Raw genomic sequence first — 56,790 nt, 5'->3', positions numbered from 1 at the left:
GGCCTCGGCGGCGGTCGTGGTCAGCAGACCGAGGGTGCCGGCGGTGACGGCGGCGGCCGCGAGGCCGGCCTTCAGACGGAGACTGCGCATGGGGTTCCTCCCCGTGTCGGCGGGGCGGCCCGGTGCCGCCCTGCTGGTGTTACGACCGTGCCCGGACCGGCCCGTGGCGGGCCACAACCTGCCGTGCTCACGCCGTCCCAGGCCGCCGACCTGCTGGGACGCCACGTCCCCTGACGGGGTGGCGGCACGCTGGGACGCGCTGCCTACGGTGGTGAGGCGGGCCGGGCGGCCCTGCGGCACGTGTGCTGATCCCGTCACGAACCGGGCCGCCCCGGAACCCGGCACCGAGGCCGCCGCATCTCACCCCCGTAAGCCTTGGGTCGTACGCCGACGGGGGTGGGCCATGTCCCGCTGGAAGCCGCTGCCCGCATCGCTGCCGGGGCGCGAGCGGCAACTCGCCGTCCAGCTGCGGAGGCTGAAGGACCGCAGCGGTCTCAGCTTCGCCGCGCTGGCCGCGAAGACCTCGTACAGTTCCTCCTCCTGGGAGCGCTATCTCAACGGCAGAAAACCGGTGCCGCGCGCGGCCGTGGAGGAACTGGCGCAGGTGTGCGGGACCGACCCCACCCGGCTGATCGTCCTGCATGAGACGGCGCGCGCCACGGCCACGGCAGACCTCCGCGACGCGTCAGCGCCCTTACGGATGGGGGGAGTTGCCCCGCGTGAGGCGTCGGCGGCCCGGTCGGCGGGACCGCACTCCGTGGTGCGGACGAGGACGCCGCCGACGGCCGGCGAGGCGGTGACGGCTGCTGAGGCCGCGACGACCGCCGCGGCCGCCTCGCCCGATGAGCCCCCGTCGTACGGCGCGACAGTCGTGCCCGACGGGGGGATCCGGCCCGGCGAGATCCTGCCGCCCGGAGAGGTGCTCCCGCCTGATGGTGCCGGCTCGTCCGACGCGGCCCGGGCGTCCGGCGCCGCCGTCCCGCTTGCCGCGTTCCCGCCGCGGGCAGGCGACATCCCGTCGTACGGCGCGACAGTCGTGCCCGACGGGGGGATCCGGCCCGGCGAGATCCTGCCGCCCGACGGTGCCGACCCGTTCGACGCGGCCCTGCGGTCCGGCGCCGCCGTCCCGCCCGCCGCGTTCCCGCCACCCGCGGACGGCATCCCGTCGTACGGCGCGGCCCGCGCGCGGAGCGGCCCCGCGCGCGGTCGCAGGCTCCGGACCACGGCCCTGTTCGCCGCTGTCGCTGCCGTCGCCTTCGCCGCCGGTCTCGTCGTGGGCGCGTTCGGCCTGCCGCGGCTCGGGGCCGAGGACCCGGCGCCCGTGGCCGACCCCGCGTACCGCGTCGGCCGTACGTACTCCTGTGAGACCGTCCGGCACGACGGCCGCCTCCACGCGGGCCACAGCGCCACCCGCGAGGCGCTGCTCGACCTGAACAGCAGCGGCTGGGACGTCGTCGAGGCCCAGTGCCTGCTGGCGCGCCACGGCTACCCGGCGGGCGCGGCGGACGGCCTGTACGGCGAGGACACGCGACGCGCGGTCCGCTCCTTCCAGCAGGACCGCGGCCTGGTGGCGGACGGCATCGTCGGCCCCGACACCTGGGGGGAGCTGCGCGCATGACCCCGCCGGACCGGAACGCCCCGCCCGAACTGCACCACCTGGCCGCCCGCCTCCGCGCCCTGCGTGACCGGTCCGGTCTCTCTCTGGACGGCCTGGCGGCCCGCACCCACCGCGGTGCCTCCTCCTGGGCGCGCTATCTGCGCGGCACCGCGCTGCCGCCGCGCACCGCGGTCGAGGAACTGTGCCGTGCCGCGGCCGAGCGGCCCCAACAGGTCCTCGCACTCTGGGAGTTGGCGGAGGCGGAGTGGAGCGGCCGCGCACGCACCACGCCGTACGGGCCGTATCCCGGCGTGGCGGGTGAGCACCCGCCACCCGCGCCACCCGCGCCACCCGCGCCGACGAGCCACGTACCGACCACCGCACCGCCGCCCACGCGCCATGCGCTTCCCACTCGCCACACACCGACGACCGCCCCGCCCACCCCCTCCGCGCACCCCGCACGGCCCGCCCGACGAGGGCTCACCGTCCTCCTCGGCCTCGCCGCAGCCGTCGCCGTGACCGCCGGAGTTCTCACGTTCACGCCCGGCACGGAGGCCGGGGGAGCCGCGGAGCCGAACTCCTCGGCCGCACCAGGCTGCACGGGCCGCACCTGCGAGGGCCAAGACCCGCTCCGCATGGGCTGCGGCGCCCAGGGCCGTGTCACCTCCCTGGCCACCCACCGCGACGCGGCCGGCCGCCGGATCGAACTGCGCTACGGCAAGCCGTGCGCCGCGGTCTGGGCCCGGGCCGCGCACCTGCGCGCGGGCGACCGCATGGACGTGTCCCTGCCCGGTGCCCCCGCGCAGCACGCGGTCTCCCGCGGCACGGACAGCTACTTGGCCACCCCCATGACCCCGGCCGCCGGAGACCCGCAGCGCGCCCGCGTCTGCCTGACCCCGGCCGACGGCACCCGCCGCTGCTTCACCGCCTGAGCCGGCAGCCGCCACCAGGGGAGCGGGCCGGGCGGACGTTTGCTCCCGAGCCCCAGGGGCACCCGGCGCCGGTAGGTGATCGTCGTGCCGCGCTGCGGCAGGACGCGCAGTGGTGCAGCCGGAGGCCGCGCACCGCACACGGTCGCGGGCCCGGAGGGCAGACACCCCGAGAAGGGCACGGAGGGAGTGACCCGCCATGGCGGTCTGTGAAGTGTGCGGAAACGACTACGAGTTGGCGTTCGAGGTGCGGGCCGCGGGCGCCGTCCACGTCTTCGACAGCATCGAATGCGCGGCGCAGCGGATCGCGCCGATCTGCGACCACTGCCAGTGCCGCATCCTCGGCCACGGCCTGCAAGCCGGAGGCGGCTTCTTCTGCTGCGCGCACTGCGCACGCCAGAAGGGCCACGCCGAACTCGTCGACAGCGCCTGAGCGTCACGGCCGTACGCCCCAAGGACCTGTCCCACGGAGGTGCCCCCCCATGCCCTATGCCGATTTCCTGGCGGCCGTCCGCCGGCGCGGCGACTACGCCGACAACGACCGGGCCGCCGACGCCGCCGACGCGGTGATCACCGTCCTCGGCGAACGCCTGCCGCCCGCATCGGCCGGCCAGCTCGCCGAACAACTGCCCCCGAGACTGGGCAAACTCCTCGCCAACGCGCACAGCCCCGCACAGACCTGGGGAGTCCACGGTTTCGTCCGCAGGGTTGCCGACGTCACCGGCGACCCCGAGGACATCGCACGGACCCACACGGCAGCCGTCCTCGGCGTCCTCGCGGACACGGTCTCCGGCGGCGAACTGAACAAGCTCATCAGCCAGTTGCCCGTCGCTTACGCGGAGTTCCTCGGCCATGAGGAGCTGACCTGAGCGCCAGGAAGCCGTGGGGCGCCGCGGCCGGGCCGCCTCGGCCCCGCCCGGCCGCCCGCCCCCGCCTGCCTCAGCCGAAGTAGCCCAGCCATCGGTTCAGGAACCGCGGCGGCAGCGTCAGCCAGCGTCCGAACTGCGACATGTGGCGCGTGTACACGCCGTTGAGGAGCAGGGCCATCGTGAGGTCCAACGCGTCCACCGGCCCGCTGGTGGAGAACTCCACCTGCTGCGAGCCGCGCCAGCGGTCCCTGCGCACCCGCACGACGGCGCCTCCGTCCCGTACCAGCTGGTGCTCCACCGTCCGGATGCCCTGCCGGTACCGGTAGCTGCGCCCGGCCGCCTGGATCCGCAGCGCCCGCCCCTCGCGCGTCACGCCGCTGCGCCGCCGCCCCACGCTCCCGGGCTGCCCGGCGACTTGGAGTCGCACGCGTGCGGGCAGGGGCATCCTGCCGAACTGCACCCCTTCGAAGGCCGCGTGCGGCAGGCCCGGTCCGGCCACCACGTGCCGGATGAAATTCGTGTACGGCCCGTCCCGCTCGCCGTTCTCCCACCAGGTCTCCACGGTGCCGAGGCCCGGAACTTCCCCGGTATATCCGGCTCTCCGCTTGGACTTCCGCGCGGTTTCCGTGTCCGCGGCCTGCCGCAGCACGAATCCGCCCGGTCCCGCGTTCCGCATGTCCACTCCGCCCCCCTGCGCCGACGCGGAGCATGATCGCTGACTCGGCCGCCCGATGGGAAGGGGCCCACCGGCGAGGAGGCGCGGAGGAAACGAAGAACCCCCGTGGTCTCCTGGAGACCACGGGGGTTGATCTGTGTCCGAGGGGGGACTTGAACCCCCACGCCCGATAAAGGGCACTAGCACCTCAAGCTAGCGCGTCTGCCATTCCGCCACCCGGACCGGTGACCCGCGGTTTCCCGCGGCGACGTGGAAAACCATAGCAAACATTCGGGGGTCCCCGATCACACCCCCGCACCGCGCCCCACCAGCTGTGAACGGCGCATGTCGGCGCGGGCCCGCCCTTGGGTACGGGCCGGGGACGCGGGAGGATGGCAGGGACCAGCGAGCATCATCGGCGAGAGGAACGCGGCGTGAGCGAGTCGGGCAGGAACGGGCAGCAGGGCGGGCAGTACGTCACCGGCGAGGACGAGGTGGTCGACCTCTGCCGCGACCTGATCCGGATCGACACCAGCAACTACGGGGACCACTCCGGCCCGGGCGAGCGCAAGGCCGCCGAGTACGTGGCGGAGAAGCTGGCGGAGGTCGGGCTCGAGCCGCAGATCTTCGAGTCCCACCCGGGCCGCGCCTCCACGGTCGCCCGGATCGAGGGCGAGGACCCCTCGAAGCCGGCGCTGCTGATCCACGGGCACACCGACGTCGTGCCGGCCAACGCCCAGGACTGGACCCACCACCCCTTCTCCGGCGAGATCGCCGACGGGTGCGTGTGGGGCCGCGGTGCGGTCGACATGAAGGACATGGACGCCATGACCCTCGCGGTCGTACGCGACCGCATGCGCAGCGGCCGCAAGCCCCCGCGCGACATCGTGCTGGCGTTCCTCGCCGACGAGGAGGCAGGCGGCACGTACGGCGCCCGGCACCTCGTCGACAAGCACCCGGACCTCTTCGAGGGCGTGACCGAGGCGATCGGCGAGGTCGGCGGCTTCTCCTTCACGGTCAACGAGAAGCTGCGGCTCTACCTCGTCGAGACCGCCCAGAAGGGCATGCACTGGATGCGGCTCACCGTGGACGGCACCGCCGGGCACGGCTCGATGACCAACAAGGACAACGCGATCACCGAGCTGTGCGAGGCCGTCGGGCGCCTCGGCCGGCACGAGTGGCCGGTGCGCGTGACCAAGACCGTACGGTCGTTCCTCGACGAGCTGTCCGACGCGCTCGGCACCGAGCTCGACCCCGAGGACATGGACGCCACCCTCGCCAAGCTCGGCGGCATCGCGAAGATGGTCGGCGCCACGCTCAGGAACTCGGCCGCACCGACCATGCTCGGCGCCGGCTACAAGGTGAACGTGATCCCGGGCCAGGCCACCGCCCACGTCGACGGACGCTTCCTGCCCGGGTACGAGGAGGAGTTCCTCGCCGACCTCGACCGGATCCTCGGACCGCGCGTGAAGCGCGAGGACGTGCACGGGGACAAGGCGCTCGAGACCGACTTCGACGGCAAGCTCGTGGACGCCATGCAGATCGCCCTGAAGGCCGAGGACCCGATCGCGCGCGCCGTCCCGTACATGCTTTCCGGCGGCACCGACGCCAAGTCCTTCGACGACCTCGGCATCCGCTGCTTCGGGTTCGCGCCGCTCAAGCTGCCGCCCGAGCTGGACTTCGCGGGCATGTTCCACGGCGTGGACGAGCGGGTCCCCACCGAGGGCCTGAAGTTCGGTGTGCGCGTCCTCGACCGGTTCATCGACGCCTCCTGAACAGCGCCCGAAGAACCGGTTCTTCCGGTGTGGGCGGGGCAACTTGCCTGCTCACACCGGGAGTTCGCCGTGTGATGACCCTGATATTCGCCCGCGTGTACGCACTCGACTGAAAAGAGTGAAAGCGACCATAGGCTCGTAGCCCGAATACTCCCTCCTCGTTACAGGTGATGCAGTCCGCGGCTGGGACTGCATTGCCAACAAGGAGGAATAATGATCAAGAAGGTCGCCGCTGTTGTGGCTGCCACCGGTGGCATCGTTCTCGCTGGCGCGGGCATGGCTGCTGCCGACTCCGGTGCTCAGGGTGCTGCCGTGAAGTCGCCCGGCGTGCTCTCGGGCAACGTCATTCAGGCCCCGATCCACATCCCGGTGAACGCCTGTGGCAACACCGTTTCCGTGATCGGGCTGCTGAACCCCGCCTTCGGCAACACCTGCACCAACGTCTGAGACGTAGTGCCTCACCCCCAGTGGGTCTGAGTCCGTCGGCCCCGGAGTGCGTGCCATGCGCTCCGGGGCTGCCTGGCATCTGAGCACACCCGCACAAGGGAGCGGGTGCGCATTCCAGTAGGTCAAAGGCAGGGAAGAACCTATGCGACAGGTCACGCGCAAAGGCCTGATCACCGTGGCGGCCGCGAGCGGAGTGCTCGCCGTCACGGGAGGCACCGCGTTCGCCGACTCGGGAGCCGACGGCAAGACCGCCGACTCCCCGGGCGTGCTGGCGGGCAACACCGTCCAGCTGCCGATCAACATCCCCGTGAACCTCTGCGGTAACACGGTCAATGTCGTCGGACTGCTCAACCCGGCGGCGGGCAACAGCTGCGCCAACGTCTCGGACGGCGGCGGCAGCGACAGCGGGAACAACAACGGCGGCAAGGACGAGAACGGTGGCGGCGCCACCGCCGAGGGCTCCTCGAAGGACTCCCCGGGTGTCGGCTCCGGCAACGTCATCCAGCTGCCCATCGACGTCCCCGTGAACGCCTGCGGGAACAGCGTCACCATCGGCGGCCTGGGCAACGGCACCGAGGGCAACGACTGCACCAACGAGTCCGCCCCGAAGCCGCCGGTGAACGAAGAGCCGCCGGCCGGTCCCGAGAAGCCCGAGAAGCCGGTGAAGCCCGGCAAGCCGGACACCCCGGACCGCCCGGACAAGCCCTCGAAGCCCAATGAGCCGGAGACGCACACCGTCACCCCGCCCAAGGGCTCCGAGCAGCTCGCCCGGACCGGCTCCGACCTGCCGGTCGGCATGGCCGTGCCGGTCAGCGCGGGCCTGCTCCTCGCGGGTGCCGTGCTCTACCGCAGGGCGCGTCAGGCGGCCTGACGCAGTACTGGAACGAAACGGAGTGGGCCCCGCCGCCTGGCGGGGCCCACTCCGTTGTCGCCTGTATCCCTCGGTGGAAACGTCACCACGTCGCACGCACTTGGCGGATGATCCGCCTGCGCAGCCGCACCCGGCGGCTTCCGTCGCGGCGCAGGGTCAGTCGGTACAACTCCCAGTGTCCGTACTCGGCATGGTCGGTCAGCAGGCGAGTCGTGTCCTTGCGGGAGACCCCGCGCGGCACGTGCACGTCGAGAAATTCGTATTCGGCCATCGCATCTATTGTGCGGGCAACGGCCCGGTACGGATAGCGTCTGCACTATGTCTGATGCTGCGCAGGCCACCGCTGCCGAGGTACGTGCCGCCGCCGAGGCGGTCAAGACCGCGCTCGACCGCCACCTTGCCGCGGTCGAGGGGCGGACGGGTGAGGACGACCCGGACGTCTACGAGGCGTTCAACGAGCTGGCGGCAGCGGCCGAGGCGTACGACGAACTGCTCTACGACACCTACGACGAGGTCACGCCCTTCGAGATCCCCGGCACCGAGGACGGGCTGCCGCCGTATGCCGGGCCGGCCGAGCCGAGCGCGCTCAGCGTGCTGATCCGGCGGGACTACGCGGTGGTCGAGCCGCAGCGGCTGCTCGCCCAGGCACAGCGGGTGGCCGACCTCGACGCGGACAGCGCGGCGGGCGAACTGCCGGGCGCAGGGGACGTCGGGGGCAGCGCGCACGCGGCGCTCGGCGTGCTCTTCGGCGAGTTCGAGCCTGACGAAATCGCCTCGCGGCACAAGGAGTTCGGCCTGGAGGAGGGCGACTCCACGCTGTGGGTGACGGCCGTGGACGAACCGGCCGACGCGGGGGAGTGGCTGGAGGCGCCGTTCGAGGCGGTGGACCCGCAGAGGGTGGTGTGCCGCTTCGACGTGAGCGCGGTCTTCGACGAGGACCTCGACGACGGCCTCGACCTGATCCCGGACATCGAGGACGAGCTGGAGCCGGACGAGCTGGAGCCCTTGGACTCCGACCGCTAGGCGTACGGGTGCCGGGCGGCTGCCCGGTTCCGGTCCGGTTCCGTTCGGGTGCTGGCCGGCTGCCCGGTCCGGTCGGGTTCCGGTTGGGAGGCCGGGGTGCAGCGGGCGCCCATGGGCCGGAAGCGCTCACCGACCGGGGGCCGGGAGGCCGCCACCGACCAGGGGCCGGGAGGCCGCCACCGCCCGGCCACGACCTGGAGTCCGGGGAGTCCGGGAGCCGCTCACCGATCGGAGTCCCGCAGGCCGCCACCGCCCGGAGTTCAGCGGCTGGCCGCTGGGGCGCAGTGCGGGAGTCGACCGCCTCCAGCTGCCCCCGGGCCGGAGCACAACAGTCGGTTGCCCGATGGACGCACGACACACGTGGATGTCGCCTGACCGGCGTCACGCCTATCGGCCAGCCGACGACCCGACTCCGCACGGTAGTCGCCTCGCCGCGAGCAGTTGCCGCGAGTAGTCGCCGCGAACGGTTGCCGCCCTGGCGGACGGGTCCGGGTGCGGCCGTGCACTCCCGGACCCGGTCACCTCGGCCGGGCGCCTCAGACGGCAGCAGGCACCTGTCCCTTCAGGAGGCGCTCCAAGCGGGTCGTGCGCGGCTTGGACGGGATCTCTGCCACCGCGCGGGCCAAGGCGCCCTCGACGCCGTGGACCACGGACAGATGGCGCTCGGCGCGGCTGAACGCCGAGTACACCCAGGCGCGCGTCAGTGTCGCGGCCGCGTCTCCCGGGAGCACCGCGACCACCGCGGGCCAGCGATGGCCCAGCGCCTGGTGTGCGGTCAGGGCCCAGCCGTGCCGGACGCGCTCCTCCACCTGCTCCTTGGGCACCACCACCGACGCGCCCTCGACGTCCAGGCGCAGCCCCGCCGCCTCCGCGCCCGTGACGAGCCCCGTCACCGTACGGCCCGGGGCCGGGGTGTAGGAGACCCGGTCACCCGGGTCGAAGCCGCCGAACCGGCCCGGGCCCGGGTTCAGCCGCTCCTTGAGCGCGGCGTTCAGCGCGCGGGTGCCCGCGGGCCCGCCGTGCGCCACCGTGATCACCTGGGTCTGCTCGGCCGGTACGGAGCACGCCCGCGGGATGGAGTCGGCGACCAGCTGCACGGTGCGGTGCACCGCCTCGCCCGGATCGCGGGCGGGGACGATGACCACCTCCTTGCCGGGGGCCTCGACCTGGTTCAGCTCGCCGATGGTGATGCCGGAGACCAGCTCGCCGATCGGCCCAGGATCCGGGGTGCGCGAGGTGACTTGCGGGCACACCCGCGCCGCGAGCAGGTCGGCGAACACCCGGCCCGCGCCCGCCGACCACAGCACCGCCGGGTCGCCGCTCAGCACGAGGCGGGCGCCGTCGGCCAGGGACTCCACGAGCATGGCCGCCGTCTCGACGTCCAGCTGCGGTGCGTCGAGGACCACCAACAGGTCCAGTTGCAGGGCGCCTTCGGCGTCCCGCCCCGGCCCCTCGTTGTCGGACAGCAGACCCGCGACCGTGACGACCTCGGCGAGTCCGTGCGCCTGCGCGAGCCGGCGCCGGCCGTCCGGGGTGTGCGTCGCGGCGCAGACCCGGAGGCCCAGCTCGCGTGCCGCGCCGAGCAGCGCCGCCGTCTCGGCACGCGCCGCCTCGCCGCCCGTGTGCAGCACCAGGCCGTGGGCGGCGCTCGCGCGGATCAGCTCGGCGGCCGAGCCGCGCACGGAACCCGCCGCCTCCGCCCAGCCGGCGAGGTCCGAACCGGCTTCCTTCTCCAGCCCGTTGACCACCCGCGCCAGACCGTCGGCCAGGCTCTCCTCCGCGAGCGCGTACCGCTCCAGGCCGAACAGCACCCGCACCGGACGCTCGGCCGCCTCCTCGTCCTCGTCACCGGCCGCGTCCGCGTGCTCGGGCGTGCCTTCGTCCAAGGCGTCCTGGAACACGAGGACTTCGCCCTCCGCCACGGCCGACTCCACCGCGGCGTCCGGGTCGGGCACCCCGCGCTGCGCCAGCGCCTGCTTGAGCGGGCCGGCGTCCAGCGCGGTGTGCCCCGCGACCGCCGCCTGCTCCAGGAGCCAGCCGGTCAGGGCCCTGCCCCGGCGCTCGTCCTCGGGACCGCAGGCCTCGCCGAGCAGTGCCCGCGCGAAACCGTCGGCATGGTCCGGCCGCACCCCGCTCACGCGCAGCAACTGCCAAGGATCCTCGCGCAGTTGCTGATCCGCTCCCTCGCCGAGCACCGCGATGGCGCGCTCGGCCAGTGCCTCGGGCGCCCCGCCCCGGGCCAGCACCGTCCGTACCGCCGAGACCGCCTCGGCCGGGGGAGCGCTCACCACCCGCGTGGGCGCGACGGGCGCGGGCGCGGCGGGCCGCGGCTGCTCGGGCGCCGCAGGGCGACGCGGCGCGGGCGGCTCGGCCACGACACGGGTCACCGGCTTCTCGCCGCTCTCCACCGCCCGTACGGCGGCCAGCAGATCGGCGGCCGTGCCGCTCAGCTTGCCGCCCGCCGCGATCGGCCCGCCCTTCTCGGCCTTGCGCTTCTCGATCCGCTCGCGGAGCTCGCGCTGGGCCGCGAGCTCCGCCTCGGCCTCGGACAACTCGCCCGGCTGCCCGGCCTTCTCCCCGCCGTCCGCCGCCTGCGCGCCGTCGCCGCCCGATGCCGCACCGGCCCCGTCCTCGCCACCGGCAGCTCCGGCCTCGTCCGCGGACGCCTCGGCGGCCGGCGCCTCCCCGGCGGACACGGTGGACTCGGCCGCCTCTGGGGACTCCGGCTCCGAGGCCACGTCGGCCCGCGGCTGCTCCGCGGCGGACTCCGTACTCACAACGTGCTCCAGTCCTGATCGGGATAGCGGTGCACGGGCGCCGACACATCGTCGAGCGCCTGGCAGATCTCGTCAGGAAGACTAAGGGTCTCCACTGACAAAGCCGCGGTGAGCTGCTGCGACGTGCGCGCCCCGATGATCGGCGCGGCCACTCCCGGCCGGTCGCGCACCCAGGCGAGCGCCACCTGGAGCGGCGTCGCGGCGAGGCCGTCGGCCGCGGTCGCCACCGCGTCCACGATCCGTGAGGCGGCGTCGTCCAGATACGGCGCGACGAACGGCGCCATGTGGTCCGAGGCGCCCCGCGAGTCGGCCGGGGTCGAGTGCCGGTACTTGCCGGTCAGCACCCCGCGGCCCAGCGGCGACGAGGGCAGCAGGCCCACGCCCAGGTCCAGGGCGGCCGGCAGCACCTCGCGCTCCACCCCGCGCTGGAGCAGCGAGTACTCCATCTGCGTACTGGCCAGACGCGTCCGCACGCCCGGCACCGCGAGTTGCCAGGTCGCCGCCTTCGCCAGCTGCCAGCCGCTGAAGTTGGAGACCCCCGCATAGCGGGCGCGCCCGCTCGCGACCGCGATGTCCAGTGCCTGGAGCGTCTCCTCAAGGGGCGTCTCCGGGTCGAAGGCGTGCACCTGCCACACGTCCACGTAATCCGTGCCGAGCCGCTGCAGCGAGGCGTCGAGGGCCGCGAGGAGATGGCCGCGCGAGCCGTCGAAGCGCCGGTCCGGGTCGGGCACGCTGCCGGCCTTGGTCGCGATCACCAGGTCCCGCCGCGGCACGAGCCCCTCGATCAGCCGCCCGAGCACATACTCGGCATCCCCGTCCCCGTACACGTCCGCGGTGTCGACGAGCGTGCCGCCCGCCTCCCAGAAGACTTTCAACAGGTCGGCGGCGTCATGCTCGTCGGTGTCCCGGCCCCACGTGAGGGTGCCGAGTCCTATCCGGGATACCCGCAGGCCGGTACGGCCGAGATGCCTCTGCTCCATGGGCGCTGAGATTACTGGCCACGCGCCGCCTCGTGGGGGCCTGTGGATAACCCGCGCACCAGCCGTCGCACCGCCGGTCGCACGCCCCGGAGCACCGCGCCCCTGCCGCAATCCGCCCCCACCCGCTAGGCTCCAGGCAACTCAGACGTTACTGATCAGTAAGGGGTGCGGCCGATGCGACTCGGGATCAACCTGGGCTACTGGGGCGCCGGAATGGACGCGGACAACCTGGCCGTCGCCAGGGAGGCCGACAAGCTCGGTTACTCGGTCTGCTGGGCCGCCGAGGCATACGGCTCGGACGCGGCGACCGTCCTGTCCTGGGTGGCGGCGCAGACGGAGCGGATCGACGTCGGCTCCGCCATCTTCCAGATCCCGGCCCGCCAGCCCGCGATGACCGCGATGACGGCCGCGACCCTCGACTCCCTGTCGGGCGGCCGCTTCCGCCTCGGCCTCGGCGTCTCGGGCCCGCAGGTCTCCGAGGGCTGGTACGGCGTCAAGTTCGACAAGCCCCTGGCCCGTACCCGCGAATACGTGGAGATCGTCCGCAAGGCCATGAGCCGCGAGCGCCTGTCGTACGAGGGCGAGCACTGGACACTGCCGCTGCCCGGCGGCCCGGGCAAGCCCATCAAGCTGACCGTGCACCCCGCGCGCGAGCACATCCCGGTCTACATCGCGGCGATCGGCCCCAAGAACCTGGAGCAGACCGGCGAGATCGCCGAGGGCGCCCTGCTGATCTTCCCGTCCGCCGAGCACCTCGAGGACACCGCGCTCCGGTACCTCCGCGCGGGCCGCGAAAAGGCGGGCCTGACGATGGACGGCTTCGACGTCTGCCCGACTCTGCCGCTCGCCCTCGGCGACGACGGCGACATCAGCGCGCTCGCGGACACCTTCCGCCCGTACACCGCCCTCTACGTGGGCGGCATGGGCAGCCGCAAGCAGAACTTCTACAACCAGCTCGCCCAGCGCATGGGCTACGAGAAGGAAGCCGCCGAGATCCAGGACAAGTACCTGTCCGGCGACAAGGACGGCGCCGCGGCCGCCGTACCGCAGCAGCTGATCGACTCGACGGCGCTGCTCGGCTCCGTGGACCGGATCGCCGACCGGATGCAGGCCTACGCCGCGGCCGGCGTGACGACCCTGACGCTGGCTCCCGCGGGCTTCACGCTCGACGAGCGGCTCGCGGCCCTGCGGGCCGGTGTGGAAGCGGTGGAGCGCGCCGGACTGGCGTAACGCACGGGGAGAAGTTTCTGCGGCCGTGGTGGGGGCTCGGGGGTCTTCCCCGCCACGGCCGTCACGTACAACAACGCGCCGGGGACAAGAGGGTTACGGCTGTCCACCGCCGGCCCCGGGCAAACCGCAAGGGAGCCCGAATACGTCTTTCGGCGCAGTTGTCCGACACAACTGTTGCCTGGCACCTCGCACCGCATTTGACTCGTTCTTTGCGGGCGGCGCTTCGTCGTGGACTGCGCTGTGCGGAACCCTGCAGAACGCTGCATGGAGAGGTGGCATCGATGCTTTCGGCCAAGAGTCTGTTCACGGAGATCCTCGACAACGACGAGTCCTTCCGCCTGTTCTGCTCCATCGCGGCGAGCGGTGAGTCCCAGGGCGGCTGGGAGAACGCGCGGATCGCGGCGCTCGTCCCCGAGAGCCAGCGCGCCCTCGCCCCCAAGATCACCCGGCACGGCGCGGACGAGGACAAGCACGGGCGGATCTTCAACGCCCTCCTGAAGAAGCGCGGGCTCGAACCCTGCGAGATCCCGCACGAGACCGACTACACGATGCTGCTCGAGAAGCACGGCATCGGCCTCGCGCACGAGCAGCTCAAGGGCGACAAGCCGCTCAGCGAGCAGGACATCATCACGTATCTCGCGCACAGCAGGGTCACCGAACAGCGCGCCTCCGAGCAGATGGTGATGCTGCGGAAGTACTTCGGCGACCACCCCGACCTCGGCCGCGCCGTCAAGATGATCTCCAACGACGAGGACAACCATCTCGCGTACTGCCACGAGGAGTTGCTGCGCTTCGCCTACGCCGGGCACGGGCGCGACATCCAGCGGATCCTGCACGAGTGCGCGCACGCGGAGATCCGCATCTACCGCGACGTGAGCCTCGCCGTGATGGACCACATGGGCCGGATCCTCGGCTGGCCGAAGGCCAAGGCGAAGACGCTGGCCGCGGGCATCCATGCGGTGTACGCGTACGAGCGGGCCGGCGGCTGGCGCCGGATGGTGTCCCTGAAGATGCCCGAGCGGCGCGACGCACTCGGCGGGCCCGCGACCTCGGCCCCCGGATTCGCCTGAGCGCGGCTCGCGAGGACTTCGCCCGAGCCGCCGCGCAGGCGCCTGAGTCGGTCAGCCGCGGCGCCACCGGCGGCGCCGGCGCCGGCTGAAGAACCAGCCGGCCGGCGGCTCGTCCGCCCGCCACGGCTCGGGCTCGGGGGCGTGCTTGCGCCAGCGGGCCGCCAGCATCCGGCTCCGGGCGGAGCCCTCGGTGACGGAGGCCGACCGGACGAAGCTCTCGTCGAGTACGGGTGCGTCCCAGTCGTCGGCCGTTCCGTCGTCGTCACGGTGCGTGCTGTCGTTCATCGCGCCTCCTGTGCGCACCTCCTGTGTGGGAGGAGAACGAACGGAATCACGGCAGATGTTCCCGATTGTCCCGTCGCGGCAGGAAGCCGGTCCGCACGGTCAAGGACCGGATTCGCTCACAGCCAGCCGCGCCGCTTGAACAGGCGGTACAGGCCGTACACCGCGCCGCCCATCACGAGCAGCGCGCCCGGATAGCCCCACCACTGGTGCAGCTCGGGCATGTGGTCGAAGTTCATGCCGTAGACCCCCGCCACCATCGTGGGCACCGCGGCCATCGCGGCCCAGGCGGAGATCTTGCGCATGTCGTCGTTCTGCCGCACGCCCGTCTGCGCGAGGTGGGCCGCGAGGATGTCCGAGCAGAGGCGGTCGAGGGACTCCACGGACTCGTTGGCCCGCGTCAGATGGTCGTTCACATCGCGGAAGAACAGCTGTGAGTGCTCGTGCACGAACGGCACGCCGGCGCCGGAAAGCCGCATCATCGGAGTCGCCAACGGCACGGTGGCGCGCCGGAATTCGAGGATCTGCCGCTTGAAGTTGTAGATCCGCGCGGCCAGCGTCCTGGTGTCGGTGGCATCCGGCGCGAACACCTCCTCCTCCAGCGTCTCCAGGTCCAGATGGAGTTCGCCCGCCACGTCCATGTAGTGGTCCACGACGGCGTCGCTCACCGCGTACAGGACGGCGGTCGGCCCGTGCTTGAGGACATCCGGCTGGTCCTCCAGGCGCTTGCGCACCGAGCCGAGGGGCGCGCTCTCGCCGTGCCGCACCGTCACCACGAACGAGTCGCCGACGAAGAGCATCAGCTCCTCGGAGCTCACCTCGTCGTGCGCCATGTCGTACGCGATCGGCTTCAGCACCACGAACAGTGAATCGTCGTACACCTCCAGCTTGGGCCGCTGGTGCGCCTTGAGCGCGTCCTCCACCGCCAGCGGGTGCAGCCCGAACTCCGAGGTGACGCGGTCGAACTCCGCCTCGGTGGGCTCGTGCAGGCCCAGCCACAGGAACGCGTCACCGGCCGCCCGCGCCTCGTCCAGGGCGTCGGAGAAGTCCTCCGGCCCCTTGGTGCGGCGGCCTTCGCGATAGATGGCGCAGTCCACGATCACGCTGGGCATCTTTCCGCGATACGGCGGAGCATGCACGCTGTGCGCCGGGAGCGTGCACCGGGTGCGGCACCGGGCTGCCCGCCGCGGACGCCTACCCTGGCCGCATGCCCACCTTGATTCTCGTCCGCCACGGCCGGTCCACCGCCAACACCGACGGGGTGCTCGCCGGCCGGCTGCCCGGGGTCGCGCTCGACGAACGCGGGCAGGCGCAGGCCGCCGCCCTGCCCGGCCGGCTCGCCGGGGTGCCGCTCGCGCTGGCGGTCAGCAGCCCGCTCCAGCGCTGCCAGGAGACGCTGAAGCCGCTGCTCGCCGCGCGCGAGGGGCTCGCGCTGCACGAGGACGAGCGGATCACGGAGTGCGACTACGGGGACTGGTCCGGGCGCAAGCTCGCCGAACTCGCCGGTGAGCCGCTGATGGAGGTCGTGCAGCAGCACCCGACCGCCGCCGCCTTCCCCGGCGGCGAGTCCATGCGCGAGATGCAGCACCGGGCCGCCGAGGCCGTACGGGAGTGGAACGCACGGGTGGAGGAGGAGCACGGCCCGCACGCCGCGTATGTGATGTGCTCCCACGGCGACATCATCAAGTCCCTTGTGGCGGACGCCCTCGGACTCCATCTGGACCTGTTCCAGCGCCTGTCCGTGGAACCCTGCTCGGTGACGGCCATCCGCTACACGCGGCTGCGCCCCTTCCTCGTACGCCTGGGCGACACCGGGGACTTGGGCTCCCTCGCGCCGCCCGCCGCGCCTTCCGCACCCGGCCGGGGGGACGCCACAGTGGGAGGTGATGCGGGCGCACCGTGATCGTCGCCCGCAGTAGGGTGGCATCCGCGTACACACATCCGTTTCCGTTCCAGGAAGAGGCAGTCGCTGTGACCCGTCAGGTGTTCCTGTACGACCCCCCGGAGCGCTTCGTGGCCGGCACGGTGGGTCTGCCCGGGCGCCGTACGTTCTTCCTCCAGGCCTCGGCCGGCGGGCGGGTCACGAGTGTGGCGCTGGAGAAGACCCAGGTGGCGGCGTTGGCCGAGCGCATGGACGAGCTGCTCGACGAGGTCGTGCGGCGCAGCGGCGGCGCGGCCCCCGTACCTGCGGTCGCCCCCTCGGAGAACGCCGACACCGCACCGCTCGACGCCCCCGTCGAGGAGGAGTTCCGGGTCGGCACCATGGCGCTGGCGTGGGACGGCGAGTCCCAGCAGATGGTCGTCGAGGCGCAGGCCCTGGTCGAGCTGGACGCCGAGGACGAGGACGATCTGGCGGCCGCCGAGGAGCGGCTGCTCCAGGACGAGGAGAACGGGCCGCCGATGCTGCGGGTCCGGCTCAGCGGCGCGCAGGCCCGGGCCTTCGCCAAGCGCGCCCTGGACGTGGTGAACGCGGGCCGCCCGCCGTGCCCGCTGTGCAGTCTGCCGCTCGACCCGGAGGGACATGTATGTCCGCGCCAGAACGGATACCGCCGCGGGGCGTGAGCGCCCCCGAGTCCCCGGCCGCGCTCGGCCGGGGCGCGTCCCCGCAGCTGCTCACGCTCCTCACCGAGGGCGAGCTGACGGTGCGCGGGCAGATCCGCGAGGCCTCCAACGCCGTCCTGCTCTGCGATGTCGCGTACGAGGACGCCTCGGCCGTGTGCGTGTACAAGCCGGTCGCCGGTGAGCGGCCGCTGTGGGACTTCCCCGACGGCACGCTCGCCGAGCGCGAGGTCGCCGCGTACGCGGTGTCCGAGGCGACCGGCTGGGGCCTCGTACCGCCGACGGTGCTGCGCGAGGGCCCGTACGGGACGGGCATGTGCCAGCTGTGGATCGACGCACCGGAGGAGCCCGGGCCCGAGCTGCTTGCGCTGGTGGACGCCGAGGAGCCGGGGGAGGGGTGGAAGGCGGTGGCGTTCGCCGAGGTCGGCGAGGGACGCCAGGCGCTGCTCGTGCACGCCGACGACGAGCGGCTGCGCCGGCTCGCCGTCCTCGACGCGGTGATCAACAACGCGGACCGCAAGGGCGGGCATCTCCTCGCCGGCGCCGAGGGGCGGCTCTACGGGATCGACCACGGTGTCACGTTCAACGCCGAGAACAAGCTGCGGACCCTGCTGTGGGGCTGGGCCGGCGAGCCGCTGCCCGCGGAGGCCGTGACCGTCCTGACCGCGCTGGCCTCGGAGCTCGCGCCCGGCGGTGCGCTGGCCGGGCGCCTGGCCGCGCTCCTGACCCCGGCCGAGGTGGAGGCCACCCTGGCCCGGGTCCGCGGGCTGCTGCGCTCGGGGGTGCACCCGGTGCCCTCGGGGGACTGGCCGGCCATCCCCTGGCCGCCGGTGTAGCGCAGCTCGCGGACGCCTGTACGACGGGGCGTCCCTCCGCGGCCGCCAGTGGAGCGGATTCCGGCCCTTCCGCGGGAGGAAGACCCTTTCCGGCGGCCCGGAACGCGGAGGGATCCGGACAAGATCGGAAACCCGGGTCGTAACCAGAACACCCATCCGGTTAGGCTCGACCCATGCATGCCTGGCCCGCTTCCGAGGTCCCCGCCCTGCCCGGCAAGGGCCGCGACCTCAGGATCCACGACACCGCGACCGGTGGGCTCGTCACCCTCGACCCCGGTCCCGTCGCCCGTCTCTACGTCTGCGGGATCACCCCGTACGACGCGACCCACATGGGTCACGCGGCGACCTACAACGCGTTCGACCTCGTGCAGCGCGTGTGGCTCGACACGAAGCGGCAGGTCGTCTACGTGCAGAACGTGACGGATGTCGACGACCCGCTCCTCGAGCGCGCGATCCGCGACGGTGAGGACTGGGTCGGGCTCGCCGAGCGCGAGACGGCGCTCTTCCGCGAGGACATGACCGCGCTGCGGATGCTTCCGCCGCAGCACTACATCGGCGCCGTCGAGGCCATACCCGGCATCGTGCCGCTCGTCGAGCGGCTCCGGGACATGGGCGCCGCCTACGAGCTCGAAGGCGACATCTACTTCTCCGTCGAGTCCGACGACAACTTCGGCAAGGTCTCGAACCTCGACGCCGCCGCCATGAAGCTGCTCTCCGCCGAGCGCGGGGGCGACCCCGAGCGCCCCGGCAAGAAGAACCCGCTGGACCCGATGCTGTGGATGGCCGCCCGCGAGGGCGAGCCCAGCTGGGACGGCGGCACGCTCGGGCGCGGCCGCCCGGGCTGGCACATCGAGTGCGTGGCCATCGCGCTCGACCACCTCGGCATGGGCTTCGACGTCCAGGGCGGCGGCTCCGACCTGGCCTTCCCGCACCACGAGATGGGCGCCTCGCACGCCCAGGTGCTCACCGGCGAGTTCCCGATGGCCAAGGCGTACGTGCACGCCGGCATGGTGGGGCTCGACGGCGAGAAGATGTCCAAGTCCAAGGGCAACCTGGTCTTCGTCAGCAAGCTCCGCCGCGACGGCGTGGACCCCGCCGCCATACGGCTCGCCCTCCTGTCGCACCACTACCGGGCCGACTGGGAGTGGACCGACCAGGTGCTCGCCGACGCCGTGGCCCGCCTCGGCCGCTGGCGCGCCGCCGTCTCGCGTCCCGACGGACCGGCCGCCGAGGCCCTCGTCGAGGAGATCCGCGAGGCGCTGGCGAACGATCTCGACGCACCGGCCGCGCTCGCCGCCGTGGACCGCTGGGCCGAGCTCCAGGGCTCGACGGGCGGTACGGACGAGGGCGCACCCGGGCTCGTGTCGCGCGCCGTGGATGCGCTGCTCGGCGTGGCGCTGTGACCTCGCGGTAAGAGGAGCGCCGCACGAGAAGTGCAGTGATGAGAAGCGCCGGACCGGCACACTGCGGTCCGGCGCTTCTTCGTGCTTCTTCCGCTTCTTCGTGCTTGCTCGTGCTTCGTCGTTCTCACGAACCGGAATCCCGTGCGGCAATTCGGGCAAACCCTGCGACGGCGATCGTCATGTGATGGGGTATGAGCGACTGTTGACCCTTTCTGGCGAGATCACCACGAGAGGTTGAGCCATGGCTTCGAGCAACAGACCTGACCGCCCGTTAGCACGCCGCAGCCTCCTGGGGGCGGGTGCGGCCCTGGGCGGCGCGGCCGTCATCGGGTCACTCGGCCCGGCGGCGCAGGCGGCCGGGACCGGTGAACGGCCGTCCTGGCCACGGCAGTTCCCGCTGCCGAACGGCTGGCGGCCCGAGGGCGTCACCATCGGCCGCACCCCGCACGCGTACTTCGGTTCCATCGCCCACGGCAGCGTCTACCGCGTGGACCTGGCCACCGGACGCGGCCGTACCGTCGTCCAGGGGCAGGGCGCCGACCATCCCGTCATCGGCCTGAAGATCCTCGGCAGCGGCGATCTGCTGCTGTGCGGCGGCGGCAGCAGCGAGCTGCGGATCGCCGATCCGCGCACCGGCGAGCAGCGCACGCTCGCCACCGTCGACGGTGTGTTCGTGAACGACGTCATCCCCACGCCGGGCGCGGCCTGGTTCACCGACTCCTACGAGCCGCAGCTCTACCGCCTCGCCCTCGACCGCCACCAGCGGCCCGGCGGCGTGACGACCGTGCCGCTCACGGGCGACTGGGTGCAGGGCCCGGAGTTCACGGCCAACGGCATCGAGCGCACCCCCGACGGCACGGCGCTGCTCGTTGTCAACTCCTATGCGGACGGCGGCACTTTGATGCGGGTCGACCCCGCGTCGGGCCGCGCGAAGGCCGTGGACCTCGGCGGTGCGAAGATCCCCAACGGCGACGGGCTGCTGCTGCTCGGCCGCACGCTCTACTGCGTGCAGCAACAGCAGAACGCCATCGACGTGTTCGCTCTCAACAAGGCGGGCACCAAGGGCCGTTCGATCGCCCGGATCACCGATCCCGCCCGCTTCCGCATCCCGACGACCGCGGCCGCCTGGGGCCGCCGGCTCTATCTGCCCAACGCCCGCTTCGACGTGCCGGATCCGGGGCCCGACACGACGTACGACGCCGTGGCCGTCGACCAGGTCTGAGCCCAGAGCGGCCCCACTGCCCATACGAAAGGGGCGCCCCGGCATCTGCGGGGGCGCCTCTCCTCGTACACCTGTGGCTCACTCCTGCGAGCCGTCCTCGCCGCTCTCGCGGTCGGCGTCTGCCTCGGCCTCCGGCTCCGGCGCGGAGTCCTCCGACCTCTCGACGTTTCGCGCGTCACCGCTCGGCGGCGGATACGGCGGCTTCGTACGGTCGTGCGGAGCGTCCCGCAGGAACGGGCCCTCGGCCTCCGTCGCATGCCCGGGCCCACCGTCGCGCCGGCGCAGATAGCGCTCGAATTCGCGCGCGATCGCCTCGCCCGACGCCTCGGGCAGCTCGGCGGTGTCCCGCGCCTCCTCCAACGTCTGGACGTACTCGGCGACTTCGCTGTCCTCCGCGGCCAGCTGGTCCACACCGAGCTGCCAGGCGCGGGCGTCCTCCGGCAGCTCGCCGAGCGGGATCCTGAGGTCGATCAGGTCCTCGAGGCGGTTCAGGAGCGCCATGGTCGCCTTGGGGTTCGGCGGCTGCGAGACGTAGTGCGGCACCGCGGCCCACAGGGAGACCGCGGGCACGCCCGCGTGCGTGCAGGCCTCCTGGAGCACTCCGACGATTCCGGTGGGGCCCTCGTAGCGGGTCTCCTCCAGGTTCATGGAGCGGGCCAGGTCCGGGTCCGAGGTCACGCCGCTGACGGGGACGGGCCGCGTGTGCGGGGTGTCGCCGAGCAACGCGCCCAGGATCACCACGAGTTCGACCCCCAGCTCATGGGCGAAGCCGAGCAGCTCGTTGCAGAACGAGCGCCAGCGCATCGACGGCTCGATCCCGCGGACGAGCACCAGGTCGCGCGGCTTGGCGCCGCCGACGCGGACCACCGAGAGCCGGGTCGTCGGCCAGGTGATCTTCCGGGTGCCGCCCTCCATGAACACGGTCGGCCGGTTGACCTGGAAGTCGTAGTAGTCCTCGGCGTCCAGGGCGGCGAAGACCTCGCCCTTCCACTCCCGGTCCAGATGCGCGACCGCGGTGGAGGCGGCGTCACCGGCGTCGTTCCAGCCCTCGAACGCGGCCACCATGACCGGGTCGACCAGCTCGGGAACCCCTTCGAGCTCGATCACCCAGCGCCTCCTTCCGACGTTGCACTGTGCACGCCCCAACCTTACGGCCATCCCCGGGGCCTTCCGCAGCCCCCTTGCACGGGGCAGGAAGCCCCGCTGCACCGGGTCGGCGGTCCCCTGCGCGGGGCCGGTGCCGTGTGGTCAAGGTGAGGGGAGTTTGTCTTGGGGACTTCACCCCCAAACCCTCGGTTCCGAATTCATCCGAGCTTGTGGGCTCCAAGGGGTGTCAGAACACGGTCGGAACTCTGGACGCCCCCAGTCGCCGGAGCTATACATCGGACGTTACATCGGATGTCCGAGAAAGATCCGATCTCATCGGCCGGGTCACGGGGGGCGTGGGGCGTACATGGCAGAGACCGTCACCAGCCTCGACGTGCAGGACCTCCGCTTCCCCACCTCGGAGCAGCTCGACGGGTCCGACGCCATGCACCCCGACCCCGACTACTCGGCCGCGTATGTCGTGCTGCGCACGGACGGCGGGGCCGAAGGGCACGGCTTCTGCTTCACCCTCGGCCGCGGCAACGAGGTCGCCGCTGCCGCCATCGCGGCCCTGCGCCCGTATGTCATCGGCCGTCCGGCCCCGCGCGGGGCCGCGGACCTGGCCGCACTCCACCGCGCGCTCACGCACGACTCCCAACTGCGCTGGCTCGGCCCGGAGAAGGGCGTCATGCATATGGCGGCCGGCGCGGTGGTGAACGCGGCCTGGGACCTCGCCGCCGTCCGGGCGGGCCTGCCCGTCTGGGAGTTCCTCGCCGCGCTGAGCCCCGAGGAGCTCGTCTCACTCGTGGACTTCCGGTACCTGACCGACGCGCTCACCCCGCAGGAGGCGCTCGCCCTGCTGCGCGCCGCCGAACCCGGCCGTGCGGCGCGGGCCCGTGCGCTCAAGGCCACCGGCTACCCCGCGTACACCACCTCGCCCGGCTGGCTCGGCTACGACGACGCCAAGCTCGTCCGCCTCGCGCAGGAAGCGGTGACCGGAGGCTTCGAGCAGATCAAGCTGAAGATCGGCGAGGACCTCGGCGACGATCTGCGGCGGATGCGGCTGGCCCGCGAGGCGGTCGGCCCCGGGGTGCGCATCGCCCTCGACGCCAACCAACGCTGGGACGTGGGCGACGCGCTGCGCCGGCTGGCGGCGCTCGCCCCGTACGACCCGTACTGGATCGAGGAGCCGACCAGCCCGGACGACATCCTCGGGCACGCCGCCGTGCGCGCCGGGCAGCCGGTCAAGGTCGCCACCGGCGAACACGTCGCCAACCGCGTCGTGTTCAAGCAGCTCCTCCAGGCCGGCGCCGTGGACTTCGTCCAGATCGACGCGGCCCGGGTCGCGGGCGTCAACGAGAACCTCGCCGTCCTGCTGCTCGCCGCCAAGTTCGGGGTGCCGGTCTGCCCGCACGCCGGCGGGGTCGGACTGTGCGAACTCGTCCAGCATCTCGCCATGTTCGACTACGTGGCGGTCTCCGGCTCCCTTGAGGGCCGGGTCATCGAGTACGTGGACCACCTGCACGAGCACTTCACGCACCCCGCGGTCGTCGAGTCGGGCCGCTACAAGGCACCCACCGCACCGGGATTCTCCGCCCGGATGCACCCCGAGTCGATCGCGGCCCACCGCTATCCCGACGGGCCGGTCTGGCGGTCCCGTCTGAGGGGGAGGAGCTGATCGGCGGCCTCAGCCGTCGAGCCCCCTCGGGTGCTCAGAGCGTGGTGCGCAGCCACTGCTCCACGCTCGCCACATGGACGGTCGCCCAGGACCTGGCGGCCTCCGCGTCGCGGTCGCGCAGCGCACCGAGGATCATGCGGTGTTCGTGCAGGGTGCGGCCGACCGCGTCCTCCTGGGTCAGGCCGCGCCAGACCCGCGCCCGTGTCGTCGGCCCGGAGAGCCCGTCGAGCAGCGAGCAGAGCACCGCGTTGCCGGAGGCCTGCACGATGCTGCGGTGGAACTCCAGGTCGCACGCCACCAGTTCCTCCACGGAGGGTTCCGGGCCGAGCGCGTCCAACTGGTCTTCGAGCGCCTTCAGTTCGGCGTCGTCGATGAGGGCGCTGGCCATCGCCGTGGCGGCCGGCTCCAGGATCCGGCGTACCGCCAGGAACTCCAGGACGGTGTCGTCCCGGTGGAAGTCCACGACGAAGCCGAGCGCTTCGAGCAGCAGCTGCGGATCGAGGCTGGTCACATAGGTGCCGTCGCCCTGGCGCACGTCGAGGATGCGGATCAGCGAGAGGGCCCGTACGGCCTCGCGCAGCGAGTTGCGGGACAGGCCCAGCTCGGCGGCGAGCTCGCTCTCCTTGGGGAGCCGGTCACCGGGCCGCAGCGCGCCGGAGACGATCATTTCTTTGATCTTCTCGATGGCCTCGTCCGTGACCGCCATGGCGACCTCCCCATACCTCCGATGTATTCGGCCCATTATGCGGCCGTACGACGGCGTGGGAAGGTGTTTCCGCAGATCAAGCGCTTGCTGTGACAGTGGGTCACCAATAGTGGCGCTCCGTGCAGGGCCTCGGCGGCCGGACACAGGTGTGAGGGACGGCCGCGCGCGGCGACCGCCCCTCACATCCCCCGATGTCCCCTGTTCCCGGGGCTACTTGGTGTCGAGCAGCCCCTGGACCTTGCCGCGCACCTCGTCGGTGGCGAGGCCGCGGATGGTCAGGGTCGTACGGCGGCGGAGCACGTCGTCCGCCGTCTCGGCCCACTCGTGGTCGCGGGCGTAGACGACCTGGGCCCAGATCTCCGGGGCGTCCGGGTGGATCCGCTGCGCCAGGTCCGGGTTCTCGTTGGCGAGCCGCGCGATGTCGAAGGCCAGCGAACCGTAGTGCGTGGCCAGGTGCTTCGCCGTGTCGGCGGCCATCCGCGGGCCGGGCGCCGGACCGTCCACGAGCAGGCGGTGGGCGACGGCACGCGGGTTGGCGATACCCGGCAGCGGCAGCTTCTTCGGCAGCCGCGCGATGGGCTCCAGGTCGTCGCCGAGCGGGTGGCCGGGCAGCTGCGCCAGCTTGTTCATGACGGTGCGGCCGATGTGCCGGAAGGTGGTCCACTTGCCGCCGGCCACCGACAGCATGCCGCCCTTGCCCTCGGTCACCACCGTCTCGCGCTTGGCCTTCGCGGTGTCGCCCGGGCCGCCGGGCAGCACGCGCAGACCGGCGAAGGAGTACGTGATCAGATCGCGCGACAGCTGTTGGTCGCGGATCGAGAACGCAGCCTCGTCCAGGATCTGCTTGGTGTCCTGCTCGGTGACGGACACCTCGCGCGGATCGCCCTCGTACACCTCGTCGGTGGTGCCGAGCAGGAGCATGTCCTCCCACGGCAGCGCGAAGGTGATGCGGTACTTGTCGATCGGAGTCGCGAGCGCGGCCTTCCACGGCGAGGTGCGCTTGAGGACGAGGTGCGCGCCCTTGGAGAGGCGGATCGAGGGCGCCGCGTTCGGGTCCTCCATCGAGCGCAGGTGGTCCACCCACGGGCCGGTCGCGTTCAGTACGAGCCGTGCGTCGACCCCGAACTCCGTACCGTCCAAACGGTCCTTGAGCTCGGCACCCGTGACCCGGCCGCGCGTGAAGCGCAGGCCCGTGACCTCGGCGTGGTTGAGCACCACGGCACCCGAGTCCACGGCCGCGCGGACCGTCATCAGGGCCATCCGCGCGTCGTTCATCTGGTCGTCGCCGTACACGGCCACGGCCTTGAGGTTGTCGGTGCGCAGCTCGGGCACGTCCTGCGCGGCCTTCGACGGGCTCAGCAGATGGCCGACGCCGTCGCCGAACGCGGAGAGCGCGCTGTACGCGAACACGCCCGCGCCCAGCTTCGCCGCGCCGTGCGGACCGCCCTTGTACACGGGCAGGTAGAAGGTGAGCGGGTTGGCGAGGTGCGGTGCCACCTGGCGGGAGACCGCGCGCCGCTCGAAGTGGTTCTCGGCCACGAGCTTCACCGCGCCGGTCTGCAGATAGCGCAGACCGCCGTGGAGCAGCTTGGAGGAGGCCGACGAGGTGGCGCCGGCGAAGTCGCCGGCGTCCACGAGCGCCACCCGCAGCCCGGACTGCGCGGCGTGCCACGCGGTGGAGATGCCCAGGATCCCGCCGCCGATGACCAGCAGGTCGTAGGTGGCGCGCGACAGCAGGTCGCGGGTCTCGGCGCGGCTCGGGTTGCCGCCCGCTGCCGCGTGCGTGCCGAGCGAAGGGATGCTCTGCAGGGTGGTGCTCATGGTCAACTCCTCGTCGGCGCCGGCTGGTCGGCCTGACCAGCCGGCACCCTCATGCGAGACCGGTCAGGCCTCGTCGTCCTCGACCCAGCCCATGGTCCGCTCCACGGCCTTGAGCCAGCTCTTGTACTCGCGGTCCCGCTGGTCGGCCGGCATCCGCGGGGTCCACTCCGCGGCGCGGCGCCAGTTGGCCCGCAGGGCGTCGGTGTCCGGCCAGTAGCCGACGGCAAGACCGGCGGCGTAGGCGGCACCGAGGCAGGTCGTCTCGGCCACCATCGGACGCACCACGGGCGCGTCCAGGAAGTCCGAAAGGGTCTGCATCAGCAGGTTGTTGGAGGTCATTCCGCCGTCGACCTTGAGCGCGGTCAGCTCGACACCGGAGTCCTTCGTCATGGCGTCCGTGATCTCACGGGTCTGCCAGGCGGTGGCCTCCAGGACCGCGCGGGCGATGTGCGCCTTCGTCACGTAACGCGTCAGACCGGCGATCACACCGCGGGCGTCGGAGCGCCAGTACGGGGCGAACAGACCCGAGAAGGCCGGCACGAAGTACGCGCCGCCGTTGTCCTCGACGGAGGAGGCGAGGGTCTCGATCTCCGCGGCCGAGTTGATCAGGCCCATCTGGTCGCGCATCCACTGCACCAGCGAACCGGTGACGGCGATGGAGCCTTCCAGCGCATAGACGGGCTTCTGGTCGCCGATGCGGTAACCGACCGTCGTGAGCAGCCCGTTGTACGAGTTCACCGGCTTGTCGCCGGTGTTCATCAGCATGAAGGTGCCGGTGCCGTACGTGGACTTGGCCTCGCCCTCGGCGAAACAGGTCTGGCCGAACAGCGCGGCCTGCTGGTCACCGAGCGCCGAGGCGACCGGCACACCCGCGAGGACGCCTTCCTTGGCGTGCCCGTAGACCTCGGCGGAGGAACGGATCTCGGGGAGCACGGCGGCCGGGATGTCCATCGAATGCAGGATGCGCTCGTCCCAGGCCATCTCGTGCAGGTTCATCAGCATGGTGCGCGAGGCGTTGGTGACGTCCGTGACGTGCACACCGCCGTCCACGCCACCGGTCAGGTTCCAGATGACCCAGGAGTCCATCGTGCCGAAGAGGATGTCGCCGCGCTCGGCGCGCTCGCGCAGCCCCTCGACGTTGTCGAGCAGCCAGCGGACCTTCGGGCCGGAGAAGTACGACGCGAGCGGCAGACCGGTCTCGCGGCGGAAGCGGTCCTGCCCGACGTTGCGGCCGAGCTCCTTGCACAGCGCGTCGGTGCGGGTGTCCTGCCACACGATCGCGTTGTGCACCGGCTCGCCGGTGTTCTTGTCCCAAAGGAGCGTGGTCTCACGCTGGTTGGTGATGCCGATCGCCTTCACGTCGGCGGCGGTGATGCCCGCCTTGGTGATCGCGCCGGCGACGACGGACTCGACGTTCGCCCAGATCTCCTTGGCGTCGTGCTCGACCCAGCCGGGCTTGGGGAAGATCTGCTCGTGCTCGCGCTGGTCGACGGAGACGATCCGGCCGTCGGTGTCGAAGACGATGCAGCGGCTGGAGGTCGTGCCCTGGTCGATGGCCGCGATGAACGGTCCCGCGGTGTGTGCGTCGGTCATTTCTGGTGCTCCAAGAAGTCTGTGTACGGCGGCTCGTGCGTCCCTGTGTGTTTCGGTCAGGCGAAGGCGATGTTGTAGAGACCGCCCGCGATCGCACCGCCGATGAGGGGACCCGCGACCGGGATCCAGGCGTACGACCAGTCCGAACCGCCCTTGTTCGGCAGCGGCAGCACCGCGTGGACGATGCGCGGGCCGAGGTCGCGGACCGGGTTGATGGCGTACCCGGTGGGGCCGCCGAGCGAGAGGCCGATGCCGACCACGACGAGCGCGGTGATCAGCCCGCCGAGCACCCCGAGACCGTTGCCTTCGGCGTTGAGGCCCTGGGTGAGGATCGCGAGGACCAGGACGACCGTGGCGATGATCTCGGTCGCGAGGTTCTGCGCGACGTTACGGATCTCCGGACCCGTCGAGAAGATGCCGAGGACCGGGCCCGGCTCGCTGTTGGGGACGGCCTTGACCGTGTCCTGCGCGCCCGGGCCGCCGACGATCTCGCGGTCCGTGAGGTGGGCCTGGAACTGGCCGTAGTAGGTGATCCACACCAGGACGGCACCGATCATGGCGCCGAGCAGCTGCGAGAAGAGGTAAAGGGGCACTTTGCCCCACTCGGTGCCGCCTTCTATTGCCAGGCCGACGGTGACGGCCGGGTTGAGGTGGGCGCCCGAGACGCCGCCGGCGAGGTAGGCGCCGGTCAGCACGGCGAAGCCCCAGCCGAAGGTGATGGCGAGCCATCCGGCGTTGCGGGCCTTCGAGTGCTTGAGCGTGACGGCGGCACAGACACCGCCGCCGAGCAGGATGAGCACGGCGGTACCGATGACCTCGCCGATGAAGATATCCGAGCTGGACACCCGCGACTCCTTTGTCCTTCGTCCAGGTGATTACCGGGCAGAGCCAGGTAGTTGGGAGCGGTGCTCGATCCGCGTTGTCACACCCTACCCCGTATTGCCGGTAGCTGTTCGACAATGCCGACCGATGAACGGAAGTCTTGTTCCCGGGTGAACACGACGTCAAGGCTTCTGTGACGGGAATCCCGATCGTTACGGGAGAGAACGTGAAGGCGGCCGGGGCCGGTGCGAGCGGTGGGTCAGCAGGGGTGGGCGGAACGTGCTCAGAACCTGCCCGCGCCGAGGTCCCGCGACACCGCGCGGGCACAGTCGCGCACCGCGGCCACCAGCTCGTTGCGCAGCTCGCCGGCGGCACACACGCGCTCCACGGCGCCGGTGATGCCGACCGCGCCGACCGGCATCCGGCGCCGGTCGTGGATGGGTGCGGCCACGGAGGCCACGCCGTCCCAGGTCTCCTCCACGTCGGAGGCCCAGCCCCGCGCCCGCGTCAGATCCAGTACGGATTCGAACTCGTCCAGGCCCGTGACCGTACGGGGCGTGAACTCCTTGCGCTCCACTTCGACCACCTCGCTGTGTGCCACCGGGTCGTAGGCGCACAGCACCTTGCCGAGGGCGGTGGAGTGCAGCGGGTGCATCGCGCCCACCTCAAGCACCTGCCGGGACTCGTCGGGCCGGAACACGTGGTGCACGATCAGGACGCCCTGCTGGTGCAGGACCCCCAGGTACACGCTCTCGCCGCTGGAGCGGGCGAGGTCGTCGGTCCAGACGAGGGCGCGGGCGCGCAGCTCGTGGATGTCGAGGTAGCTGTTGCCCAGGCGCAGCAGCTCGGCGCCCAGCTGGTAGCGGCCGGAGGCGGCGTCCTGCTCCACGAAGCCCTCGGCCTGCAACGTGCGCAGGATCCCGTGCGCGGTGCCCTTCGCGAGACCGAGCGAGGAGGCGATGTCGGAGAGGCCGAGGCGTCGCTCGCCGCCGGCGAGCAGCCGCAGCATGGCGGCGGCGCGCTCGAGCGACTGGATGTTCTTCGCCATCGCCTACAAGCCTCCTGGTCGTTCGACAATGCTGAACACTATCGGCCGTTGTCGACCTTGTCCTAATGGCGAGCACCGTCGATTTCCGTAAGTGGCCGACATCGTGGCGCACGTCCCGTACGACCGCGACGCCCACCCCGGCGTCCCGTCGCGGTCCGACCCCTGGGACGCCCCTCTCCTCGGGACCTTGGTCCCGGCTACCCTGACCGGGTGCGCCTTCCACCGGGAGGGCGCAAAGCCGACAGCCGTCGCACACAGGGAGTTCTTCCATGGCCTCGCAGCCGACCCCGTCCGCAGGTACCTCAGCCGCACACGGCGCCCGTATCGCAGCCCTCCGAGAGGCCCTCGCCAGCCGCGTGGTCGTGGCCGACGGCGCGATGGGGACCATGCTCCAGGCGCAGGACCCGACCCTGGAGGACTTCCAGCAGCTCGAAGGCTGCAACGAGATCCTGAACATCACGCGTCCCGACATCGTGCGCTCGGTGCACGAGGAGTACTTCGCCGTCGGCGTCGACTGCGTGGAGACCAACACCTTCGGCGCGAACGCCACCGCCGCGAGCGAGTACGAGATCGCCGACCGCATCTACGAACTCTCCGAGGCGGGCGCGCGGATCGCCCGCGAGGTCGCCGACGAGTTCGCCGCCAAGGACGGCCGCCAGCGCTGGGTGCTCGGCTCGGTCGGCCCGGGTACGAAGCTGCCGACGCTCGGCCACACCACGTACACCTCGATCCGCGACGGCTACCAGCAGAACGCCGAGGGGCTGCTCGCCGGCGGCGCCGACGCCCTGATCGTGGAGACCACGCAGGACCTCCTGCAGACCAAGGCCGGCCTCATCGGCGCACGCCGCGCGATGGACGCGCTCGGCATCGACGTCCCCCTTATCTGCTCCCTCGCCTTCGAGACCACCGGCGTGATGCTGCTCGGCTCCGAGATCGGTGCCGCGCTCACCTCGCTCGAACCGCTCGGCATCGACCTGATCGGCCTCAACTGCTCGACCGGCCCCGCCGAGATGAGCGAGCACCTGCGCTATCTGGCCCGCCACTCGCGTACACCGCTGATGTGCATGCCGAACGCCGGCCTTCCCGTCCTGACCAAGGACGGCGCGTACTTCCCGCTCACCCCGCCGGAGATGGCGGACGCGCAGGAGAACTTCGTCAACGAGTTCGGCCTGTCCCTGGTGGGCGGCTGCTGCGGTTCGACGCCCGAGCACCTGCGTCAGGTGGTCGAGCGCGTACGGGACATGTCGCCGCGCGAGCGCGACCCGCAGCCCGAGCCGGGCGCCTCCTCGCTCTACCAGACCGTCCCGTTCCGCCAGGACATCTCGTACATGGCGATCGGCGAGCGCACCAACGCCAACGGCTCGAAGAAGTTCCGCGAGGCCATGCTCGAAGGCCGCTGGGACGACTGCGTGGAGATGGCCCGCGACCAGATCCGCGAGGGCGCGCACATGCTCGACCTGTGCGTGGACTACGTGGGCCGCGACGGCGTCGCGGACATGAAGGAGCTCGCGGGCCGCTTCGCCACCGCCTCCACGCTGCCGATCGTCCTGGACTCCACCGAAGTGGACGTCATCCAGGCCGGGTTGGAGCACCTGGGCGGGCGCGCCGTCATCAACTCCGTGAACTACGAGGACGGAGACGGACCCGAGTCCCGCTTCGCGAAGGTCACCAAGCTCGCCAAGGAGCACGGTGCCGCGCTGATCGCCCTGACCATCGACGAGGAGGGCCAGGCCCGCACCGTCGAGAACAAGGTCGCCATCGCCGAGCGGATCATCGAGGACCTCACCGGCAACTGGGGCATCCTCGAGTCCGACATCCTCATCGACACCCTGACCTTCACCATCTGCACCGGTCAGGAGGAGTCCCGCAAGGACGGCATCGCCACGATCGAGGCGATCCGCGAGCTGAAGAAGCGCCACCCGGACGTGCAGACCACCCTCGGTCTGTCGAACATCTCCTTCGGCCTCAACCCCGCCGCCCGTATCCTCCTCAACTCGGTCTTCCTCGACGAGTGCGTGAAGGCGGGCCTCGACTCGGCCATCGTGCACGCCTCGAAGATCCTGCCGATCGCACGCTTCGACGAGGAGCAGGTCAAGGTCGCGCTCGACCTCATCTACGACCGCCGCAGCGAGGGTTACGACCCGCTGCAGAAGCTGATGGAGCTCTTCGAGGGCGCCACCACCAAGTCCCTGAAGGCGGGCAAGGCCGAGGAGCTGGCCGCGCTCCCGCTGGACGAGCGCCTCCAGCGCCGCATCATCGACGGCGAGAAGAACGGCCTGGAGGCCGACCTCGACGAGGCGCTCCAGGACACCCCGGCCCTCGACATCGTCAACAACACGCTGCTCGAAGGCATGAAGGTGGTCGGCGAGCTGTTCGGCTCCGGCCAGATGCAGCTGCCGTTCGTGCTCCAGTCGGCCGAGGTCATGAAGACCGCGGTGGCCTACCTCGAACCGCACATGGAGAAGGTCGAGGGCGAGGAGGCCGGCAAGGGCACCATCGTGCTCGCCACGGTCCGCGGCGACGTGCACGACATCGGCAAGAACCTCGTGGACATCATCCTCTCCAACAACGGCTACAACGTGGTGAATCTGGGCATCAAGCAGCCCGTCTCCGCGATCCTGGACGCCGCCCAGGAGCACAAGGCCGACGTCATCGGCATGTCCGGTCTCCTGGTGAAGTCCACCGTGATCATGAAGGAGAACCTGGAGGAGCTGAACCAGCGCAAGCTGGCGGCCGACTACCCGGTGATCCTCGGCGGCGCCGCCCTGACCCGCGCCTACGTCGAGCAGGACCTGCACGAGATCTACGAGGGCGAAGTCCGCTACGCCCGCGACGCGTTCGAGGGCCTGCGCCTCATGGACGCCCTCATCGGCGTCAAGCGCGGCGTGCCCGGCGCGGTCCTGCCCGAGCTGAAGCAGCGCCGGGTCAAGGCCACCGGCGCCCAGGTCACCGAGTCCGCGGACGAGGAGCCCAAGGGCCGCTCCGACGTCGCCGTCGACAACCCCGTCCCGGAGCCGCCCTTCTGGGGCACCCGCGTCATCAAGGGCATCCAGCTCAAGGAGTACGCGTCCTGGCTGGACGAGGGCGCGCTGTTCAAGGGCCAGTGGGGCCTCAAGCAGAACCGCAAGGGCGACGGACCCTCGTACGAGGAACTCGTCGAGACCGAGGGCCGCCCGCGCCTGCGCGGCTGGCTGGACGAGCTGCACACCAAGAACCTGCTCGAAGCGGCCGTGGTCTACGGCTACTTCCCCTGTGTGTCCAAGGGCGAGGACCTGATCATCCTCGACGAGCAGGGCAACGAGCGCACCCGCTTCACCTTCCCGCGCCAGCGCCGCGGCCGCCGCCTGTGCCTCGCGGACTTCTTCCGCCCCGAGGAGTCCGGCGAGACCGACGTCGTGGGCCTCCAGGTCGTCACCGTCGGCTCGAAGATCGGCGAGGCCACGGCCGAGCTGTTCGAGTCGAACTCGTACCGCGACTACCTCGAACTCCACGGCCTGTCCGTGCAGTTGGCCGAGGCGCTCGCCGAGTACTGGCACGCGCGGGTCCGCTCCGAGCTCGGCTTCTCCGGCGAGGACCCGTCCGCGATGGAGGACATGTTCGCGCTCAAGTACCGCGGCGCCCGCTTCTCGCTCGGTTACGGGGCCTGCCCCGACCTGGAGGACCGCGCGAAGATCGCGGAGCTCCTGGAGCCCGAGCGCATCGGCGTGCACCTGAGCGAGGAGTTCCAGCTGCACCCCGAGCAGTCCACGGACGCCATCGTGATCCACCACCCGGAGGCGAAGTACTTCAACGCCCGCTAGGGCGTACGGGGGCGCCTCGGGGAGCCCCCGGAAGATCTCCCGCGCACTTCGCGCGGACGGGACGTACACTGGTCGGTCCAGTGCAGGCCGGTCGCCACCAGGCGACCGGCCTTCTCGTCCCTTACGGAGGTGTGCCCGGATGACCAGTACGGTCCCCGCAGTCGGTACCCGGACGGCGCAGAGCAACCTGCAAGCCGTCCTCCTCGACATGGACGGCACCCTGGTGGACACCGAGGGCTTCTGGTGGGACGCCGAGGTCGAGGCGTTCGCGAAGCTCGGCCATGCGCTCGACGAGTCCTGGCGCGACGTCGTCGTGGGCGGCCCGATGAGCCGCAGCGCCGGCTTCCTGATCGAGGCGACCGGCGCCGACATCACCCTGCCGGAGCTGACCGTGCTGCTCAACGACGCCTTCGAGGACCGGATCAGCCGCACGCTGCCGCTGATGCCCGGCGCCGCCAGACTCCTCGCCGAACTCGCCGCGCACGAAGTGCCCACCGCCCTCGTCTCGGCCTCGCACCGCCGCATCATCGACCGCGTCCTGGACTCGCTCGGCCGGCACCACTTCCACCTGACGGTGGCGGGCGACGAGGTGCAGCGCACCAAGCCGCACCCCGACCCGTATCTGCACGCCGCGGCCCGCCTCGGCGCCGACCCCGCACGCTGCGCCGTGGTCGAGGACACCGCCACGGGCGTGGCCGCCGCCGAGGCGGCCGGCTGCCGGGTCGTCGCGGTCCCGTCGGTGGCGCCGATCGCGCCGAGCCCGGGGCGTACGGTCGTCTCCTCGCTGGAAGAGGTCGACCTGCCGTTCCTGCGGGCCGTGGTGGGTCACTGACCCGGCCACGGCCCGGACGGCGGATCGGGCAGAGATCAATTACCGGTTCGCCCGGGCCACCTGTTCGATCAGGCCACGGCCGAAAGGCAGTTGGCCGCCGATTACGGGAATGCACCGGGCGTTCACCGAGCGTGCGCCGGTGAATCCCGGGAAACGCAGCGCATTGGCGCGTGTATTTTCCGTCACGCAGGAATGAGGAATTCCCCTGCGGGACAAACGAGTTGACCAGGTGACTTTTCTCACGTCCGCGCGCGTCGACAACCGCTCGCGCGTGTGCTGACGCCCCCGTCTGTGGGGGTTCGGGGCCGCCGTTGTGTCCCGATTGGCTACCGGGTGCACGAAACCTTCCGTACCCCGGATTTCGGTGTGTCCGCGTCCGCTCCCGCAGCGTGATTACGCCCAACTCCGGGGCGCCGCAGCCGACCTGACCCCGCGCACTAATGTCTTCGCGAGAACCCCGAGAACACCGTCATAACTTCCATGCCCTGCGCACCCACACCTTGTCGCGGGATCCATGGGATCGATCGTTGGAGTACTTCGCGCATGAACCGCAAGACACTGGTGCTGCCGGTCGCAGTCGGCCTGCTCGCCCCCGTCCTCGCCGCCTGCGGCGGCAGCGACAGCGGCGGCGACGGTGACGAGGCGATCGTGATCGGCACCACTGACGCGTTCGCCGCCACCTCCGACGCCCCCGCGCCGTTCGACCCGGCCTACGCGTACGACGCCGGTTCGTGGAACATCCTGCGCCAGACCGTGCAGACCCTGCTCATGCAGCCGCGCGGCGGTGGCGACCCGCAGCCCGAGGCCGCCGAGCGCTGCGGGTTCACGGACAACCTGAACAAGCGCTACGAGTGCACGCTGCGCGGCGGCCTCAAGTTCGCCAACGGCGACGCGCTGGACGCCAAGGCCGTCAAGTTCTCCATCGAGCGCACCCTCCACCTCGGCAACACCCTGCCGGAGGCCCAGAACAGCGGTGTCTCCTCGCTGCTCTCCGGGATCGACACGGTCGAGGCGGTCGGCGAGAACAAGGTCGTCTTCCACCTCAACGCCTCCGACGCCACGTTCCCGCAGAAGCTGGCGACCCCTGCCGCGGGCATCGTGAACCCCGACTCGTACGAGAAGGGCAAGCTGCGCAAGGGCTTCGAGGTCGACTCCTCCGGTCCGTACACCCTCGAGACCGAGACCCGCCAGGGCGACGGCGCCGAGGAGGTCGTCAAGACCGTCTTCACCAAGAACCCGAACTACAAGGGTTCCCTGGAGCTCAAGAGCGACAAGCTCGAGATGCGCACCTTCGCCAAGTCCGCCGAGATGAGCGCCGCCCTGAAGAAGGGTGACATCGACGTCATGGGCCGCACCATCGAGCCGGCCCAGATCAAGGAGTTCACCTCCGGAGCCGTCGACGGCGTCGAGCTGGTCGAGATGCCGGGCCTCGAGATCCGCTACCTCGGCTTCGACACCGACGCCCCGGTCGTCCAGGAAAAGGCCGTCCGCCAGGCGATCGCGCAGGTCGTGGACCGCGCCTCCCTGGTCTCCGAGGTCTACGGCACCACCGCCGAGGAGCTCTACTCGCTGGTGCCCAGCAGCATCACCGGGCACAAGAACTCCTTCTTCAACAAGTACACCGACCCGAGCAAGGACAAGGCCGCCCAGTACCTGAACAAGGCGGGCGTCAAGACCCCGGTCAAGCTCACCCTCAACTACACGACCGACCACTACGGTGAGGTCACCAAGCAGGAGTTCGAGGTCCTGCGCGACCAGCTCAACGAGAGCAAGCTCTTCGACGTCGACATCGCCGGCAAGCCGTGGAAGTCCTTCCGCCCCGCCGAGCTCAAGGGCGAGTACGCCGTCTACGGCATGGGCTGGTTCCCCGACTTCCCGGACGCGGACAACTTCCTCGCACCCTTCCTCACCAAGGACAACATCCTCAACTCGCCCTACAGCAACAGCCGGGTCGTCAACGACCTGATCCCGCAGTCCCGTCAGGAGGCCGACCGCCTCGCCGCCGGCGACTCCCTGAAGGAGATCCAGGACGTCGTCGCCGAGGACGTGCCGGTCCTCCCGCTGTGGCAGGGCAAGACCTACGTCGCCGCCCGCGACGACATCACCGGTGTCGAGTGGGTGCTCAACTCCTCCTCCAACATGCAGCTCTGGGAGCTCGGGCGCGGCATCGGCGAGTGACGCCGCACCGCCCGGCCGTCTGATCCATCCGGGCACGCTCCGCACAGGGGGCGTGCCCGGCTCACCCACACCTCCGGGGATCCAGTGAACATACGTAAGTCCTGGCCGGCGCCCGTGCTCGCGGCCGGTCTCGCCGCGGGTCTGCTCAGCGGCTGCGGTTCGGAACAGAGCGCCGGCAGCGGCGAAGACGGCCAGATCGTGGTCGGCATGTCCGACGACGTCCAGGCCACCGACCCGGCCTCCGGCTACGACCCGGGCTCCTGGCTGCTGTTCAACAACGTCTTCCAGTCGCTGCTCTCGTTCCCCAAGGGCGCGACGGAGCCGCAGCCCGAGGCCGCCGAGTCCTGCAAGTTCACGGACTCCGCGACCAAGGAGCTGACCTGCAAGCTGCGGGACGGCCTGAAGTTCTCCAACGGCAACGAGCTCACCTCGAAGGACGTCAAGTACTCCTTCGACAGGACCGTGAAGATCGACGACCCCGACGGTCCCGCGGTCATGTTCAGCTCGCTCGACCGGATCACGACCCCCGACGTCCGGACGGTCGTCTTCCACCTCAAGGTCCCCGACGCGACCTTCCCGAGCAAGATCGCCTCCGGTGCCGGCTCGATCGTCGACCACCGCGAGTACCCGGCGGACAAGCTGCGCGAGGACGGCAAGGCGGTCGGCTCGGGCGCGTACACCCTCGACTCGTACGGCGAGAACGAGGCCGTGTTCAAGGTCAACGGCTCGTACGAGGGCAGCGCCGAGACCCGCAACTCGGGTGTGACCCTGCGCTTCTTCCACGACGACCGCGAGAAGCTCAAGGACGCCATGCTCGGCGGCGACATCGACATCGCCTACCGAGGCCTGTCGGCCGCCGACATCGCGGACCTGGAGAGCAGCACCGACGCCGAGCAGAAGGCGGAGGTCATCGAGGGCACCAGCGCCGAGGTCCAGCACATCGTCCTCAACACGAACGACCCGGTCACCGGCAAGCTCGGCGTCCGCAAGGCGCTCGCGTACCTCATCGACCGCGAGAAGCTGGTCGCCGACGTGCACGACCAGACCGCCTCGCCGCTGTACTCGATCATTCCGGCCGGCATCGAGGGCCACAACACCGCCTTCTTCGACACCTACGGCGGCAGCCCGCAGCCGGACAAGGCGAAGCAGGCGCTGCGCGCGGACGGCATCACCGACAAGGTGAAGCTCACGCTGTGGGCCACGCCCGCGCGTTACGGCCCGGCCACGGTCGAGGAGTTCAAGGCGATCGCCAAGCAGCTCAACGACAGCGGCCTGTTCGAGGCCGATGTGAAGTCGGTGCCCTTCGAGCAGTACGAGAAGGACGTCGAGGCCGGCAAGTACGGCTTCTACGTGAAGGGCTGGGTCCCGGACTACCCGGACCCGGACAACTTCACCCAGCCGTTCTTCGGCAAGGACAACGTCCTGATGAACAACTACACCAACGAGTCGATCACCGGCGACATCATCCCGTCCACCGCCGCGCAGTCCGACCGCGCCGCCACCCAGGAGCAGTTCGGCCGCCTCCAGGACATCGTCGCCGACGAGGTGCCGATCATCCCGCTGTGGCAGGGCAAGCAGTACGCGGTCGTGGGGGAGGAGATCTCCGGCGTCGAGTGGTGCCTGGACTCCTCGACGGTCTTCCGCTTCTGGGAGCTGCAGAAGGGCTGACCCCGGCCAGCACACGTGAAGAGGGCCGCCCCCGGACGGGGGCGGCCCTCTTCGTCGCTTCCGCGGGGCGGCGGCCGGGTTGCTTCGCGTGCGCTGCCAGGCTGCTTCGCGCGCGCCGCTGTCGGGTGCTTCCCGTGAGCTGGCGCCGAGCTGCTTCGCGCGTGCCGCCGTCGGGTGCTTCCCGTGAGCCGACGCCGGGGCTGCTCCGTCGGCGTCGCTCGCCGCGGGCGCCGCTACTGGGCGCCCGGCCGGACGAGACCGCTCTCGTACGCGTACACCGCGGCCTGCACCCGGTCCCTGAGGCCCAGCTTCGTCAGCACATGGCCGACGTGCGTCTTCACGGTGGTCTCGCTGACGAACAGATCGGCGGCGATCTCGGCGTTCGACAGACCGCGCGCCACCAGCTTCAGCACCTCGACCTCGCGCTCGGTCAGCGTGTTCAGCGTGTCCGGCACCGGCTCCTCGCCGGACGGCAGATGCCCGGCGTACTTGTCGAGCAGGCGCCGCGTGATGCTCGGCGCGAGCATCGCCTCGCCCGCCGCGACCACCCGGATCGCCTGGACCAGCTCGTGCGCGGGAGCGTCCTTGAGCAGGAAGCCGCTGGCGCCCGCCTTGAGCGCCTCCACCACGTACTCGTCGAGATCGAACGTGGTCAGCACGAGCACCTTCGCCGGGCCGTCCCGCTCGGGACCGGTGATCTGCCGCGTCGCCTCGACCCCGTCCATGCGGGGCATCCGGATGTCCATGAGGACCACGTCGGGCTGGAGCGCCCGCACCTGGTCGAGGGCCTGCAGACCGTCCCCGGCCTCGCCGACGACCGCGAGATCCTGCTCCGCCTCGAGGATCATCCGGAACCCGGTGCGCAGCAGCGGCTGGTCGTCGACCAGCAGGACGCGGATGGTCACGGCATGTCTCCTTCGCTCGGCGCGGTCCGGCCCTGTCGGCAAGGACTAGACCGGCCCCATTGTGCCCTGAGCGTCCCCCGCGGCACGCGGCGGCCTGATGCCCGGCGCCTCGCCCGCCGCTGACGGCCGCGTGATCTGCAACGGGTACGGCGGGGGAGTGCCCCCGAACTCCGGGCAGACCGACTGGTGGTCGCACCAGCCGCACAGCTTGCTGGGCCGCGGCCGCCAGTCGCCGCTCTCTGTGGCCGCGCGGATCGCCTCCCACAGCGCGTGCAGCTTGCGCTCCACCCGCTCCAGATCGGCCATCACCGGGTCGTACGTCAGCACGTCACCGCTGCCCAGATAGACCAGCTGCAGCCGGCGCGGGATCACACCTTTCAGCCGCCACACCACGAGCGCGTAGAACTTCATCTGGAACAGCGCACCGTCCGCGTACTCCGCGCGCGGTGCCTTGCCCGTCTTGTAGTCGACGATCCGCACCTCGCCGGTGGGCGCCACGTCCACCCGGTCGATGATGCCGCGCAGCTTCAGGCCCGAGTCGAGGCTGGCCTCGACGAACAGCTCCCGCTCGGCCGGCTCCAGACGGGTCGGGTCCTCCAGCGTGAACCAGCGCTCCACGAGCGCCTCCGCCTCGGTCAGCCACCGGGCGAGCTGCTCACCGGCGCTCTGCTCGTCGGAGTCCTGGAACAGCTCGGCCAGCTCCGGCTTGCTCTCCTTGAGCCGGTCCCACTGCCCGGGGATCAGCGACTTGGCGCGCGGCGCCGTGCGCTCGGCCGCGGGGGCGTCGAACAGCCGCTCAAGGACGGCGTGCACCAAGGTGCCGCGGGTGGCCGCCGGGCTGGGCTTCTCGGGCAGCTTGTCGATGACCCGGAAGCGGTAGAGCAGCGGGCACTGCATGAAGTCGCTCGCGCGCGAGGGCGACAGGGACGCGGGAGGAGCCGCCGTCATCCCGCCGGCCGGACCGGCGACAGTCGCTGCGGGCTCGCCGGCCTCGGTGCTGTTGTCCATGGAGAAGACCCTACGGCCCGCGACTGACAACGGACGCATACCATCGACGGCAGACCGTACGGCACCGCATGATCGTGAGAGAGTGACGCACGCGCAACGCCCCGTCGACACACGGTCGTCGAGCCGGCGGAGCGCACGCGGAACGGCGGCACAGGGCACGCCGCACGCACGTGGGACGAGCACGCCGGGGACCGAAGGGGCGCACAGTGGACGAGAGCGGCACGAGCGGACTGCCGCGTACCGGCGGCGGTGACAGCGGCCCCGGGGAGACGGACGTCCACGAGACCCCGGCCCGCACGAGCCCCGAGGACAAGGAGCGCGCCGAGCAGCCGGTACGGGAGCAGCGCGCCGAGCAGCAGCCTGTACGGGAGGACCGCGCCGAGCAGCCCGCAAGGGAAGGGGCCGCGCGGCCCGCAGCGGATGTTTCGGAACGCGCCGAAGGACCCGCCGCCCGCCAGGACGCGGAACCGGCCGGGAAGACAGCGCCCCCGAGCTCACGACCCGGCACGGACTCCGGCACCGACACCGGATCCGGAGCCGATGCCGACGCGAAGCCGGCACCCGCCACCCCGGCCGAACCCACTCCCGCCGAACCCACACAGGCCGAACCGACCCCGGGCGCACCGACCCCCGACGACCCCCGCCCCGCCACCCCCACCCGGTCGACCGCCCCCGCGACGCCCTCCCGCTCCCTGGCCCACGACGGCAAGGCGCACGACAAGCCACAGGAGAACAAGTCACCCGGCGGCGGCTTTCTCATGGGCCGCATCTTCGGCGTCCCCATCTATGTGGCCCCGAGCTGGTTCCTCGTCGCCGCCCTGATCACCTGGGTGTTCGGCAACCAGCTCGACCGCGTCCTGCCCGAACTCGGCGGCGCCCGCTACCTGGTGTCCCTCTTCTTCGCCGTCGCCTTCTACGGCTCGGTGCTCGTCCACGAGCTCGCCCACACCGTGGCCGCGATCCGCTTCAAGCTCCCGGTGCGCAAGATCCAGCTGCAGTTCTTCGGCGGCGTATCGGAGATCGAGAAGGAGTCCGAGACCCCGGGCCGCGAGTTCGTGCTCGCCTTCGTCGGCCCCCTGCTCTCGCTGGTACTCGCCGCCGTCTTCTACGCGGGCATGCAGGCCGTCGAGCCCGGCACCGTCCCCGGCGTCCTCCTCGCCGGCCTGATGATCTCCAACCTGATCGTCGCCGCCTTCAACCTGCTCCCCGGCCTTCCGCTGGACGGCGGCCGGATGCTGCGCGCCGTCGTCTGGAAGATCACCGGCAAGCCGATGAGCGGCACCGTCGCCGCCGCCTGGGTCGGCCGCGCGCTGGCCGTGTCCGTCCTGATCGGTCTGCCGCTGCTCACCCAGTCCGGCGCGCTCGGCACCGACGCCACGGACGCCGTCGGCGTGGACACGGTCATGGACGCCCTGCTCGCCGCGATCCTGGCGGCGATCATCTGGACCGGCGCCGGCAACAGCCTGCGCATGGCCCGGCTGCGCGAGCGCCTGCCCGAACTGCGGGCCCGCACCCTCACCCGCCGCGCCGTCCCCGTCGAGTCCGCAACCCCGCTCTCGGAGGCGCTGCGCCGCGCCAACGACGCGGGCGCCCGCGCCCTCGTCGTGGTCGACGGACAGGGCGACCCGATCGCGGTCGTACGGGAGGCGGCGATCGTCGGCGTCCCCGAGCACCGCCGCCCCTGGGTCGCCGTCAGCGGCCTCGCCCAGGACCTCACCGAGGGCATGAAGGTCTCCGCCGAGCTCTCCGGCGAGGAATTGCTCGACACCCTGCGGGCCACCCCGGCCACCGAGTACCTCGTCGTCGAGGACACCGGACAGATCTACGGCGTCCTGTCCACCTCCGACGTGGAGCGGGCCTTCGTGAAGGCCATGGACCGTTCCGGCTGACCACCACCCGGCGCCCGACCGCTCCGGCCGGCCCCGCCCGGGCGCCCGCGGGCGTGGCGAGCGGCCCTCTCCACGGCCGGTAGGCTGTTCACATGTCCGAACCGACCGGTGCCGCCCGCCGACGCGGGCCCTTCAAGGTCGGGGACCAGGTACAGCTGACCGACCCCAAGGGCCGCCACTACACGTTCACGCTCGAAGAGGGAAAGAACTTCCACACCCACAAGGGTTCCTTCCCGCACGACGAGCTGATCGGCGCTCCCGAGGGCAGCGTTGTCCGCACGACGGGCAACGTGGCCTACCTCGCGCTGCGCCCCCTGCTCCCCGACTATGTCCTGTCCATGCCCCGCGGCGCCGCCGTGGTCTACCCGAAGGACGCGGGCCAGATCCTCGCCTTCGCCGACATCTTCCCCGGCGCACGCGTCGTGGAGGCCGGTGTCGGATCGGGCTCGCTCAGCAGCTTCCTGCTGCGGGCCATCGGCGACCAGGGCATGCTGCACAGCTACGAACGCCGCGAGGACTTCGCCGAGATCGCCAAGGCGAACGTGGAGCGCTACTTCGGCGGTGAGCACCCCGCCTGGCAGCTCACCGTCGGCGACCTCCAGGACAACCTGTCCGACACCGACGTCGACCGCGTCATCCTGGACATGCTCGCCCCCTGGGAGTGCCTGGACGTCGTCAAGAAGGCGCTCGTCCCCGGCGGCATCCTGTGCTGCTACGTGGCCACCACGACGCAGCTGGCCCGTACCGTCGAGTCCATCCGCGAGATCGGCTGCTTCAACGAGCCGACCTCCTGGGAGACGATGATCCGCAACTGGCACGTGGAGGGCCTCGCGGTCCGCCCCGACCACCGGATGATCGGCCACACCGGCTTCCTGCTCACCGCCCGCCGCCTCGCGGACGGCGTCGAGCCGCCCATGCGCCGCCGCCGCCCCGCCAAGGGCGCCTACGGCGAGGACTACGACGGCCCCAACGCCGACGGCGGCTCCCGCGGCCGCTGACCCGTACGACGTCGACGCAAGTCTTCGTCAGCCTTCGTGAGGCTTCAACGCACCGGCGCCGCCGCCGAGTTCCCGGGACACACCCGGAACTCGGCGGCGGCGCCGTCGTATTGGGCGTCCGCCCGATTGCGGCGCCGACCGGGGCGAGGCATTGACCGAGCCTTTACGCGCCGACACGCACCCCGCCGTTCCGCGCCCTTGTGAGGTGTGACACCATGCCGGACACCCCCACCGGCACAGCCCTCACAGGAGACACTCCTAGTGCAGCACTCCGTCGTTCCGGAGCTCGCCCACACCCGTAGCAACCCCATGCACTGGCTCGCCACCGCCGCGGCCCTCGCCGCCGTCGTCGCCGCCTCCGCCTTCGTGCAGCCCGACGACGCCACCGCCGCCCAGGCGGGACCGCCGGCCGTGACCGCACAGGCCGCCCCCGACCCGGCCGCCGCCCGGATCCCGATGAACTGCCCGGGCGAGGGCCCGCAGATCCTCCAGCACGCCTCCGGCGACCTCGACAAGGACGGCAGACCCGAGACCGTCGCCGTGGCCCGCTGCGCCGCCGGCTCCGGCACCCCGCCGAGCGGTGTCTACGTGATCACCCAGCCCGCCGCCGGCAAACCCCGCGTGGTCGCCACCCTGGTCGACCCGAAGGACCGGCTCAGCGTCACCGACTTCGCCGTCACCAACGGCGTCGTGACGGCCACCCTGCTCGGCTACTCGTCACCGTCCGTGCCGCGCTGCTGCCCGGACGAGACCGAGAAGGCCAAGTGGCACTGGCAGGACAGCACCTTCGTACGCTCCGAACAGAGCGCCGCGGTCGGCGTCTGACCTCGTACAGGACAGGGCAGAAACCGGGGTAAACCCGGACCTACCGCGAGCACCCCGCAAAACGTCCGAAAACAAGGGCCCGCATCCGCCGAACCACGGCGGATGCGGGCCCTTTCGTCACGCTCAGAACCCTTGCGACTACTCCGCGTCCGGTCCGTACACCTCGACCTTGTCCGAAATGCGACGTACATGGATGCAGTCGCCCGGACACTCCTTGGCCGAGTCGACGACATCGCGGAGGAGCGGAAGCGGCACGCGCGTGGTGGCGCCGGGCTCCTGCAGGAGCTCGTCCTCGCCGTCCTTCACATACGCGAGGCCGTCGATGTCGAGTTCGAAGACCTCGGGCGCATACTGCGCGCAGATGCCGTCGCCGGTGCAGAGGTCCTGGTCGATCCAGACCTCGAGCTCCTCTCCGCCGTCGGTGGAGGGGGCCTCGTGCGTCACGGTCATGTCTCCTGCTCTTTCCTTCGCCGCTCCTGTCGAGCCGCCCAACACAGTGCAAGTCAGGCCAGGCCTGACGGGTGTTGAACGTTTCGACGATACAACCGCTCGCTTTTCGATGTTGTTCCGTGGGTATTCACCTGGCGCGAGGGAGAACGCAAGAGTGAAGATCAGACACACCCCGGACGTCTTTGTGATCTAGGGGTTTCAATCACTACCTGCCCAGGTAGGGTCAGGAAGCGTCCAGCTCCCCCTGGAGGAGGTGAGGACCGTGGCAGCCCACGACGACGACATGAACCGCGGCATCCGCCCGGCTCGAGGGTCCGATGACCCTGCCGGTCAGATTGCCTATCTCGAGCAGGAGATCGCCGTCCTGCGCCGCAAGCTCGCCGACTCTCCGCGTCATACGAGGATTCTCGAAGAGCGGATCGTCGAGCTGCAGACCAGCCTGGCCGGAGTCTCCGCGCAGAACGAACGGCTCGCGAACACCCTCCGCGAGGCCCGCGACCAGATCGTGGCCCTCAAGGAGGAGGTCGACCGGCTCGCACAGCCGCCGGCAGGCTTCGGTGTCTTCCTCAGCGCCAACGAGGACGGCACCGCGGACATCTTCACCGGCGGCCGCAAGCTGCGGGTGAACGTGAGCCCGAGTGTGGATCTCGACGATCTGCAGCGCGGCCAGGAGCTGATGCTCAACGAAGCGCTCAACGTGGTCGAGGCCATGGAGTTCGAGCGCGTAGGCGACATCGTCACGCTCAAGGAGATCCTCGAGGACGGCGAGCGCGCCCTGGTCGTCGGACACACCGACGAAGAGCGCGTGGTCCGCCTCGCCGAGCCCCTGCTCGACGTGGTGATCCGCCCCGGCGACGCCCTGCTCATGGAACCCCGCTCCGGCTACGTCTACGAAGTCGTGCCCAAGAGCGAGGTCGAGGAACTCGTCCTCGAAGAGGTCCCGGACATCGGCTACGAGCAGATCGGCGGTCTGGGCAACCAGATCGAGATGATCCGCGACGCGGTCGAGCTCCCGTACCTCTACCCGGACCTGTTCCGCGAGCACGAACTGCGCCCGCCCAAGGGCGTCCTGCTCTACGGCCCGCCCGGCTGCGGAAAGACCCTCATCGCCAAGGCAGTCGCCAACTCCCTTGCGAAGAAGGTCGCCGAAGTCACCGGACAGGCCCAGGGCAAGTCCTTCTTCCTGAACATCAAGGGTCCCGAGCTCCTCAACAAGTACGTCGGTGAGACCGAGCGGCAGATCCGCCTCGTCTTCCAGCGTGCCCGTGAGAAGGCCAGCGAGGGCACCCCCGTCATCGTCTTCTTCGACGAGATGGAATCGCTGTTCAGGACCCGCGGATCCGGCGTCAGCTCGGACGTGGAGAACACCATCGTCCCGCAGCTCCTCGCCGAGATCGACGGTGTGGAAGGCCTGGAGAACGTGGTCGTCATCGGCGCCTCCAACCGCGAGGACATGATCGACCCCGCCATCCTCCGCCCCGGCCGCCTCGACGTGAAGATCAAGATCGAGCGCCCCGACGCCGAAGCCGCCAAGGACATCTTCGGCAAGTACCTCACCGAGCGCCTTCCGCTGCACACCGACGACCTCGGCGAGCACGGCGGCGACAAGGGCGCCACGGTCCACGGCATGATCCAGACCGCCGTCGAGCAGATGTACGCCGAATCCGAGGAGAACCGCTTCCTCGAAGTCACGTACGCCAACGGCGACAAGGAAGTCCTCTACTTCAAGGACTTCAACTCCGGCGCCATGATCGAGAACATCGTCGGCCGCGCCAAGAAGATGGCCATCAAGGACTTCCTCGACAAGAACCAGAAGGGCCTCCGCGTCTCCCACCTCCTCCAGGCCTGCGTGGACGAGTTCAAGGAGAACGAGGACCTGCCCAACACCACCAACCCCGACGACTGGGCCCGCATCTCCGGCAAGAAGGGCGAGCGGATCGTCTACATCCGTACGCTCGTCACCGGAAAGCAGGGCGCGGACACCGGCCGTTCCATCGACACGGTGGCCAACACCGGTCAGTACCTGTAAAAAACAGGGCGGCTGCGGGTGCCCAGAACTGGGTACCCGCAGCCGACTGTTTTCCGGACCACACCAAGTCACCAGCGCAGCACAGGCAATGACGCAATTGATCTCCCCACCAGCGCAAAGCCGTTCTAGGCTCTTCGGTACCGCCGGGTCGCGCAGTGCGGGGACGGGCACCGCACACGCACCGGAAGACAAGCGGTACTTGAGCGCCGTTCCCACAGGGGAGCGCCGCCGGGCAAGGAGGGCCGCATGACCGTACGGCGAGTAATGGGCATCGAGACCGAGTACGGGATCTCCGTGCCCGGACACCCCAACGCCAATGCCATGCTCACCTCGTCCCAGATCGTCAACGCCTACGCGGCGGCGATGCACCGGGCGCGACGCGCCCGCTGGGACTTCGAGGAGGAGAACCCGCTGCGCGACGCGCGAGGCTTCGACCTCGCCCGGGAAGCCGCCGACTCCAGCCAGCTGACCGACGAGGACATCGGCCTCGCCAACGTCATTCTCACCAACGGCGCACGCCTGTACGTCGACCACGCACACCCCGAATACAGCTCGCCCGAAGTCACCAACCCCCGCGACGCCGTCCTCTGGGACAAGGCCGGCGAACGCATCATGGCCGAGGCCGCCGAACGGGCCGCGAACCTCCCCGGCGCCCAGCCCATCCACCTCTACAAGAACAACACCGACAACAAAGGCGCCTCCTACGGCACGCACGAGAACTACCTGATGAAGCGGGAGACCCCCTTCTCGGACATCGTGCGCCACCTCACGCCCTTCTTCGTCTCCCGCCAGGTCGTCACCGGCGCGGGACGCGTCGGCATCGGCCAGGACGGCCACGAACACGGCTTCCAGATCAGCCAGCGCGCCGACTACTTCGAGGTCGAGGTCGGCCTCGAGACCACCCTCAAGCGGCCCATCATCAACACCCGCGACGAGCCGCACTCCGACGCCGAGAAGTACCGCCGGCTGCACGTCATCATCGGCGACGCCAACCTCTCCGAGATCTCGACGTACCTCAAGCTCGGCACCACGGCCCTCGTCCTCTCCATGATCGAGGACAACTTCATCGCCGTGGACCTCGCCGTCGACCAGCCCGTCCGCACCCTCCACCAGGTCTCCCACGACCCCACCCTCAAGCGCCTGGTCACGCTGCGCAGCGGCCGTACACTCACCGCAGTACAGCTGCAGATGGAGTACTACGAGCTCGCCCGCAAATACGTCGAGGAGCGCTTCGGCGCCGACGCGGACGACCAGACCAAGGACGTCCTCAGCCGCTGGGAGGACACCCTCAACCGGCTCGAGAACGACCCGATGAGCCTCTCCGGCGAGCTCGACTGGGTCGCCAAGCGCGAACTCATGGAGGGCTACCGGCGCCGTGACAGCCTCGACTGGGACGCGGCACGCCTGCACCTCGTCGACCTCCAGTACGCCGACGTACGGCCCGAGAAGGGCCTCTACAACCGGCTCGTGGCCCGCGGCAAGATGAAGCGCCTCCTGGACGAGACGGACGTCGAGCGAGCCGAGACCAAGCCCCCGGAGGACACCCGCGCCTACTTCCGCGGCCGCTGCCTGGAGCAGTACGCCGACGACGTCGCCGCGGCCTCCTGGGACTCCGTCATCTTCGACCTGCCCGGCCGCGACTCCCTGCAGCGCGTCCCAACCCTGGAACCGCTACGCGGAACGCGTAATCACGTCAAAGAGCTCCTGGACAGGTGCAGGACGGCAGAAGACCTGGTGCGCGTCCTTTCCGGCGGCTGAACACGCGTCCGGTGGGAATCACTGGGGTAGGTCCCGCACGTTGATGTAACTGCGGGGCCGATGTCGGACCCACGACGTAGGGTCTGATCAAGAACGGCGAACGTCGACACCGAGCGGGGTGAGGGACATGGCGACCAAGGACACCGGCGGCGGACAGCAGAAGGCCACGCGTTCCACGGAGGAGACCGAAGAGCAGGTCCAGGACGCACAGGGCTCCGAGGACCTGGCGGAGCGCCAGGAGAAGCTGAGCGAGGATGTCGACTCGGTTCTCGACGAAATCGACGATGTGCTCGAGGAGAACGCCGAGGACTTCGTGCGGTCCTTCGTGCAAAAGGGAGGCCAGTAGACCCCAGGGTCTTCGAATCGAAGGCCCCTCGGGCTTACTGGTGGACCCACGGCGAGGAGCAGGCGCGCGGCACGAGAGGCTCGTCCGCGTGCCTGCTTCACACCCGGAGGATCTTCCGCGCAGGGATCTCTGGCCGGTTCGGAAGCGACCCGCCGCGCATGTGGATCATCGCCCTGAGGCGGGTAGGGTCCGAGGCGTACTCTGCTTCAACTGCAATTCGGCCATCGGCAAGTTGGGGGATGATCCCGACGCATCGAGTCGGGCCATCGCATATCTGGGAGGAAACTCGTGGAAGCCAATCCTCGTAGCACCGGGCGTCTACCAGCTGCCTTCCTGACGCCCGGGTCCTCGTCCTTCATGGACTTCCTGGGGGAGCACTCGCCCGAGATGCTGCCCGGCAACCGCAATCTGCCGCCGGTGCAGGGCGCGTTCGAGGCGCCGCACGGGACGACGATCGTGGCGGTCACGTTCCCCGGCGGCGTGGTGCTCGCCGGTGACCGGCGGGCCACGATGGGCAACATGATCGCGTCGCGCGACATGGAGAAGGTGTTCCCGGCGGACGAGTACTCGGCCGTCGGTATCGCCGGCACCGCGGGTCTCGCCGTGGAGATGGTGAAGCTGTTCCAGCTGGAGCTGGAGCACTTCGAGAAGGTCGAGGGCGCGCAGCTCTCCCTGGAGGGCAAGGCCAACCGGCTGTCCACGATGATCCGTTCGAACCTCGGCATGGCGATGCAGGGCCTCGCCGTCGTGCCGCTGTTCGCGGGCTTCGACCTGGACCGCGAGCGTGGCCGGATCTTCTCGTACGACGTGACCGGTGGCCGGACCGAGGAGCAGGGCTTCGCGGCCACGGGCTCGGGTTCGATCTTCGCCCGGGGCGCGCTGAAGAAGCTGTTCCACGAGCAGTTGAGCGAGCAGGAGGCCACGACGCTGGTCGTCCAGGCGCTGTACGACGCCGCGGACGACGACTCGGCGACGGGTGGTCCGGATGTGGCCCGCCGGATCTTCCCGATCGTCACGGTGATCACCGATGAGGGTTTCCGGAGGCTCTCCGAGGAGGAGTCCTCGGCGATCGCCCGCTCCGTGGTGGAGCGCCGCCTGGAGCAGCCCGACGGCCCGCGGGCCGCGCTGCTGTAGAGATCGGGTGGACCGGAATGCACTTGTCACTGACAGAAAGGGACGGATAGCCGGTGTCGACGCCGTTCTATGTCTCACCTCAGCAGGCCATGGCCGACCGGGCGGAGTACGCCCGTAAGGGCATCGCTCGTGGACGCAGCCTTGTGGTGATGCAGTACGCCGACGGGATTGTGTTCGTCGGAGAGAATCCGTCCCGCGCGCTGCACAAGTTCAGCGAGATCTATGACCGGATCGGTTTTGCCGCGGCCGGTAAGTACAACGAATACGAGAACTTGCGTATCGGCGGCGTCCGTTATGCGGATCTGCGCGGATACACCTATGACCGTGATGATGTGACGGCGCGCGGGCTCGCGAATGTGTATGCCCAGACGCTGGGCACGATTTTCTCGAGCGCCGCGGAGAAGCCGTACGAGGTGGAGCTGGTCGTCGCCGAGGTGGGCCATGAGCCCGAGGGTGACCAGATCTACCGGCTGCCGCATGACGGTTCGATCGTGGACGAGCACGGCTCGGTCGCGGTGGGCGGCAATGCGGAGCAGATCAGCACGTTCCTGGATCAGCGGCACCAGGACGGGATGTCGCTGGCGGAGGCGCTGAAGCTGGCGGTGCAGGCGTTGTCGCGTGAGGCCAACGGGAGCGAGCGGGAGATCCCCGCGGAGCGCCTGGAGGTGGCGGTCCTTGACCGTACGCGGCCGCAGCAGCGGAAGTTCAAGCGCATTGTCGGGCGGCAGTTGAAGCGACTGCTCGAGGCGGACGGTGCGGCGGCCACGCCGACCGACGCTCCTTCGGACGAGGAGGAAGGCGAGTCCTGAGCTCGTCGTTCCATACGGAGTGCGCCCCCGTCACCGGGTTCCGGTGGCGGGGGCGCTTCTTTGCCGGGCGGGCGCGCTCAGGAGGCCGGTGGCGCGGTGGAGTCGCGGACGACCAGTTCGACGGGGAGTGCGTCGTTCTGGGGTTCCTTGCCTTCGAGGACGTGCAGGAGGGCCTGCATGCCACGTTCGCCGACCAGTTCGGCGGGGAGCCGGATCGTGGTGAGTTCCGGGTCGACGGCGGTGGACAGGGCGAGGTCGTCGAAGCCGGCTACGGAGATGTCGTGCGGGATGCGGAGCCCTTGGCGGCGTACGGCCTTGCAGGCGCCGGCGGCGATGATGTCGTCGTCGCAGATGACGGCGGTGGGGCGGGGGCCGGGGGTGGTGAGGGCGGCTTCGGCGGCGGCCCGTGCGCCGTGCACGGACAGGGGGGCGTGTGCGGTGCGCAGGGTGGCGTCGGGTGCCTCGCTCAGGGTGCGGGCGATGGCCTCGGCCCGTACGGAGAAGGTCCAGGAGTCGACGGCGGCGGCCAGGTGCAGGAAGCGGCGGTGGCCGAGGCCGAGGAGATGTGCGGTCATCCGGCGCATGCCGTCGGCGAGGTCGACGTTGACGTGCGCGGCGGCCGTGGTGTCGGCCGGGTCGCTGTCGAGCATGACGAGCGGCAGGTCGGCGCCGCGGATGTCGGTGAGCGCGCCGGCGGCCATGGACGAGGCGATGACGCCGTCAAGGGCTGAACGGGCGGAGGCGAAGGGGTCCTTGGCGGGGCCGATGCCGTCGGGGGAGGGGTAGAGGACCACGCCGAAGTCGTGGGCGGCGGCGATGCGGGCGGCGCCGGTGTAGACGCGGGCGAAGAAGTCGTTGGTGAGGGCCGGGACGACGAGGAGCGCCGTGCGCGTGGAGCCGAGGCGGAGGTTGCGGGCGGCGAGGTTGGGGCGGTAGCCGAGGTCGCGGGCGGCGGCGCGGACGCGTTCGGCGGTGGTCTCGGAGACGCGGCCGCGCCATTTGTCGCCGAGGACGAGGGAGACGGCGGCCTGGGAGACCCCGGCGCTGCGGGCCACGTCCTTGCTCGTGGGCCGGGCCACGGCGGCTCCTCGCTTTGGTTCGTCGGGGTCCGTGCCGCCTCTTGGCTGGGCTGCGGGCTGGACCGGTGGGCTGGGCTCATGGTACGTATGAGCAGCGACGTTATACGTAAAACTTCACTGGAGCGAGCGAGAGGAGCCCGCCCATGGCCGCGGGATACGCGGAGCTGCTGCGGACTCGGCATGCGGCGCGGCTGCTCACCGGCACCCTCGTGGGGCGGCTGCCGAGCGCCACCGGGCACATCGCGATCGTGCTGTTCACGCGCGCCGAGGGTGGCAGCTACACGCTGGCCGGCGCGCTCGCCGCGGTGTACGGCCTGGCCACGGCCGTGGGCCAGCCGCTGCTCGGACGTGCCGTGGACCTCAAGGGTCAGCCGCGCGTGATGCTGCCCGCCGCGCTCGTCTCGGCGCTCGGCATGGCGGCCTTCGCGGCCGTGGGCATCGGCTCGCTGCCGCTCGCGTACGCGGCCGTCGCGGTCGCCGGTCTGTTCACGCCGCCGCTCGAAGGCGGGCTGCGCGCCCTGTGGCCCGGGGTGCTCAAGCGCGAGGACCGCGTGCACGCCGCGTACGCCATGGACGCGGTCGCGCAGGAAATCATGTTCACCGTCGGCCCGTTGCTGGTCACGCTGATCGTGTCGCTGTGGTCGGCGGCCGGTGCGCTGCTCGTCATCAACGTGATCGGGGTCGCCGGGGCCCTGTCCGTGGTGGTCTCCGAGCCTTCGCGTGCGTGGCGTTCGGCGCCGCGTGAGGCGCACTGGCTGGGCGCGCTGCGCTCGCCCGGACTGCTCGCGCTGCTCGGCTCGTTCTTCTTCGTCGGACTCGCGCTCGGCTCCATCACCGTGGCCGGCGTGGCGTACGCCGACGACCACGGGCAGGAGTCCGTGTACGGCTGGCTGATGGCCGCACTCGGACTCGGCGCGCTCCTGGGTGGCGCCGTGTACGGCGCGCGTCAGTGGACCGGCGCGCCGGAGCGACGGCTGCGGATCCTCGTCGGCCTGCTCGCGCTGGGCTACGTACCGCTGGCGTTCACGCCGTCTGTCGTGCCGATGTGCGTACTCGCCGCCGTCTCGGGCGTGTTCCTCGCCCCGTCACTCGCCTGCGCGTTCATCGTGGTCGACCGGCACGCGCCGCGTGGCACCGTCACCGAGGCGTTCTCGTGGCTGGTGACCACCTTCGGCGTAGGCGCCGCGGTCGGAACTGCCGTGGCGGGACCGGCGATCGAGGGCGGTTCGACGGCCTGGGGATTCGCGGTCGCGGGTCTCGGCGGATTCGCGGCCCTCGCCGTGCTGCTCGCGACGGTGAAGGTGCTCGCCGCTCCCGGACGTACCAGGAGTATCACCGGCTCGTCGGAAAGTGATCGAAAAGGGTCCGTCGAACCCGGTTTCAGCACGGAGCATCAGGCGTAATGTTCAGTCATGGACCGCCGAATTTTCGGGCTGGAGAACGAGTACGGCGTCACATGCACGTTCAGGGGACAGCGCCGTCTGTCGCCTGACGAAGTGGCGCGGTACCTCTTCCGCCGTGTCGTGTCATGGGGCCGCAGCAGCAATGTCTTTCTGCGCAACGGCGCCCGCCTCTATCTCGATGTCGGATCACATCCGGAGTACGCCACTCCCGAATGTGACAACGTGACCGAGCTGGTCACCCACGACAAAGCGGGCGAGCGCATTCTCGAGGGCCTCCTCGTCGACGCCGAACGACGCCTGCACGAGGAAGGGATCGCGGGCGACGTCTACCTGTTCAAGAACAACACCGACTCGGCGGGAAACTCGTACGGCTGCCACGAGAACTACCTGGTGGCGCGGCACGGCGAGTTCTCCAGGCTCGCGGACATCCTGATCCCGTTCCTGGTGACCCGTCAGCTCCTGTGCGGGGCCGGCAAGGTGCTGCAGACCCCGCGCGGCGCCGTGTACTGCGTGAGCCAGCGCGCCGAGCACATCTGGGAGGGCGTCTCGTCGGCGACGACGCGCTCCCGGCCGATCATCAACACGCGCGACGAACCGCACGCGGACGCGGAGCGCTACCGCCGTCTGCACGTGATCGTCGGCGACTCCAACATGTCCGAGACGACCATGCTGCTCAAGGTCGGCGCCACCGACCTGGTCCTTCGCATGATCGAGGCGGGCACGGTGATGCGGGATCTGACCCTGGAGAACCCGATCCGGGCCATCCGCGAGGTCAGCCACGACATCACGGGCCGGCGCAAGGTGCGCCTCGCCTCCGGGCGCGAGGCCTCGGCGCTCGAAGTGCAGCGCGAGTACTACGAGAAGGCCGTGGACTTCGTCGACCGGCGCGGCATCCGCACCGGCACGGTCGCCCAGGTCCTGGAGCTGTGGGGCCGCACCCTCGATGCGATCGAGGCCGAGGATCTCGACCGGATCGGCACGGAGATCGACTGGGTCATGAAGTACAAGCTCATCGAGCGCTACCGCGCCAAGCACAACATGACCATGTCGCACCCCCGGGTCGCGCAGATAGACCTCGCCTACCACGACATCCACCGTCGGCGCGGGCTCTACTACCTGCTGGAGAAGAAGGGCCAAGCAGCCCGGATCTGCAACGACTTGAAGATCTTCGAGGGCAAATCCGTGCCCCCGCAGACCACCCGCGCGAGGCTCCGCGGCGACTTCATCCGCCGTGCGCAGGAGCAGCGCCGGGACTTCACGGTGGACTGGGTGCACCTGAAGCTCAACGACCAGGCGCAGCGCACCGTGCTGTGCAAGGACCCCTTCCGGTCGGTGGACGACCGGGTGGAGAAGCTCATCGCCGGCATGTGAGGCGCCCGAGCAATCCGGCCTGCGGGCCCGCACCGAACTACGGGTGCGGGCCCGCAGGCATGCCGGACGAGGATGCCGCCGCAGGCATGCCGTACATGGACGGCGCGCGGCTTGGCCGTAAGGTGGCGGGCACCGAACCACTCCTGCGACCCCAGAGGACCACTGTGCGACGCCGACTTCCCGGCCTTGTGCTCGTACCGCTGCTGCTGCTCTCCACGGCGGCCTGCGGTGACGAGAAGGCTTCCGACTCCGACTCCTCCTCGTCCACCGTGGCCAAGGGCGGCCTGCCCGAGATCACCGCCGGAGCGAAGTTCGGCGAGAAGCCCACCCTGGCCAAGGGCGAGGGCAAGCCGCCGAAGGACCTCAAGGTCGAGGTGATCAGCGAGGGCAAGGGCGACCCGCTGAAGGACGGCGACAGCGCGAAGGTGAACTACCTGGGGCAACTGTGGGACGGCGACAAGCCGTTCGACAACAGCTTCGACCGCGGCCAGCCCTTCGACGTCACGATCGGCGGCGGTGGTGTGATCGAGGGCTGGCAGCAGGCCCTCAAGGGCCAGAAGCAGGGCAGCCGCCTCGAGGTGTCGATCCCGCCGGAGCTCGGCTACGGCGACCAGGGCCAGGGCGACATCCCGCCCGGCGCCACCCTCGTCTTCGTCATGGACGTCGTGAAGGCCACGTCCATCCCGAAGAAGATCGAGGGCGGCAAGGTCGTCGACCAGACGGACGCGAGCCTGCCGAAGATCGGCACCGAGACCGACGGCAAGGAGCCCGAGGTCACGATCCCGAGCGACAAGGACGCGCCCACGAAGCTCGTTTCGAACTACGTGATCGAGGGCGACGGCGACGCGCTGAAGGCCAGCGACACTGTCGCGGTCTCGTACGTGGGCAAGCTCTGGAAGGACGGCAAGACCTTCGACTCCAGCTACAAGAACGGCCAGCCGGTCACCTTCCCGCTGAACCAGGTGATCCCGGGCTGGTCGAAGGGCCTGGAGGGCAAGAAGGTCGGCAGCCGCGTGCTGCTCGTCGTGCCGCCGGACCAGGGCTACGGCGACCAGGCCCAGGGCCCCATCCCCGCCAAGTCGACGCTCGTCTTCGCGGTGGACATCCTGGCGAAGATGTGAGCCCCGGAGATGTAAGACTGTCCCGGTTGCCCATTCGTAGAACTGCAGGAGCAATTACGTGAGCATCGACAAGCCCGAGGTCGACTTCCCCGGCGGCGAGCCCCCGAAGGACCTTGAGATCAAGGACATCTGGGAGGGCGACGGCCCGGAGGCCAAGGCCGGCGACATGGTGCAGGTCCACTACGTGGGCGTGGCCTTCTCCACCGGCGAGGAGTTCGACTCCAGCTGGAACCGTGGCACCCCGCTGCGCTTCCAGCTCGGTGTCGGCCAGGTCATCCAGGGCTGGGACAAGGGCGTCCAGGGCATGAAGGTCGGCGGCCGCCGCCAGCTGATCATCCCCGCGCACCTCGCCTACGGCGACCGCGGTGCCGGCAGCGCGATCGCCCCCGGCGAGACGCTGATCTTCGTCTGCGACCTCGTCGCGGTCTGATCCGGAGATCCGTTCGCGGTGTGACCCGGCGATCTCCACGAGGCCGGATCAAGCCGCACGAACCGCCCGCGATCCGATCCGGTCCGGTTCGAACATTTGAGGGCCCTTGCCTGCGGGCAGGGGCCCTCGGCTTTTGCCCCGACACCCCGGGGCGGTACGGTCGAGCTTCGTAGCAGCAGTCCAGGAGGGGTGGAGAGGGCGTCGATGGCGATTGCCAAGGCGGAGCGGCTGATGAATCTGGCGCTGTGTCTGCTCGGGACCCGGCGGCCGCTGAGCAAGCGCGAGCTGCGCGGCTCCATCGAGGCCTACCTCGAAGCCAACTCGGACGACAGCTTCAACCGGATGTTCGAGCGCGACAAGGACGACCTGCGCGAACTCGGCCTGGTCATCGAGACCGTGGAGAACCTCGACGGCGAGGTCGGCTACCTCGCCCGCCGCGACTCCAACCGCCTGCCGCCCGTGACCCTCGACGCCGAGGAGGCCGCCGCCCTGGGCCTGGCCGCCAAGGTCTGGCAGCAGGCCCGGCTCGCCGGCGCGGCCAGCGGCGCCCTGCAGAAGCTGCGCGCGGCCGGCATGCCCGAGGACGTCGACCCGTACGAGGCACACGGCGCGCTCGAACCCCGTATCCCCGTGCATGAAAGCGCCTTCGAACCACTCATGCTCGCCTGCCGCGACCGCAGGCCCGTCGTCTTCGACTACCGCAAGGCCACCGCCGCCCGGCCCGAGACCCGGCATGTCGAGCCGTGGGCCCTGGAGTGCTGGCGCGGCCACTGGTACCTGGCCGGCTGGGACCGTGACCGCGGCGCCGAGCGGGTCTTCCGGCTCTCGCGGATCACCGGCAAGGTGCGCTCGCGCGCCGGCAAGTTCACGGCCGAGATCCCCGACGTCGTCACCGTCCGCGAGACCGTCGCCGGCTGGGCCGGGGAGATCACCGACCGGACCGCGTTGATCAAGCTGCGCACCGACGCCGGCTACCCGCTGCGGCTCAAGTCCCATCGCGTACGGGAACTCGGCGACGGCTGGGACGAGTTGGAGATCCCGTACGGGCACGGGCTCGACGCCTGGCTGGTGGAGTTCGGCCCGGACGTGGTCGTGCTCGAGCCCGCGGAGCTGCGGGCGGACGTCGTGGACCGGCTGCGCGCCGTGGCCAAGGGCTGAGGGGGAGCGGAACAACACATGGCTGCCAATGCCATCGACCAGACCCGGCGCATGCTGTCCCTGGTGACGTATCTGAAGGAGCGCCCCGGCGCGCGCGTGGCGGATGTCGCCCGTGCCTTCGGCGTCAGCGAGGCCGAGCTGATCTCCGACCTCGACGTGCTGCCGCTGTGCGGGACCAGCTTCCGCGGCGGCGACCTGCTCGACATCGACACCGACGGCGAGCGGATCTGGTGGCACAACCCGGACGACGTGGCCGAGCCGCTGCGCCTGGCCGCCGACGAGGCCACCGCCCTGCTCGTCGCCGCCCGCGCCGTCGCCAC

Annotated in this window: 51 protein-coding genes, 1 tRNA gene and 1 pseudogene (2 of these 53 cut by a window edge); 35 read left to right on the top strand and 18 right to left on the bottom strand. The window is 70.7% G+C overall.

Annotated features, from left to right (window positions below):
• A protein-coding gene (locus tag BLT97_RS11305) for a peptidoglycan-binding domain-containing protein (RefSeq protein WP_093608764.1) crosses the window boundary here: on the bottom strand, window positions 1–90 show its 5' end (the start). The gene continues 264 nt to the left of window position 1, outside the view; 90 of the gene's 354 nt are visible here — the first part of the coding sequence; it begins with the start codon at window positions 88–90; the stop codon falls past the left edge of the window.
• 313 nt (window positions 91–403) lie between these two features.
• On the opposite strand from BLT97_RS11305, the gene BLT97_RS11300 reads away from it, so the two are divergent.
• The 4 genes from BLT97_RS11300 to BLT97_RS11285 all read left to right on the top strand — a co-directional run bounded on the left by BLT97_RS11300 (window position 404) and on the right by BLT97_RS11285 (window position 3,395).
• On the top strand, window positions 404–1,618 hold the full coding sequence (locus BLT97_RS11300) for a helix-turn-helix domain-containing protein (RefSeq protein ID WP_093608762.1): 1,215 nt from the start codon (window positions 404–406) through the stop codon (window positions 1,616–1,618).
• Window positions 1,615–2,529: a helix-turn-helix domain-containing protein gene (locus BLT97_RS11295; RefSeq protein ID WP_093608760.1), complete on the top strand. Its 915-nt coding sequence runs from the start codon at window positions 1,615–1,617 to the stop codon at window positions 2,527–2,529. The genes BLT97_RS11300 and BLT97_RS11295 overlap by 4 nt, the downstream gene beginning before the upstream one ends.
• Before the next feature lie 196 nt (window positions 2,530–2,725).
• Window positions 2,726–2,959 (top strand): hypothetical protein, encoded by a 234-nt coding sequence (locus tag BLT97_RS11290; protein WP_093608758.1) that lies wholly within the window; start codon window positions 2,726–2,728, stop codon window positions 2,957–2,959.
• Window positions 2,960–3,008: 49 nt separating this feature from the next.
• Complete coding sequence (locus tag BLT97_RS11285; RefSeq protein WP_093608756.1) at window positions 3,009–3,395, top strand: DUF2267 domain-containing protein; 387 nt, start codon at window positions 3,009–3,011, stop codon at window positions 3,393–3,395.
• 70 nt (window positions 3,396–3,465) lie between these two features.
• Here the strand turns inward: BLT97_RS11285 and BLT97_RS11280 are convergent, their stop codons facing one another.
• On the bottom strand, window positions 3,466–4,071 hold the full coding sequence (locus BLT97_RS11280) for a hypothetical protein (RefSeq protein WP_093608754.1): 606 nt from the start codon (window positions 4,069–4,071) through the stop codon (window positions 3,466–3,468).
• Between the two features lie 137 nt (window positions 4,072–4,208).
• A tRNA-Leu gene (locus tag BLT97_RS11275) sits at window positions 4,209–4,293 on the bottom strand.
• Between the two features lie 191 nt (window positions 4,294–4,484).
• Between BLT97_RS11275 and BLT97_RS11270 the strand changes: the two genes are divergently transcribed.
• The 3 genes from BLT97_RS11270 (at window position 4,485) to BLT97_RS11260 (ending at window position 7,143) form a co-directional block, all read left to right on the top strand.
• On the top strand, window positions 4,485–5,825 hold the full coding sequence (locus BLT97_RS11270) for a M20/M25/M40 family metallo-hydrolase (RefSeq protein WP_093608752.1): 1,341 nt from the start codon (window positions 4,485–4,487) through the stop codon (window positions 5,823–5,825).
• Between the two features lie 213 nt (window positions 5,826–6,038).
• The gene (locus BLT97_RS11265; RefSeq protein ID WP_093608750.1) at window positions 6,039–6,272 is read left to right on the top strand and encodes a chaplin; all 234 of its coding nucleotides are present in this window, start codon (window positions 6,039–6,041) and stop codon (window positions 6,270–6,272) included.
• 142 nt (window positions 6,273–6,414) lie between these two features.
• On the top strand, window positions 6,415–7,143 hold the full coding sequence (locus BLT97_RS11260; protein ID WP_093608748.1) for a chaplin: 729 nt from the start codon (window positions 6,415–6,417) through the stop codon (window positions 7,141–7,143).
• Between the two features lie 82 nt (window positions 7,144–7,225).
• Here the strand turns inward: BLT97_RS11260 and BLT97_RS11255 are convergent, their stop codons facing one another.
• Window positions 7,226–7,414, bottom strand: coding sequence for a DUF5703 family protein (locus BLT97_RS11255; protein WP_093608746.1), 189 nt, complete (start codon window positions 7,412–7,414; stop codon window positions 7,226–7,228).
• A gap of 47 nt (window positions 7,415–7,461) precedes the next feature.
• On the opposite strand from BLT97_RS11255, the gene BLT97_RS11250 reads away from it, so the two are divergent.
• Window positions 7,462–8,166 carry a hypothetical protein gene (locus tag BLT97_RS11250; protein WP_093608744.1) on the top strand — a complete coding sequence of 235 codons (705 nt, stop codon included), beginning with the start codon at window positions 7,462–7,464 and terminating at the stop codon, window positions 8,164–8,166.
• 536 nt (window positions 8,167–8,702) lie between these two features.
• On the opposite strand, the gene BLT97_RS11245 is transcribed toward BLT97_RS11250, so the two are convergent.
• Complete coding sequence (locus tag BLT97_RS11245) at window positions 8,703–10,943, bottom strand: ATP-dependent DNA helicase (RefSeq protein ID WP_425442678.1); 2,241 nt, start codon at window positions 10,941–10,943, stop codon at window positions 8,703–8,705.
• Window positions 10,940–11,923, bottom strand: a complete 984-nt coding sequence (locus tag BLT97_RS11240; RefSeq protein ID WP_093608740.1) for an aldo/keto reductase — start codon at window positions 11,921–11,923, stop codon at window positions 10,940–10,942. The genes BLT97_RS11245 and BLT97_RS11240 overlap by 4 nt, the downstream gene beginning before the upstream one ends.
• Before the next feature lie 174 nt (window positions 11,924–12,097).
• Here BLT97_RS11240 and BLT97_RS11235 point away from each other — a divergent pair, with 174 nt between their 5' ends.
• Window positions 12,098–13,153: an LLM class F420-dependent oxidoreductase gene (locus BLT97_RS11235; RefSeq protein ID WP_093608738.1), complete on the top strand. Its 1,056-nt coding sequence runs from the start codon at window positions 12,098–12,100 to the stop codon at window positions 13,151–13,153.
• A gap of 281 nt (window positions 13,154–13,434) precedes the next feature.
• A complete protein-coding gene (locus BLT97_RS11230; RefSeq protein ID WP_093608736.1) occupies window positions 13,435–14,223 on the top strand; it encodes a hypothetical protein in 789 nt (262 codons plus the stop codon).
• 51 nt (window positions 14,224–14,274) lie between these two features.
• Here the strand turns inward: BLT97_RS11230 and BLT97_RS11225 are convergent, their stop codons facing one another.
• Window positions 14,275–14,508 carry an SGM_3592 family protein gene (locus tag BLT97_RS11225; protein ID WP_093608734.1) on the bottom strand — a complete coding sequence of 78 codons (234 nt, stop codon included), beginning with the start codon at window positions 14,506–14,508 and terminating at the stop codon, window positions 14,275–14,277.
• A gap of 116 nt (window positions 14,509–14,624) precedes the next feature.
• On the bottom strand, window positions 14,625–15,617 hold the full coding sequence (gene corA, locus BLT97_RS11220; RefSeq protein WP_093608732.1) for a magnesium/cobalt transporter CorA: 993 nt from the start codon (window positions 15,615–15,617) through the stop codon (window positions 14,625–14,627).
• Between the two features lie 95 nt (window positions 15,618–15,712).
• Between corA and BLT97_RS11215 the strand changes: the two genes are divergently transcribed.
• The 5 genes from BLT97_RS11215 (at window position 15,713) to BLT97_RS11195 (ending at window position 20,525) form a co-directional block, all read left to right on the top strand.
• On the top strand, window positions 15,713–16,408 hold the full coding sequence (locus tag BLT97_RS11215) for a histidine phosphatase family protein (RefSeq protein ID WP_093608730.1): 696 nt from the start codon (window positions 15,713–15,715) through the stop codon (window positions 16,406–16,408).
• A 68-nt stretch (window positions 16,409–16,476) separates the two neighbouring features.
• Window positions 16,477–17,067 (top strand): DUF3090 domain-containing protein, encoded by a 591-nt coding sequence (locus BLT97_RS11210; protein ID WP_093608728.1) that lies wholly within the window; start codon window positions 16,477–16,479, stop codon window positions 17,065–17,067.
• A complete protein-coding gene (locus tag BLT97_RS11205; RefSeq protein ID WP_093608726.1) occupies window positions 17,031–17,900 on the top strand; it encodes an SCO1664 family protein in 870 nt (289 codons plus the stop codon). Before BLT97_RS11210 ends, BLT97_RS11205 begins: the two co-directional genes overlap by 37 nt.
• A 173-nt stretch (window positions 17,901–18,073) precedes the next feature.
• A complete protein-coding gene (mshC, locus tag BLT97_RS11200) occupies window positions 18,074–19,303 on the top strand; it encodes a cysteine--1-D-myo-inosityl 2-amino-2-deoxy-alpha-D-glucopyranoside ligase (protein ID WP_093608724.1) in 1,230 nt (409 codons plus the stop codon).
• A 241-nt stretch (window positions 19,304–19,544) separates the two neighbouring features.
• Entirely contained in the window at window positions 19,545–20,525 is a 981-nt protein-coding gene (locus tag BLT97_RS11195; RefSeq protein WP_093608722.1) for an SMP-30/gluconolactonase/LRE family protein, read from the top strand.
• Between the two features lie 78 nt (window positions 20,526–20,603).
• On the opposite strand, the gene BLT97_RS11190 is transcribed toward BLT97_RS11195, so the two are convergent.
• Window positions 20,604–21,632: a PAC2 family protein gene (locus tag BLT97_RS11190; RefSeq protein ID WP_218137298.1), complete on the bottom strand. Its 1,029-nt coding sequence runs from the start codon at window positions 21,630–21,632 to the stop codon at window positions 20,604–20,606.
• 346 nt (window positions 21,633–21,978) lie between these two features.
• On the opposite strand from BLT97_RS11190, the gene BLT97_RS11185 reads away from it, so the two are divergent.
• The gene (locus BLT97_RS11185) at window positions 21,979–23,289 is read left to right on the top strand and encodes an enolase C-terminal domain-like protein (protein ID WP_093608720.1); all 1,311 of its coding nucleotides are present in this window, start codon (window positions 21,979–21,981) and stop codon (window positions 23,287–23,289) included.
• Window positions 23,290–23,323: 34 nt separating this feature from the next.
• Here BLT97_RS11185 and BLT97_RS11180 read toward each other — a convergent pair whose 3' ends face one another.
• The 5 genes from BLT97_RS11180 to BLT97_RS11160 all read right to left on the bottom strand — a co-directional run bounded on the left by BLT97_RS11180 (window position 23,324) and on the right by BLT97_RS11160 (window position 29,279).
• Window positions 23,324–23,995, bottom strand: coding sequence for a FadR/GntR family transcriptional regulator (locus BLT97_RS11180; RefSeq protein ID WP_093608718.1), 672 nt, complete (start codon window positions 23,993–23,995; stop codon window positions 23,324–23,326).
• Between the two features lie 210 nt (window positions 23,996–24,205).
• Window positions 24,206–25,822 (bottom strand): glycerol-3-phosphate dehydrogenase/oxidase, encoded by a 1,617-nt coding sequence (locus tag BLT97_RS11175; RefSeq protein ID WP_093608716.1) that lies wholly within the window; start codon window positions 25,820–25,822, stop codon window positions 24,206–24,208.
• A gap of 57 nt (window positions 25,823–25,879) precedes the next feature.
• Entirely contained in the window at window positions 25,880–27,409 is a 1,530-nt protein-coding gene (gene glpK / locus BLT97_RS11170; protein ID WP_093608714.1) for a glycerol kinase GlpK, read from the bottom strand.
• 56 nt (window positions 27,410–27,465) lie between these two features.
• Window positions 27,466–28,254: an MIP/aquaporin family protein gene (locus BLT97_RS11165; protein WP_093608712.1), complete on the bottom strand. Its 789-nt coding sequence runs from the start codon at window positions 28,252–28,254 to the stop codon at window positions 27,466–27,468.
• A 260-nt stretch (window positions 28,255–28,514) separates the two neighbouring features.
• A complete protein-coding gene (locus BLT97_RS11160; RefSeq protein WP_093608710.1) occupies window positions 28,515–29,279 on the bottom strand; it encodes an IclR family transcriptional regulator in 765 nt (254 codons plus the stop codon).
• 269 nt (window positions 29,280–29,548) lie between these two features.
• On the opposite strand from BLT97_RS11160, the gene metH reads away from it, so the two are divergent.
• From metH to BLT97_RS11140, 4 genes are all read left to right on the top strand, one after another.
• Window positions 29,549–33,079, top strand: a complete 3,531-nt coding sequence (metH, locus tag BLT97_RS11155; RefSeq protein ID WP_093608708.1) for a methionine synthase — start codon at window positions 29,549–29,551, stop codon at window positions 33,077–33,079.
• Between the two features lie 139 nt (window positions 33,080–33,218).
• Complete coding sequence (locus BLT97_RS11150; protein WP_093608706.1) at window positions 33,219–33,911, top strand: HAD family hydrolase; 693 nt, start codon at window positions 33,219–33,221, stop codon at window positions 33,909–33,911.
• 543 nt (window positions 33,912–34,454) lie between these two features.
• On the top strand, window positions 34,455–36,089 hold the full coding sequence (locus BLT97_RS11145) for an ABC transporter substrate-binding protein (RefSeq protein ID WP_093608704.1): 1,635 nt from the start codon (window positions 34,455–34,457) through the stop codon (window positions 36,087–36,089).
• Between the two features lie 84 nt (window positions 36,090–36,173).
• The gene (locus tag BLT97_RS11140) at window positions 36,174–37,757 is read left to right on the top strand and encodes an ABC transporter substrate-binding protein (protein WP_093608702.1); all 1,584 of its coding nucleotides are present in this window, start codon (window positions 36,174–36,176) and stop codon (window positions 37,755–37,757) included.
• Window positions 37,758–37,990: 233 nt separating this feature from the next.
• On the opposite strand, the gene BLT97_RS11135 is transcribed toward BLT97_RS11140, so the two are convergent.
• Window positions 37,991–38,662, bottom strand: coding sequence for a response regulator (locus BLT97_RS11135; RefSeq protein ID WP_093608700.1), 672 nt, complete (start codon window positions 38,660–38,662; stop codon window positions 37,991–37,993).
• A 45-nt stretch (window positions 38,663–38,707) separates the two neighbouring features.
• Entirely contained in the window at window positions 38,708–39,670 is a 963-nt protein-coding gene (locus BLT97_RS11130; RefSeq protein ID WP_093608698.1) for a RecB family exonuclease, read from the bottom strand.
• A 206-nt stretch (window positions 39,671–39,876) separates the two neighbouring features.
• Here BLT97_RS11130 and BLT97_RS11125 point away from each other — a divergent pair, with 206 nt between their 5' ends.
• From BLT97_RS11125 to BLT97_RS11115, 3 genes are all read left to right on the top strand, one after another.
• A complete protein-coding gene (locus BLT97_RS11125; protein ID WP_093608696.1) occupies window positions 39,877–41,559 on the top strand; it encodes a site-2 protease family protein in 1,683 nt (560 codons plus the stop codon).
• 92 nt (window positions 41,560–41,651) lie between these two features.
• Window positions 41,652–42,557, top strand: a complete 906-nt coding sequence (locus BLT97_RS11120; protein ID WP_093608694.1) for a tRNA (adenine-N1)-methyltransferase — start codon at window positions 41,652–41,654, stop codon at window positions 42,555–42,557.
• A gap of 261 nt (window positions 42,558–42,818) precedes the next feature.
• A complete protein-coding gene (locus BLT97_RS11115; protein WP_093608692.1) occupies window positions 42,819–43,382 on the top strand; it encodes a hypothetical protein in 564 nt (187 codons plus the stop codon).
• Between the two features lie 138 nt (window positions 43,383–43,520).
• Here BLT97_RS11115 and BLT97_RS11110 read toward each other — a convergent pair whose 3' ends face one another.
• Window positions 43,521–43,832, bottom strand: a complete 312-nt coding sequence (locus tag BLT97_RS11110; RefSeq protein WP_093608690.1) for a ferredoxin — start codon at window positions 43,830–43,832, stop codon at window positions 43,521–43,523.
• Between the two features lie 262 nt (window positions 43,833–44,094).
• Here BLT97_RS11110 and arc point away from each other — a divergent pair, with 262 nt between their 5' ends.
• From arc to prcA, 6 genes and pseudogenes are all read left to right on the top strand, one after another.
• Entirely contained in the window at window positions 44,095–45,861 is a 1,767-nt protein-coding gene (gene arc, locus BLT97_RS11100; protein ID WP_093608688.1) for a proteasome ATPase, read from the top strand.
• Window positions 45,862–46,107: 246 nt separating this feature from the next.
• Window positions 46,108–47,619 (top strand): depupylase/deamidase Dop, encoded by a 1,512-nt coding sequence (gene dop / locus BLT97_RS11095; RefSeq protein ID WP_342742718.1) that lies wholly within the window; start codon window positions 46,108–46,110, stop codon window positions 47,617–47,619.
• Between the two features lie 127 nt (window positions 47,620–47,746).
• A complete protein-coding gene (locus BLT97_RS11090; RefSeq protein WP_093608684.1) occupies window positions 47,747–47,965 on the top strand; it encodes a ubiquitin-like protein Pup in 219 nt (72 codons plus the stop codon).
• 142 nt (window positions 47,966–48,107) lie between these two features.
• Window positions 48,108–48,302 (top strand): annotated as a pseudogene (locus BLT97_RS38450) (endonuclease domain-containing protein); the annotation flags it as partial.
• Window positions 48,254–49,099, top strand: a complete 846-nt coding sequence (prcB, locus tag BLT97_RS11080) for a proteasome subunit beta (RefSeq protein WP_093608682.1) — start codon at window positions 48,254–48,256, stop codon at window positions 49,097–49,099. The pseudogene BLT97_RS38450 and the gene prcB, both read left to right, overlap by 49 nt.
• A gap of 53 nt (window positions 49,100–49,152) precedes the next feature.
• Complete coding sequence (gene prcA / locus BLT97_RS11075; protein WP_093608680.1) at window positions 49,153–49,908, top strand: proteasome subunit alpha; 756 nt, start codon at window positions 49,153–49,155, stop codon at window positions 49,906–49,908.
• Window positions 49,909–49,985: 77 nt separating this feature from the next.
• On the opposite strand, the gene BLT97_RS11070 is transcribed toward prcA, so the two are convergent.
• Entirely contained in the window at window positions 49,986–50,987 is a 1,002-nt protein-coding gene (locus BLT97_RS11070; protein ID WP_093608678.1) for a LacI family DNA-binding transcriptional regulator, read from the bottom strand.
• A 143-nt stretch (window positions 50,988–51,130) separates the two neighbouring features.
• On the opposite strand from BLT97_RS11070, the gene BLT97_RS11065 reads away from it, so the two are divergent.
• The 6 genes from BLT97_RS11065 to BLT97_RS11040 form a co-directional block, all read left to right on the top strand.
• Window positions 51,131–52,390: an MFS transporter gene (locus BLT97_RS11065; protein WP_093608676.1), complete on the top strand. Its 1,260-nt coding sequence runs from the start codon at window positions 51,131–51,133 to the stop codon at window positions 52,388–52,390.
• A gap of 9 nt (window positions 52,391–52,399) precedes the next feature.
• Window positions 52,400–53,761, top strand: coding sequence for a Pup--protein ligase (gene pafA / locus BLT97_RS11060; protein ID WP_093608674.1), 1,362 nt, complete (start codon window positions 52,400–52,402; stop codon window positions 53,759–53,761).
• A gap of 164 nt (window positions 53,762–53,925) precedes the next feature.
• Window positions 53,926–54,882 carry an FKBP-type peptidyl-prolyl cis-trans isomerase gene (locus tag BLT97_RS11055; protein WP_245769250.1) on the top strand — a complete coding sequence of 319 codons (957 nt, stop codon included), beginning with the start codon at window positions 53,926–53,928 and terminating at the stop codon, window positions 54,880–54,882.
• Between the two features lie 58 nt (window positions 54,883–54,940).
• A complete protein-coding gene (locus BLT97_RS11050) occupies window positions 54,941–55,312 on the top strand; it encodes an FKBP-type peptidyl-prolyl cis-trans isomerase (protein WP_093608672.1) in 372 nt (123 codons plus the stop codon).
• 204 nt (window positions 55,313–55,516) lie between these two features.
• Entirely contained in the window at window positions 55,517–56,470 is a 954-nt protein-coding gene (locus tag BLT97_RS11045; RefSeq protein WP_093608670.1) for a helix-turn-helix transcriptional regulator, read from the top strand.
• 18 nt (window positions 56,471–56,488) lie between these two features.
• Window positions 56,489–56,790, top strand: the 5' portion of a protein-coding gene (locus BLT97_RS11040; RefSeq protein WP_093608668.1) for a helix-turn-helix transcriptional regulator. Its footprint extends 652 nt past the window's final position; 302 of the gene's 954 nt are visible here — the first part of the coding sequence; it begins with the start codon at window positions 56,489–56,491; its stop codon lies off the right edge, out of view.

The sequence above is a fragment of the Streptomyces indicus genome, assembly GCF_900100315.1.
Lineage (GTDB): Bacteria > Actinomycetota > Actinomycetes > Streptomycetales > Streptomycetaceae > Streptomyces > Streptomyces indicus.
The sequence above is the reverse complement of the archived record's forward strand: the minus strand, read 5'-3'. Positions and strand labels throughout refer to the sequence as shown.

Bases quoted from the DNA above. Each gene is read 5' to 3' on its own strand.
- BLT97_RS11300 (WP_093608762.1), top strand. From the start codon at position 404: ATGTCCCGCTGGAAGCCGCTGCCCGCATCGCTGCCGGGGCGCGAGCGG.
- BLT97_RS11295 (WP_093608760.1), top strand. From the start codon at position 1,615: ATGACCCCGCCGGACCGGAACGCCCCGCCCGAACTGCACCACCTGGCC.
- BLT97_RS11290 (WP_093608758.1), top strand. From the start codon at position 2,726: ATGGCGGTCTGTGAAGTGTGCGGAAACGACTACGAGTTGGCGTTCGAG.
- BLT97_RS11285 (WP_093608756.1), top strand. From the start codon at position 3,009: ATGCCCTATGCCGATTTCCTGGCGGCCGTCCGCCGGCGCGGCGACTAC.
- BLT97_RS11280 (WP_093608754.1), bottom strand. From the start codon at position 4,071: ATGCGGAACGCGGGACCGGGCGGATTCGTGCTGCGGCAGGCCGCGGAC.
- BLT97_RS11265 (WP_093608750.1), top strand. From the start codon at position 6,039: ATGATCAAGAAGGTCGCCGCTGTTGTGGCTGCCACCGGTGGCATCGTT.
- BLT97_RS11260 (WP_093608748.1), top strand. From the start codon at position 6,415: ATGCGACAGGTCACGCGCAAAGGCCTGATCACCGTGGCGGCCGCGAGC.
- BLT97_RS11255 (WP_093608746.1), bottom strand. From the start codon at position 7,414: ATGGCCGAATACGAATTTCTCGACGTGCACGTGCCGCGCGGGGTCTCC.
- BLT97_RS11250 (WP_093608744.1), top strand. From the start codon at position 7,462: ATGTCTGATGCTGCGCAGGCCACCGCTGCCGAGGTACGTGCCGCCGCC.
- BLT97_RS11240 (WP_093608740.1), bottom strand. From the start codon at position 11,923: ATGGAGCAGAGGCATCTCGGCCGTACCGGCCTGCGGGTATCCCGGATA.
- BLT97_RS11235 (WP_093608738.1), top strand. From the start codon at position 12,098: ATGCGACTCGGGATCAACCTGGGCTACTGGGGCGCCGGAATGGACGCG.
- BLT97_RS11230 (WP_093608736.1), top strand. From the start codon at position 13,435: ATGCTTTCGGCCAAGAGTCTGTTCACGGAGATCCTCGACAACGACGAG.
- BLT97_RS11225 (WP_093608734.1), bottom strand. From the start codon at position 14,508: ATGAACGACAGCACGCACCGTGACGACGACGGAACGGCCGACGACTGG.
- corA (WP_093608732.1), bottom strand. From the start codon at position 15,617: ATGCCCAGCGTGATCGTGGACTGCGCCATCTATCGCGAAGGCCGCCGC.
- BLT97_RS11215 (WP_093608730.1), top strand. From the start codon at position 15,713: ATGCCCACCTTGATTCTCGTCCGCCACGGCCGGTCCACCGCCAACACC.
- BLT97_RS11205 (WP_093608726.1), top strand. From the start codon at position 17,031: ATGTCCGCGCCAGAACGGATACCGCCGCGGGGCGTGAGCGCCCCCGAG.
- mshC (WP_093608724.1), top strand. From the start codon at position 18,074: ATGCATGCCTGGCCCGCTTCCGAGGTCCCCGCCCTGCCCGGCAAGGGC.
- BLT97_RS11195 (WP_093608722.1), top strand. From the start codon at position 19,545: ATGGCTTCGAGCAACAGACCTGACCGCCCGTTAGCACGCCGCAGCCTC.
- BLT97_RS11185 (WP_093608720.1), top strand. From the start codon at position 21,979: ATGGCAGAGACCGTCACCAGCCTCGACGTGCAGGACCTCCGCTTCCCC.
- BLT97_RS11180 (WP_093608718.1), bottom strand. From the start codon at position 23,995: ATGGCGGTCACGGACGAGGCCATCGAGAAGATCAAAGAAATGATCGTC.
- glpK (WP_093608714.1), bottom strand. From the start codon at position 27,409: ATGACCGACGCACACACCGCGGGACCGTTCATCGCGGCCATCGACCAG.
- BLT97_RS11160 (WP_093608710.1), bottom strand. From the start codon at position 29,279: ATGGCGAAGAACATCCAGTCGCTCGAGCGCGCCGCCGCCATGCTGCGG.
- metH (WP_093608708.1), top strand. From the start codon at position 29,549: ATGGCCTCGCAGCCGACCCCGTCCGCAGGTACCTCAGCCGCACACGGC.
- BLT97_RS11150 (WP_093608706.1), top strand. From the start codon at position 33,219: ATGACCAGTACGGTCCCCGCAGTCGGTACCCGGACGGCGCAGAGCAAC.
- BLT97_RS11145 (WP_093608704.1), top strand. From the start codon at position 34,455: ATGAACCGCAAGACACTGGTGCTGCCGGTCGCAGTCGGCCTGCTCGCC.
- BLT97_RS11130 (WP_093608698.1), bottom strand. From the start codon at position 39,670: ATGGACAACAGCACCGAGGCCGGCGAGCCCGCAGCGACTGTCGCCGGT.
- BLT97_RS11120 (WP_093608694.1), top strand. From the start codon at position 41,652: ATGTCCGAACCGACCGGTGCCGCCCGCCGACGCGGGCCCTTCAAGGTC.
- BLT97_RS11110 (WP_093608690.1), bottom strand. From the start codon at position 43,832: ATGACCGTGACGCACGAGGCCCCCTCCACCGACGGCGGAGAGGAGCTC.
- dop (WP_342742718.1), top strand. From the start codon at position 46,108: ATGACCGTACGGCGAGTAATGGGCATCGAGACCGAGTACGGGATCTCC.
- BLT97_RS11090 (WP_093608684.1), top strand. From the start codon at position 47,747: ATGGCGACCAAGGACACCGGCGGCGGACAGCAGAAGGCCACGCGTTCC.
- BLT97_RS11065 (WP_093608676.1), top strand. From the start codon at position 51,131: ATGGCCGCGGGATACGCGGAGCTGCTGCGGACTCGGCATGCGGCGCGG.
- pafA (WP_093608674.1), top strand. From the start codon at position 52,400: ATGGACCGCCGAATTTTCGGGCTGGAGAACGAGTACGGCGTCACATGC.
- BLT97_RS11045 (WP_093608670.1), top strand. From the start codon at position 55,517: ATGGCGATTGCCAAGGCGGAGCGGCTGATGAATCTGGCGCTGTGTCTG.